General features: G+C 73.2%; 56 protein-coding genes (2 of these 56 only partly in view). 26 read left to right on the forward strand and 30 right to left on the reverse strand.

Annotation, left to right across the window (positions count from 1 at the left end; genetic code table 11):
- The 4 genes in view from arsB to ACI793_RS09215 are tightly spaced (at most 22 nt apart) and all read left to right on the forward strand, a layout consistent with a single transcriptional unit that may run on beyond the window.
- Positions 1–629, forward strand: the 3' portion of a protein-coding gene (gene arsB, locus ACI793_RS09200; RefSeq protein WP_456606075.1) for an ACR3 family arsenite efflux transporter. Its footprint begins 502 nt before the window's first position; 629 of the gene's 1,131 nt are visible here — the last part of the coding sequence; the start codon falls outside the window, past its left edge; its stop codon occupies positions 627–629.
- Complete coding sequence (locus tag ACI793_RS09205) at positions 626–1,273, forward strand: arsenate-mycothiol transferase ArsC (protein WP_456606076.1); 648 nt, start codon at positions 626–628, stop codon at positions 1,271–1,273. The genes arsB and ACI793_RS09205 overlap by 4 nt, the downstream gene beginning before the upstream one ends.
- Entirely contained in the window at positions 1,270–2,688 is a 1,419-nt protein-coding gene (locus tag ACI793_RS09210) for an FAD-dependent oxidoreductase (RefSeq protein WP_456606077.1), read from the forward strand. The genes ACI793_RS09205 and ACI793_RS09210 overlap by 4 nt, the downstream gene beginning before the upstream one ends.
- 22 nt (positions 2,689–2,710) lie before the next feature.
- Positions 2,711–3,124: an arsenate reductase ArsC gene (locus tag ACI793_RS09215; RefSeq protein WP_456606078.1), complete on the forward strand. Its 414-nt coding sequence runs from the start codon at positions 2,711–2,713 to the stop codon at positions 3,122–3,124.
- On the opposite strand, the gene ACI793_RS09220 is transcribed toward ACI793_RS09215, so the two are convergent.
- From ACI793_RS09220 to ACI793_RS09240, 5 genes are all read right to left on the reverse strand, one after another.
- Positions 3,108–3,644: a DUF4334 domain-containing protein gene (locus tag ACI793_RS09220; RefSeq protein WP_456606079.1), complete on the reverse strand. Its 537-nt coding sequence runs from the start codon at positions 3,642–3,644 to the stop codon at positions 3,108–3,110. The two genes, ACI793_RS09215 and ACI793_RS09220, sit on opposite strands and share 17 nt — an antisense overlap.
- Positions 3,645–3,654: 10 nt before the next feature.
- Entirely contained in the window at positions 3,655–3,864 is a 210-nt protein-coding gene (locus ACI793_RS09225) for a DUF4177 domain-containing protein (RefSeq protein WP_456606080.1), read from the reverse strand.
- 66 nt (positions 3,865–3,930) lie between these two features.
- The gene (locus ACI793_RS09230; protein WP_456606081.1) at positions 3,931–6,045 is read right to left on the reverse strand and encodes a glycosyltransferase; all 2,115 of its coding nucleotides are present in this window, start codon (positions 6,043–6,045) and stop codon (positions 3,931–3,933) included.
- 66 nt (positions 6,046–6,111) lie between these two features.
- A complete protein-coding gene (locus ACI793_RS09235; protein WP_456606082.1) occupies positions 6,112–6,981 on the reverse strand; it encodes a lysophospholipid acyltransferase family protein in 870 nt (289 codons plus the stop codon).
- Between the two features lie 94 nt (positions 6,982–7,075).
- Entirely contained in the window at positions 7,076–8,356 is a 1,281-nt protein-coding gene (locus ACI793_RS09240) for a lipase family alpha/beta hydrolase (RefSeq protein WP_456606083.1), read from the reverse strand.
- A 91-nt stretch (positions 8,357–8,447) separates the two neighbouring features.
- Here ACI793_RS09240 and ACI793_RS09245 point away from each other — a divergent pair, with 91 nt between their 5' ends.
- A complete protein-coding gene (locus ACI793_RS09245) occupies positions 8,448–8,627 on the forward strand; it encodes a hypothetical protein (RefSeq protein WP_456606084.1) in 180 nt (59 codons plus the stop codon).
- A gap of 4 nt (positions 8,628–8,631) precedes the next feature.
- Here ACI793_RS09245 and ACI793_RS09250 read toward each other — a convergent pair whose 3' ends face one another.
- The 6 genes from ACI793_RS09250 to glnT are packed head-to-tail and all read right to left on the reverse strand — an operon-like array spanning position 8,632 to position 14,354.
- A complete protein-coding gene (locus tag ACI793_RS09250; protein WP_456606085.1) occupies positions 8,632–8,799 on the reverse strand; it encodes a hypothetical protein in 168 nt (55 codons plus the stop codon).
- 41 nt (positions 8,800–8,840) lie between these two features.
- Entirely contained in the window at positions 8,841–10,037 is a 1,197-nt protein-coding gene (locus ACI793_RS09255) for an NAD(P)/FAD-dependent oxidoreductase (RefSeq protein WP_456606086.1), read from the reverse strand.
- Positions 10,034–11,335 carry an FMN-binding glutamate synthase family protein gene (locus tag ACI793_RS09260; RefSeq protein ID WP_456606087.1) on the reverse strand — a complete coding sequence of 434 codons (1,302 nt, stop codon included), beginning with the start codon at positions 11,333–11,335 and terminating at the stop codon, positions 10,034–10,036. The genes ACI793_RS09255 and ACI793_RS09260 overlap by 4 nt, the downstream gene beginning before the upstream one ends.
- Before the next feature lie 10 nt (positions 11,336–11,345).
- A complete protein-coding gene (locus tag ACI793_RS09265) occupies positions 11,346–12,077 on the reverse strand; it encodes a GltB/FmdC/FwdC-like GXGXG domain-containing protein (protein ID WP_456606088.1) in 732 nt (243 codons plus the stop codon).
- Entirely contained in the window at positions 12,065–12,958 is an 894-nt protein-coding gene (locus ACI793_RS09270; protein WP_456606089.1) for a hypothetical protein, read from the reverse strand. Before ACI793_RS09270 ends, ACI793_RS09265 begins: the two co-directional genes overlap by 13 nt.
- A gap of 40 nt (positions 12,959–12,998) precedes the next feature.
- A complete protein-coding gene (gene glnT / locus ACI793_RS09275) occupies positions 12,999–14,354 on the reverse strand; it encodes a type III glutamate--ammonia ligase (protein WP_456606090.1) in 1,356 nt (451 codons plus the stop codon).
- 257 nt (positions 14,355–14,611) lie between these two features.
- On the opposite strand from glnT, the gene ACI793_RS09280 reads away from it, so the two are divergent.
- Positions 14,612–16,213, forward strand: coding sequence for an HNH endonuclease signature motif containing protein (locus ACI793_RS09280; protein ID WP_456606091.1), 1,602 nt, complete (start codon positions 14,612–14,614; stop codon positions 16,211–16,213).
- Between the two features lie 260 nt (positions 16,214–16,473).
- Here ACI793_RS09280 and ACI793_RS09285 read toward each other — a convergent pair whose 3' ends face one another.
- Positions 16,474–17,004, reverse strand: a complete 531-nt coding sequence (locus ACI793_RS09285; RefSeq protein WP_456606092.1) for a GNAT family N-acetyltransferase — start codon at positions 17,002–17,004, stop codon at positions 16,474–16,476.
- 130 nt (positions 17,005–17,134) lie between these two features.
- Between ACI793_RS09285 and ACI793_RS09290 the strand changes: the two genes are divergently transcribed.
- Together ACI793_RS09290 and ACI793_RS09295 are read left to right on the forward strand one after the other, a co-directional pair.
- Positions 17,135–17,662: a DUF2199 domain-containing protein gene (locus tag ACI793_RS09290; protein WP_456606093.1), complete on the forward strand. Its 528-nt coding sequence runs from the start codon at positions 17,135–17,137 to the stop codon at positions 17,660–17,662.
- Between the two features lie 263 nt (positions 17,663–17,925).
- Positions 17,926–18,303 (forward strand): hypothetical protein, encoded by a 378-nt coding sequence (locus tag ACI793_RS09295; protein ID WP_456606094.1) that lies wholly within the window; start codon positions 17,926–17,928, stop codon positions 18,301–18,303.
- A 94-nt stretch (positions 18,304–18,397) separates the two neighbouring features.
- On the opposite strand, the gene ACI793_RS09300 is transcribed toward ACI793_RS09295, so the two are convergent.
- From ACI793_RS09300 to ACI793_RS09315, 4 genes are read right to left on the reverse strand one after another with little or no spacing between them, the layout of a single operon-like run.
- Positions 18,398–19,366 (reverse strand): heme-dependent oxidative N-demethylase family protein, encoded by a 969-nt coding sequence (locus tag ACI793_RS09300; RefSeq protein WP_456606095.1) that lies wholly within the window; start codon positions 19,364–19,366, stop codon positions 18,398–18,400.
- Positions 19,363–20,340, reverse strand: coding sequence for a PDR/VanB family oxidoreductase (locus ACI793_RS09305; RefSeq protein ID WP_456606096.1), 978 nt, complete (start codon positions 20,338–20,340; stop codon positions 19,363–19,365). Before ACI793_RS09305 ends, ACI793_RS09300 begins: the two co-directional genes overlap by 4 nt.
- A complete protein-coding gene (locus ACI793_RS09310) occupies positions 20,337–20,828 on the reverse strand; it encodes a dimethylamine monooxygenase subunit DmmA family protein (RefSeq protein ID WP_456606097.1) in 492 nt (163 codons plus the stop codon). The genes ACI793_RS09305 and ACI793_RS09310 overlap by 4 nt, the downstream gene beginning before the upstream one ends.
- Before the next feature lie 26 nt (positions 20,829–20,854).
- Entirely contained in the window at positions 20,855–21,184 is a 330-nt protein-coding gene (locus ACI793_RS09315; protein ID WP_456606098.1) for a cupin domain-containing protein, read from the reverse strand.
- A gap of 170 nt (positions 21,185–21,354) precedes the next feature.
- On the opposite strand from ACI793_RS09315, the gene ACI793_RS09320 reads away from it, so the two are divergent.
- Positions 21,355–21,966 (forward strand): helix-turn-helix domain-containing protein, encoded by a 612-nt coding sequence (locus tag ACI793_RS09320; RefSeq protein ID WP_456606159.1) that lies wholly within the window; start codon positions 21,355–21,357, stop codon positions 21,964–21,966.
- A 70-nt stretch (positions 21,967–22,036) separates the two neighbouring features.
- On the opposite strand, the gene ACI793_RS09325 is transcribed toward ACI793_RS09320, so the two are convergent.
- Positions 22,037–23,386, reverse strand: a complete 1,350-nt coding sequence (locus ACI793_RS09325; protein ID WP_456606099.1) for an ammonium transporter — start codon at positions 23,384–23,386, stop codon at positions 22,037–22,039.
- 152 nt (positions 23,387–23,538) lie between these two features.
- Here ACI793_RS09325 and ACI793_RS09330 point away from each other — a divergent pair, with 152 nt between their 5' ends.
- From ACI793_RS09330 to ACI793_RS09350, 5 genes are read left to right on the forward strand one after another with little or no spacing between them, the layout of a single operon-like run.
- On the forward strand, positions 23,539–24,981 hold the full coding sequence (locus ACI793_RS09330) for a serine hydrolase domain-containing protein (protein ID WP_456606100.1): 1,443 nt from the start codon (positions 23,539–23,541) through the stop codon (positions 24,979–24,981).
- 10 nt (positions 24,982–24,991) lie between these two features.
- Entirely contained in the window at positions 24,992–25,807 is an 816-nt protein-coding gene (locus ACI793_RS09335; RefSeq protein WP_456606101.1) for an SDR family NAD(P)-dependent oxidoreductase, read from the forward strand.
- Entirely contained in the window at positions 25,804–26,550 is a 747-nt protein-coding gene (locus ACI793_RS09340) for an SDR family oxidoreductase (protein ID WP_456606102.1), read from the forward strand. The genes ACI793_RS09335 and ACI793_RS09340 overlap by 4 nt, the downstream gene beginning before the upstream one ends.
- Positions 26,547–27,677 (forward strand): phosphotransferase family protein, encoded by a 1,131-nt coding sequence (locus tag ACI793_RS09345; protein WP_456606103.1) that lies wholly within the window; start codon positions 26,547–26,549, stop codon positions 27,675–27,677. The genes ACI793_RS09340 and ACI793_RS09345 overlap by 4 nt, the downstream gene beginning before the upstream one ends.
- Positions 27,674–28,663: an SMP-30/gluconolactonase/LRE family protein gene (locus tag ACI793_RS09350; RefSeq protein WP_456606104.1), complete on the forward strand. Its 990-nt coding sequence runs from the start codon at positions 27,674–27,676 to the stop codon at positions 28,661–28,663. Before ACI793_RS09345 ends, ACI793_RS09350 begins: the two co-directional genes overlap by 4 nt.
- A 22-nt stretch (positions 28,664–28,685) precedes the next feature.
- On the opposite strand, the gene ACI793_RS09355 is transcribed toward ACI793_RS09350, so the two are convergent.
- Positions 28,686–29,945 carry an amidohydrolase gene (locus ACI793_RS09355; RefSeq protein ID WP_456606105.1) on the reverse strand — a complete coding sequence of 420 codons (1,260 nt, stop codon included), beginning with the start codon at positions 29,943–29,945 and terminating at the stop codon, positions 28,686–28,688.
- 100 nt (positions 29,946–30,045) lie between these two features.
- Here ACI793_RS09355 and ACI793_RS09360 point away from each other — a divergent pair, with 100 nt between their 5' ends.
- Positions 30,046–31,818: an acyclic terpene utilization AtuA family protein gene (locus ACI793_RS09360; protein WP_456606106.1), complete on the forward strand. Its 1,773-nt coding sequence runs from the start codon at positions 30,046–30,048 to the stop codon at positions 31,816–31,818.
- Positions 31,819–31,882: 64 nt separating this feature from the next.
- Positions 31,883–32,845, forward strand: a complete 963-nt coding sequence (locus ACI793_RS09365) for a quinone oxidoreductase family protein (RefSeq protein ID WP_456606107.1) — start codon at positions 31,883–31,885, stop codon at positions 32,843–32,845.
- Between the two features lie 124 nt (positions 32,846–32,969).
- On the opposite strand, the gene ACI793_RS09370 is transcribed toward ACI793_RS09365, so the two are convergent.
- From ACI793_RS09370 to ACI793_RS09385, 4 genes are all read right to left on the reverse strand, one after another.
- Complete coding sequence (locus ACI793_RS09370; RefSeq protein WP_456606108.1) at positions 32,970–35,852, reverse strand: vitamin B12-dependent ribonucleotide reductase; 2,883 nt, start codon at positions 35,850–35,852, stop codon at positions 32,970–32,972.
- 144 nt (positions 35,853–35,996) lie between these two features.
- The gene (gene nrdR, locus ACI793_RS09375) at positions 35,997–36,479 is read right to left on the reverse strand and encodes a transcriptional regulator NrdR (RefSeq protein WP_456606109.1); all 483 of its coding nucleotides are present in this window, start codon (positions 36,477–36,479) and stop codon (positions 35,997–35,999) included.
- Between the two features lie 450 nt (positions 36,480–36,929).
- A complete protein-coding gene (locus tag ACI793_RS09380; protein WP_456606110.1) occupies positions 36,930–37,760 on the reverse strand; it encodes a hypothetical protein in 831 nt (276 codons plus the stop codon).
- Between the two features lie 131 nt (positions 37,761–37,891).
- Positions 37,892–38,470: a LysM peptidoglycan-binding domain-containing protein gene (locus ACI793_RS09385; protein ID WP_456606111.1), complete on the reverse strand. Its 579-nt coding sequence runs from the start codon at positions 38,468–38,470 to the stop codon at positions 37,892–37,894.
- A 209-nt stretch (positions 38,471–38,679) separates the two neighbouring features.
- On the opposite strand from ACI793_RS09385, the gene lexA reads away from it, so the two are divergent.
- Positions 38,680–39,447, forward strand: coding sequence for a transcriptional repressor LexA (gene lexA, locus ACI793_RS09390; protein ID WP_456606112.1), 768 nt, complete (start codon positions 38,680–38,682; stop codon positions 39,445–39,447).
- 74 nt (positions 39,448–39,521) lie between these two features.
- Here the strand turns inward: lexA and ACI793_RS09395 are convergent, their stop codons facing one another.
- From ACI793_RS09395 to hflX, 3 genes are all read right to left on the reverse strand, one after another.
- Entirely contained in the window at positions 39,522–40,526 is a 1,005-nt protein-coding gene (locus ACI793_RS09395) for a hypothetical protein (protein WP_456606113.1), read from the reverse strand.
- Positions 40,527–40,566: 40 nt separating this feature from the next.
- Positions 40,567–41,289 (reverse strand): phosphatase PAP2 family protein, encoded by a 723-nt coding sequence (locus ACI793_RS09400; protein ID WP_456606114.1) that lies wholly within the window; start codon positions 41,287–41,289, stop codon positions 40,567–40,569.
- A gap of 61 nt (positions 41,290–41,350) precedes the next feature.
- Positions 41,351–42,829 carry a GTPase HflX gene (gene hflX / locus ACI793_RS09405; protein WP_456606115.1) on the reverse strand — a complete coding sequence of 493 codons (1,479 nt, stop codon included), beginning with the start codon at positions 42,827–42,829 and terminating at the stop codon, positions 41,351–41,353.
- Between the two features lie 111 nt (positions 42,830–42,940).
- On the opposite strand from hflX, the gene ACI793_RS09410 reads away from it, so the two are divergent.
- Entirely contained in the window at positions 42,941–43,147 is a 207-nt protein-coding gene (locus ACI793_RS09410; RefSeq protein ID WP_456606116.1) for a hypothetical protein, read from the forward strand.
- A 4-nt stretch (positions 43,148–43,151) separates the two neighbouring features.
- Here ACI793_RS09410 and dapF read toward each other — a convergent pair whose 3' ends face one another.
- The 3 genes from dapF to ACI793_RS09425 are packed head-to-tail and all read right to left on the reverse strand — an operon-like array spanning position 43,152 to position 45,666.
- Entirely contained in the window at positions 43,152–44,024 is an 873-nt protein-coding gene (dapF, locus tag ACI793_RS09415; RefSeq protein ID WP_456606117.1) for a diaminopimelate epimerase, read from the reverse strand.
- The gene (gene miaA, locus ACI793_RS09420) at positions 44,021–44,944 is read right to left on the reverse strand and encodes a tRNA (adenosine(37)-N6)-dimethylallyltransferase MiaA (RefSeq protein ID WP_456606118.1); all 924 of its coding nucleotides are present in this window, start codon (positions 44,942–44,944) and stop codon (positions 44,021–44,023) included. Before miaA ends, dapF begins: the two co-directional genes overlap by 4 nt.
- On the reverse strand, positions 44,941–45,666 hold the full coding sequence (locus ACI793_RS09425; RefSeq protein ID WP_456606119.1) for a hypothetical protein: 726 nt from the start codon (positions 45,664–45,666) through the stop codon (positions 44,941–44,943). The genes miaA and ACI793_RS09425 overlap by 4 nt, the downstream gene beginning before the upstream one ends.
- A gap of 39 nt (positions 45,667–45,705) precedes the next feature.
- Here ACI793_RS09425 and ACI793_RS09430 point away from each other — a divergent pair, with 39 nt between their 5' ends.
- The gene (locus ACI793_RS09430) at positions 45,706–47,436 is read left to right on the forward strand and encodes a DUF349 domain-containing protein (protein WP_456606120.1); all 1,731 of its coding nucleotides are present in this window, start codon (positions 45,706–45,708) and stop codon (positions 47,434–47,436) included.
- 64 nt (positions 47,437–47,500) lie between these two features.
- On the opposite strand, the gene miaB is transcribed toward ACI793_RS09430, so the two are convergent.
- Positions 47,501–48,979: a tRNA (N6-isopentenyl adenosine(37)-C2)-methylthiotransferase MiaB gene (gene miaB, locus ACI793_RS09435; RefSeq protein WP_456606121.1), complete on the reverse strand. Its 1,479-nt coding sequence runs from the start codon at positions 48,977–48,979 to the stop codon at positions 47,501–47,503.
- Between the two features lie 143 nt (positions 48,980–49,122).
- Between miaB and ACI793_RS09440 the strand changes: the two genes are divergently transcribed.
- The 7 genes from ACI793_RS09440 to ctaD all read left to right on the forward strand — a co-directional run bounded on the left by ACI793_RS09440 (position 49,123) and on the right by ctaD (position 55,956).
- Positions 49,123–49,878 carry an amino acid ABC transporter ATP-binding protein gene (locus ACI793_RS09440; RefSeq protein WP_456606122.1) on the forward strand — a complete coding sequence of 252 codons (756 nt, stop codon included), beginning with the start codon at positions 49,123–49,125 and terminating at the stop codon, positions 49,876–49,878.
- Between the two features lie 34 nt (positions 49,879–49,912).
- Positions 49,913–50,803 (forward strand): glutamate ABC transporter substrate-binding protein, encoded by an 891-nt coding sequence (locus tag ACI793_RS09445; RefSeq protein ID WP_456606123.1) that lies wholly within the window; start codon positions 49,913–49,915, stop codon positions 50,801–50,803.
- Between the two features lie 89 nt (positions 50,804–50,892).
- The gene (locus ACI793_RS09450) at positions 50,893–51,546 is read left to right on the forward strand and encodes an amino acid ABC transporter permease (RefSeq protein ID WP_456606124.1); all 654 of its coding nucleotides are present in this window, start codon (positions 50,893–50,895) and stop codon (positions 51,544–51,546) included.
- The gene (locus ACI793_RS09455; protein ID WP_456606125.1) at positions 51,543–52,445 is read left to right on the forward strand and encodes an amino acid ABC transporter permease; all 903 of its coding nucleotides are present in this window, start codon (positions 51,543–51,545) and stop codon (positions 52,443–52,445) included. The genes ACI793_RS09450 and ACI793_RS09455 overlap by 4 nt, the downstream gene beginning before the upstream one ends.
- Positions 52,446–52,574: 129 nt before the next feature.
- Positions 52,575–53,435: a phosphatase PAP2 family protein gene (locus tag ACI793_RS09460; RefSeq protein ID WP_456606126.1), complete on the forward strand. Its 861-nt coding sequence runs from the start codon at positions 52,575–52,577 to the stop codon at positions 53,433–53,435.
- Between the two features lie 77 nt (positions 53,436–53,512).
- The gene (locus ACI793_RS09465; protein ID WP_456606127.1) at positions 53,513–54,013 is read left to right on the forward strand and encodes a hypothetical protein; all 501 of its coding nucleotides are present in this window, start codon (positions 53,513–53,515) and stop codon (positions 54,011–54,013) included.
- A gap of 182 nt (positions 54,014–54,195) precedes the next feature.
- A complete protein-coding gene (gene ctaD / locus ACI793_RS09470) occupies positions 54,196–55,956 on the forward strand; it encodes an aa3-type cytochrome oxidase subunit I (RefSeq protein WP_456606128.1) in 1,761 nt (586 codons plus the stop codon).
- A 94-nt stretch (positions 55,957–56,050) separates the two neighbouring features.
- On the opposite strand, the gene ACI793_RS09475 is transcribed toward ctaD, so the two are convergent.
- Positions 56,051–56,186: the end of a regulatory protein RecX gene (locus ACI793_RS09475; RefSeq protein ID WP_456606129.1), read on the reverse strand. The gene runs 392 nt beyond the window's last position; 136 of the gene's 528 nt are visible here — the last part of the coding sequence; its start codon lies beyond the right edge, outside the window — the gene reads right to left on this strand; its stop codon occupies positions 56,051–56,053.

The raw sequence follows: 56,186 nt of genomic DNA on the forward strand, positions 1-56,186 counted from the left end.
TCGTCGCGTTCGCCGCGCTCGGCTGGTTCTACCTGCAGGTGCTGCCCGGCTGGCTCGGCCTGTCGACGACGTCGGCGGAGTTCAGCTTCTGGGCGATCGTCGTCTCGGTCCTGGTCTTCCTCGGCATCCCGCTCGTCGCCGGCTTCCTCACCCGCACACTGGGCGAGCGGGCCAAGGGGCGGGTCTGGTACGAGGAGCGGTTCCTGCCGCGCATCGGCCCGGTCGCCCTCTACGGCCTGCTGTTCACCATCGTCATGCTCTTCGCGCTGCAGGGCGACGCCATCACCTCGAACCCCTGGGACGTCGCGCGCATCGCGCTGCCCCTGCTGGCCTACTTCGTGCTGATGTTCGGCGGCTCGTTCCTGCTCGGCATGCGGCTGGGCCTGGGCTACGCCAAGACCGCGACGCTGGCCTTCACCGCCGCGGGCAACAACTTCGAACTCGCCATCGCCGTCGCGATCGGCACGTTCGGCGTCACCAGCGGGCAGGCCCTGGCCGGGGTCGTCGGCCCGCTGATCGAGGTGCCGGTGCTCGTCGCCCTGGTCTACGTCTCGCTGTGGGCCGCCCGCCGCTGGTTCCCCGGCGACCCGACGGTTCCGGCTCGCATCTCCGAAGGAGCAGCACGATGACCCGGACCGACCCGCGCGGCATGCCCGAGCTGCTGGACCCGAACCTGCTGCTCGAGCGCCACGTGGAGGACCTCTCCGCGCGCTTCGCGGGCATGGTGAACGCGGAGACCGTCGAGCGGATGGTGTTCGAGTCCTACGCCGCGCTGGGGCGCACCGCCCGGGTGAAGACCCACCTGCCGGTGCTGGCCTGCCGCTTCGCGACCTCGCGGCTCACGGCGCTCGCCCAGGCCAAGGGGGTGCTGTCCAAGGACGCGCCCGAGGTGCTGTTCATCTGCGTGCAGAACGCCGGTCGCTCGCAGATGGCCGCGGCCATGGTCGAGCACTTCTCCGAGGGTCGGGTGCACGTCCGGTCGGCCGGATCCATGCCGGCCGACACCGTCGACCCCGTCGTCCTCGACGTGCTCAGCGCGCGCGGGATGGTGGTCACCGACGCGTTCCCCAAGCCCCTGACCGACGACGTCGTCCAGGCCGCCGACGTGGTGATCACCATGGGCTGCGGGGACGCCTGCCCCGTCTACCCGGGCAAGCGCTACCTGGACTGGGCCGTCGCCGACCCGGCCGGCGAGGACCGGGCGACAGTGGACGCCATCGCCGCGGACATCGAGACCCGCGTGCGGGGGCTGCTCGCCGAGCTCGCTGCATGAGCCGTCGCCTCGTCGTCGTCGGCGGCAGCGACGCCGGCATCTCCGCCGGTCTCCGCGCCCGCGAGCTCGACCCCTCCGCGGAGGTCACCGTCGTCGTGGCCGACGCCTATCCCAACTTCTCGATCTGCGGCATCCCGTACCACGTCTCGGGTGAGGTGCAGCGCTGGCAGTCGCTCGCGCACCGCACGTACGCCGACCTCGAGGCGGCCGGCCTGACGCTGCGAATCGACACCCGGGCCACCCGGATCGACGTCGCCGGGCAGCGTCTCGCGGTGACCGGGCCCGACGGGACCGAGCTGCTGCTGCCCTACGACGAGCTGGTCGTGGGTACCGGCGCCCGTCCTGCGCTGCCGGCCGTCGCCGGCCTCGGGGGCACGGACGGCCTGGGCCCGGCGGACGGCGTGCACCTGCTGCACACCATCGGCGACACCCATGCGCTGATGGCGAGCCTCACCGACCGTCCGGTCCGCTCGGCACTCATCGTGGGAGCCGGCTACATCGGCGTGGAGATGGCCGAGGCGCTCGCCGCGCGTGGCATCGCCACCACCGTGGCGCAGCGCCCGGCCGAGGTCCTGGCCACCGTGGACCCCGAACTCGGCGCCCTGGTCCGCGCCGAGATGGACGCCCACGGGGTCGAGGTGCTCACCGGCACCACCGTCACCGGACTGACCCGGGCCGACGACGCACGGATCGCCGTCACCGCCGTCGGTGGCCTGCCGGACCGCTCCTTCGACCTGGTGGTCGTCGTCGCCGGTGTCCGCCCCGACGTGCGGCTCCTGGTGGACGCCGGTGCGACGACCGGCGCCGCGGGCGCGGTGGTCGTGGACGACAGGATGGCCACCGGCCTGCCGCACGTCTGGGCGGCCGGGGACTGCGTGGTCACCCACCACCGCCTGCTGGGGACCACCTACCTGCCACTGGGCACCACCGCGCACAAGCAGGGCCGCGTCGCCGGGGCCAACGCCGTGGGCGGGCACGCCCGCTTCGCCGGCAGCGTCGGTACGCAGGTGGTCAAGGTGTTCGACCTGGTCGCCGCCCGCACCGGGCTGCTCGAGCACGAGGCGGCCGCCGCCGGCTTCCGGCCGGTCACCACGCAGACCAGCCCGGACGACCACAAGGCCTACTACCCCGGCGCGCAGCCGATCACGATCCGGGTCACCGCCGACGCCGACACCGGCCGGCTGCTGGGTGCACAGCTGGTCGGCCGGCTCGGCAGCGAGGTCGCCAAGCGCGCCGACGTCTTCGCGACAGCCCTGTTCCACGCCATGACGGTGGAGGGGATGGCCGATCTCGACCTGGCCTACACCCCGCCCCTGGGGTCACCCTGGGACGCCGTGCAGATGGCGGCCCAGGCGTGGAGCCGGGAGCACCGGCCCGCCGCGGTGCCCGCCCTACCCTCGGCGTTGGCCGAGTGAGCCCCCCGACGAAGGAGAATCCGTGAGCGACCGTCCCAGCGTGCTGTTCGTCTGCGTGCACAACGCCGGCCGCTCGCAGATGGCCGCCGGCTGGCTGCGGCACCTGGCCGGCGACGCCGTCGAGGTCCGGTCGGCCGGCTCCGTGCCCGGCGACCAGGTGAACCCGTCCGCGGTGCAGGCGATGGCCGAGGTCGGCATCGACATCTCCGACCAGCGGCCCAAGGTGCTCACGACCGACGCCGTCGAGGCCTCCGACGTCGTGATCACCATGGGCTGCGGTGACGCCTGCCCGATCTTCCCGGGCAAGCGCTACCTGGACTGGGCGCTGGAGGACCCGGCCGGCAAGGGCGTGGAGTCGGTGCGGCCGATCCGCGACGAGATCGAGCAGCGGATCCGCGGCCTGCTCGCCGAGCTCGGGGTCAGCGCTCCCGCCTGAGCACGAAGAAGAACGGCGCGGGCAGTCCGCGCAGGTCCACGAGACCCAGCCGCACGTCGTCGGACACCCAGCGGAAGACGTCGATGATCGGCAGCGCGTCGTAGACCATGGCAGCGGTCAGCACGCCGCGGTGCTCGACCGACCGCAGCCGGGCCCGCGGCTTCGACGTCGTCACCAGCGGGCGGACGAGGCGGAACGCGGTGCGTGCCGCCCGCGAGTGCGCCAGCGCCGGCCGGTCGCGCAGCACCCCGATCGGCACCAGGGCCGGGTCGACCGGCCGCGGGCCGGAGCGGGTGCTGAACAGCAGCGGGTGCACCCGCTCGCCGTCGAGGAACTCCTTGCCGTACCAGCCGTAGGCCTCGAGCAGCCCGTCCAGCGCCGACCCGGTGGGCAGCCCGCTCCCCCGCCAGCGCCCGAGCATGGCCGACGGCGCCACGGCGTCGAGCGCGTCGAAGCAGGCCAGCGCCTCCTGGGTGGACGCGCCGGCCCGGTGCTCGGCCAGCCACTGCTCGGGGTTCACCGGCGGGACGTCACGCCACCGGCCGCTCGAAGGTCACCAGCACGCCGTCGACACCGCCCGGGCCGATGCGGCCCTTCACCTCGACCGACGTGATCGCCTTGAGCTGCCATCCCTCGCGGGCGTGCTGGTTGAGCACCTTCTCCAGCTTCCCGCCCGACATCTTGCCGCCGATCATCCCCTCGCGGATCTCCTCGACCTTGTACTCGTACCGCGCTGCCATGACCGCTCCGTCCGTCGTCGTGGAGCACCCACCCTGCCGGTCCCGGCCGTCCGTGGCGAGGTGAGGTCAGCCGCGGATGACGGCCAGTGCGCGCTCCAGCTCCGGTGTCAGCCGCGGGATCGGCTGGGTGTCCCCCGGGCGCGGAGTGCCGTCCGGCGGTACCACCACGGGGCTGCGCATGGCCATCGCCACGGCGTCGGGATGGACGCGGGCGGCGGGGACGCGTCCCGTGGGGACCGGCCGGTCCCCACGGACGGACGGCACAACCGCGGCAGCCGCCCACCGCGCGGCACCGGCGCCGAACGCCGTGGCAGACAGCGCGGCCAGCTCGGCCCACTGGCGCCCGACGAACTGCAGCCGGTGGACGTCGTCCACCCGCGAGCGGACGGTGGCCCGGAACACCACGTGCGCGGCGCGGTCGGGCACCCGGATGGCCAGTTCCACCTCGTCCCCGATCGCGGCGCCGACCCCCCGGACGCGCACCTGCGCACCGCCCAGGGAGACGTCGACCAGCCGGGCGGGGGCCCCGTCGACGACGGCCGGCAGCGCGGCGGGGAACCGGTGTCCCTCGCGGCGCTCGGCGGAGAAGCGCGGGTCGCGGATCCGCCGGATACCGGCCAGCACGAAGCCCAGGGTGGTGCCGACCCAGAAGACGGGGATGAGCGTCGCCGCGCCGCCACCGTGCTCCGTCGGCGTCCAGCCGGCGACGCTCGCCGCCGTGTACAGCAGAGCGCTCCCGAGGACCGCGGCCAGTACGAGCAGCACCCCCGGCACCCGGGCGCGGGTGCGCTCCTCTCCGGTGCGCCCCTTGGCCGTGACGGCGAAGCGACCGGTCCCGCGGCGCACCAGCGTGAGGGTGGCGGCCAGGTTGGACGGCAGCCGCACGACCTCGAACAGCAGGGAGAACCGCGCCGGGGCGAAGCCTCGCGACACCAGCGTGAGCGCCACCTGCTGCAGCAGGAACGGCACGCCCGCCATGACCGCGAACTGCAGCGGCGGCGCGTGCACCGGGAACAGACCGGTGACCAGGACGGCGACCGGCACGAGCGCGAGGCCCAGGGTGCGCCAGGAGTCGAACCACGCCGACAGCGAGTAGACGTAGCCCAGCCGCTGTCGCAGCGTGAGCCCGGAGGCGGTGAGCGGGTTGTCGTGCCGCAGCACCTGCATCGAGCCCCGGCCCCACCGGCGCCGCTGCGCGTAGAAGGCGTCCGGGCTGCCGGCCGCCAGACCCCGGGCGAGCACCTCGTTGTGGTACGCGCTCCGCCAGCCGGCGCGGTGCAGCTTCATCGTGGTGTGGAAGTCCTCGGTGAGCGACTCCGTCGCCACCCCGCCGATGCTGCGCAGCGCCTCGGCGCGCAGGACGGCGTTCGTGCCGCACCAGAACGCGGCACCGGCGTGGTGCTTGCCCGGCTGGATGACCCGGTAGAACAGCGCCTCCTCGTGCAGGTCGTCGCCCGGGCGCAGGTGCTCGAAGGAGCTCGTGTTGTAGAAGTGCTGCGGCGTCTGGACCAGCGCCACCCGCTCGTCGGCGAAGTAGGGCAGCGTGCGGGTGAGGAACTGCGGCTCGGGCACGTGGTCGGCGTCGAACACCGCGATCAGGTCGGTCTCCACCAGGGCCAGCGCGTGGTTGAGGTTCCCGGCCTTCGCGTGGGCGTGCTCGGGGCGACTGACGTACCGGGCGCCCAGCGCGGTGACCATCTCCTCGACCTCGAGGCGGTCCCCGTCGTCGAGCACCCACGTCTCGTGGTCGCCCTCCATCGCCAGGCAGGCGGCGACCGTGGGCAGGAGCACGTCGAGGTGCTCGTTGTACGTAGCGATGAGCACCGTGACCGACGGCGCCGTCCCCGGGCGCGTGACCGGGACGGCGGCCGGCGCGACGTTCCACGTCGAGATGACGAACAGGACCAGGCCGACGCCGCCGTAGAGCTCCAGCGCGAGGAACGGCAGGCCGATCCACAGTGCGGCGCCCTCGGGCAGGGTCGCGAGCACCCGCCAGGCGAGGTAGGCGAGAGTGGCCAGCACCGCCGCGAGCGCCACGGCGCGCACCACGGCGACCCGGACGGGGCTCTCCGGCGCCGGCACGCCGTCGCGCGCGCCGGTCGGCCGCCCGAGGCCCGCCGCGCCGTACCCGCGCACGGGAGGGACGGCGCTGTCGTGCTGCGGGAGGACCGGAGAGCTCACCCGGAAGGCATCGTCACCGCGGGTCGAACGGCACATCCCCCCTCGGGGTGAACCCGCGCCGGGCGGTCATCCGAGCACGGGCAGCGTCCGCTTGGCGGCGAGCCGATCCATCCCGGCCTGGATCTGGGCCTCCACCTGGTCGTAGATCTTCTGCACGTAGGCCTGGTCGTCGGCGCGCTCCGGGTCGTCGTCGACCTCGATCGGCTCGAGCAGCTCGGTGCGGATCTTCGCCGGCAGCGGGACGTGCGCCGGCAGGATCTCGACCGCCAGCGGGAACGGGAAGCCGGCGATGATCGGCAGGTTGGCCCCGCGCAGCGTCGACTTGAGGCCGGTGAGCTTGTCGATGGCGTTGGCCAGCCACCTGCCCTCGGAGACGACGAAGACGGTGTCGTGCCCACCGACGGTGGCCACCGGCACGATCGGCACCCCGGAGCGGATCGCCTGCTTGACGAAGCCGGTCCGCCCGCCGAGCGTGGCGACGTCGCGCTTGCGCCAGCTGCGCATGGCGTCCACCTCCCCACCGGGCCAGACGACGACGTCCTCGCCCTGCTCCAGCGCGGCGCCGACGGCCTCCCGGTTCGCCGCGATCACGCCCACCGCGCGGAAGTAGTCGCCCAGGCCGGGGGCGGCCATGAGCACGTCGTGGGCGGTGCCGTGCAGCGGACGGCGACCCTCGAAGTGGGTGTGCCAGGCGTTGACCAGCGTCCAGGCGTCCATGGTGAGCGCACCGCCGGAGTGCACCCCGACCACGAGGCAGGTGCGGTCGGGCACGTTCTCCCAGCCGTCGATCTCGAGCCGGAAATACCAGGTGTTCAGCAGGTCGTAGACCGGCTGCTGGAGCCGCATGAGCGTCTCGTTGGGCGGGTTCGGCTCCATCGCGGCGCCCACCCGCCGGCTGATGAGTCGCTGGAGGAGGTTCTGCTGGTGCTCGACCATGCTGCTCCCTCGGCGCGCTGGAGGACGGCGGCTGTTCCGTGCAGGACAACGGCCGCGTTCCCCGGAGGTCACGCCGCGCGGAGAGATCGCCCGGTCAGCCGTCCGCCGGCCCCTCGGGTGCGGCCGGCCGCGGGCCCTCCGGGCGGTCCAGCAACCAGCGCCGGATGTGCGCGTACACCCGGGGGTGGTCCAGCAGGCCGAAGTGGTGCAGCCCGCCGAGGCGCTGGACGTGGTCGGCGGGGAACGCCAGCCGGTCGTCGTCCCCGGTGTCGCCGAGGGCGCTGCGCGGCGGCACCAGCAGGTCGCCGAACCAGTCGGCGGCCCGCCCCTCCGGGTTGCGGCTCAGCGTCGCCATGACGACGAAGTGCCGGGCGCCGTCGTGCAGCGGCACCTGCGTGGGGAGCTCCGACGTCGGGGCGTCGAGGTCGCGACCGGTCCAGTCGTCCTCGACCAGCGCACCGTGGCGGAGGTCCTTGATGCCCACGCTGCGCAGCGACAACACCCGGGCCAGCGGGCGGGTCTCGGGCAGCCGGGCCAGCTGCACAGAGAGCCGGTGCACCCCGCGCTCCAGCGGGGCGCCGAGGTGCGGGGCGCCGAGGGTGACGGTGTCGCGCACCAGGTGCGTCCAGGCCTGCGCCTCCGTCGTCCCGCCACCGGCCTGGTGCAGGGCGCTGCGGGCGACCAGCCCGCCCATGGAGTGGCCGATCAGGACCAGGTCCTGCACCTCCTCCGGCCACGCGCTCACCAGCTCCTCCAGCAGCGCGGCCAGCGCCCGCCCGTTGTCGGAGATGTGCAGCCCGGTGTTGTAGCGCAGGTACACCGGGGTGAGCCCGAGGTCGGCCTGCAGCAGGGTGCCGTAGGTGACGTCGGGCCGCCCGTGGTGCTTCTCGGCGCCGTAGCTCCAGGAGTCCTCGGTCTCGGTCAGGCCGTGCAGGAACACCACGATCCCGCCGCTCGCCGCCGGGAACGCCGTGCGCAGCGATTCCGCGTCCAGGGGGACGGCGCGGCCGGCCACCCGCACCGTCATGCCCAGGTCCAGCCCGGGAGCCGAGCGCTGCACGAGGTCCCCGTGCGCCCCGTTCAGCACGCCGAGCACCAGCCGGCCGCGGCGTTCCTCGTCGAGGTCCCGGCCGCTGGCCCGGCGCGCGGCCGCGCGGCCCACGGCCCGCGCACCCAGCCCCAGTGCCAGGCCCACGCCCGCGTAGCTCAGCCCGGCGACGGCGTCGTGCCAGACCTTGACCGGCCGGCCGACGGGCCCGACGGCCCCGAAGACGCGGTCGGCGATGCCCTCGTGCACCTCCCGGACCCGGGTGGCGCCACCCCGCAGCGTCAGCCGGGCCAGCTCCGCGGCGCCCTGGACCTCGTCGGTGCGCATCTGGTCTCCCTACCCGGCAACGGCTCCTTCGACCTGTGCGTTGCAGCACCTAGGCTGGACGGCGCAACGGCACCCGACCCGAGGAGTCCCCGTGCTGCGCCTGCTCGGCTGGCTGCTGGTGATCTGGCTGGCGCTCAGCCTGCTGGGCGCCTTTCTCGCCGTCCTCAAGGGGCTGGTCTGGCTCGCCGTGATCGGCGTACTGCTCGCCGGGGCGGCCGCCGCGCTGGGCTGGACGAAGCGGGACCGGACGGAACTGCCGCGCGGCTGGTGAGGCGTCAGTCGCCGTCGGCGTCCCCGGTCATCCCGTCGCCGTAGGGCAGCGGCTCCCCGCGCGCCGGCGCCGGGACGACGGGCTGCGCCTGCACCTCGACCTGTTCGTCGCGGGCCACGCGGGCCCCGTCGACGAACTCGTCCAGCGGGATCGCGTACCGGGGATCGGCCATGCCGCCAGCCTGTCGCTCCCCCGCCCGGTCGTCCAGACCCGTCAGCGCATCTCGCCCGCGCCGACGTAGGGGAACGGGCTGGTGAGCAGGTGCCCCTCGGCGAACCGGGAGAGCCGGAAGTCCGACTCCGGGACGTCGGGGTCCGAGCTCTTGCCGTCGACGACGAGATCGGCCACCAGCCGGCCGACCGCGGGCGAGATCTTGAAACCGTGCCCGCTGAACCCGGCCGCGACCACCAGCCCGTCGACCGGGGTCTCGGAGATGACCGGGTTGAAGTCCGGCGTCACGTCGTAGCAGCCGGCGTACGTGCCGCTGACCGAGGCGTCCTCCAGTCCCGGGAAGCGGTGCGCGATCTTGCCCACCGCCATCTCGAGGAAGTCGTCGGTGGCCCGGTTCAGGTAGGCGTCCGGGTCGGCGGGCTCGGGCACCGAGAGGTCGCTGTTGCCGAACAGCAGCTGCCCCCCGCCCTCGGCCCGGATGTACTGCAGCGAGACCAGGTCGGAGAAGACCGGCACGGGCCCGAGGTCCGTGCCCGGGTCGAGCAGCACGATCGCCTCGCGGTGTACGCGGACCGGCAGATCGATGCCCAGCGGCGCGAGCAGCGCGACCGACCAGGGGCCGGCCGCCACGACGACCGTCCCCGCCGCGATCGTGGAGCCGTCGGTCAGCCGCACCCCGGTCGCGCGGCCGCCGTCGCCCAGTACCTCGGCCACCGGCGTCCCCTGCCGGATCCGCACCCCGGCCCGCCGGGCCGCGGCGGCGAAGGCCTGCGCCGTTCGGTAGGCATCCCCGTAGCCACCGCGCGGTTCCCAGCCGAAGGCAGCGAAGTCGTCGAGGTCCGCTGCCGGCCACAGCCGGGCGACCTCGGTCCGGTCGATCTCCTCGGTCCGCACGCCCAGGGCGCGCTGGTTGGCCAGGCTGGCTCGCAGCGCCTCGACGTTCTCCGGCCCGACACCGACGACGTAGCCGGTCTGCGTGAAGCCGACGTCCTCCCCCAGCAGCTCCTCCGCGTGCTCGAAGACCTCGAGGCCGGCGTTGGCCATCGCGGCCAGCGAGGAGACGCCGTAGTGGCAGCGCACCACGCCGCTGGACTTCCCGGTCCCTCCGGAGCCGACGGTCTCCCGCTCGCAGACGACGACGTCGGTCACGCCGCGCTGCGCCAGCGCCCAGGCCGTGGCGGTGCCCTCGAGTCCGCCCCCGACGACGACGACGTCGGCGCTGGTCACCCCGCCCGTCACAGCGGCTGTCCCGGGATCCACGACGTCCCCGCCAGCGGCACCCGGGCCATGGCGGCCGCCTCGATGGTGAGCGCGACGAGGTCCTCGGGCTCCAGCGAGTGCAGGTGCGCCTTGCCGCAGGCCCGGGCGATCACCTGCGCCTCCATGGTCATGACGCGGATGAAGTTGGCCAGCCGGCGGCCGCCGACGACCGGGTCGAGCCGGTCGGCGAGCTCCGGATCCTGGGTGGTGATGCCCGCGGGGTCCTGGCCGGCCTGCCAGTCGTCGTAGAAGCCGGCCGCCGAGCCGAGCTTTCGGTACTCCTCGTCCAGGTGCGGCGAGTTGTCGCCCAGGGCGATGAGCGCCGCGGTGCCGATCGCCACGGCGTCGGCACCCAGGGCCATGCACTTGGCGAGGTCGGCGCCGTTGCGGATGCCGCCGGAGACGATGAGCTGCACCTTCCGGTGCAGGCCCTCCTCCTGCAGCGCCTGCACCGCCTGCGGCAGGGCGGCCATGGTGGGGATGCCGACGTGCTCGATGAAGACGTCCTGCGTCGCGGCGGTGCCGCCTTGCATGCCGTCGAGCACGATGACGTCGGCACCGGCCTTGGCCGCGAGCTTCACGTCGTAGTAGGTGCGGCTGGCGCCGATCTTGACGTAGACCGGCTTCTCCCAATCGGTGATCTCCCGCAGTTCGCGGATCTTGATCTCCAGGTCGTCCGGGCCGGTCCAGTCCGGGTGCCGGCAGGCGCTGCGCTGGTCGACGCCCATCGGCAGGGTGCGCATGCCGGCGACCCGCTCGGTGATCTTCTGGCCGAGCAGCATGCCGCCGCCGCCGGGCTTGGCGCCCTGGCCGAGGACGACCTCGATGGCGTCGGCCATGCGCAGGTGGTCGGGGTTCATCCCGTAGCGCGACGGCAGGTACTGGTAGACGAGGTGCTTGGACTGGCCCCGCTCCTCCGGCGTCATCCCGCCGTCGCCGGTGGTGGTGGACGTCCCGACCTCGCTGGCACCGCGGCCGAGGGCCTCCTTTGCCCGGCCGGAGAGGGCGCCGAAGCTCATCCCGGCGATGGTGACCGGGGTGGCGAGGTGCAGCGGGTAGGTGGCGTTGCGGTCACCGAGGACGACATCGGTGTCGCACCGCTCCCGGTACCCCTCGAGCGGGTAGCGGGACATGCTCGCGCCGAGGAACAGCAGGTCGTCGAAGTGCGGGACGCGGCGCTTGGCCCCGCCGCCGCGGATGTCGTAGATGCCGGTCTCGGCCGCGCGCTGGATGTCGGCGATGGCGGCGCGGTCGAAGGTGGCTGACTCACGGAGCATGGTCGTCTCCTCAGTACGCCGAGGCGTTGTCGACGTGGAAGTTGTAGAGCTGCCGGGCCGAGCCGTACCGGCGGAAGCCGGCGGGATCGACCGCCATGCCGGCGGCGGCGAGCAGTTCGGCGAGCTCGGCGAGGTGCTCGGGTCGCATCTCCTTCTCGACGCAGTCGGCGCCGAGGGACTTCACCGAGCCCTGCACGTAGATGCGGGCCTCGTAGAGGGAGTCACCGAGCGCGTCGCCGGCGTCCCCGCAGACGACGAGCCGGCCGGCCTGGCCCATGAAGGCGCTCATGTGCCCGACGTCGCCGCCGACGACGATGTCCACGCCCTTCATGGAGATGCCGCACCGCGCGGCGGCGGACCCCTCCACGACGAGCAGCCCGCCGTGGGCGGTGGCGCCGGCGGACTGGGAGGCGTTGCCGCGAACCCGGACCGTGCCACTCATCATGTTCTCGGCCACCCCGACCCCGGCGTTGCCGTTGACGGTCACGGTGGCGGACTTGTTCATGCCGGCGCAGTAGTAGCCGACGTGGCCGTCGATCTCCACCGACACCTCGGCGTCCAGGCCGACGGCGATGCTGTGCCGCCCGTCGGGGTGGATGACCCGCCAGGACGGCGCCTTCTCGGCCACGTCGGGCTCGTGCAGCGCGGCGTTCAGCTGCCGGACGTCGGAGACCGCGAGATCGACGACGGCCGGTTCCGGGCGGACCGGGGCCTCCATCAGGACGTCGCTCAGCGCTGCCATGCGTAGACCTCTTCCGGCTCGGGTTCGAAGATGCGGGCGTGTTCGATGCCGGGCAGACCGGCGAGGGCGCGGTACTCCGACGCCATCGCGACCCACTCGGGGGTCTCGGCCACGACGGCGGGCTTGCAGGCGATCGCGTCGCGGACGACGGCGAAGCTGTCCTTGGTGGAGACCAGCAGCGTGTAGAAGCCGTCGAACCGCTCCAGGAGCAGCTTCAGCGACTTCTCCAGGTCGTAGCCGGCGGCGAGCTGGGCGGCGACGAACCGGGCGCCGACCTCGGAGTCGTTGTCGGAGTCGAAGACGGCACCGGCGGCGACCAGCTCGCGGCGGATCGTCGCGTGGTTGGCGAACGAGCCGTTGTGCACGAGGCACTGGTCGGTGCCGACGGAGAAGGGGTGGCAGTGCGCCGGGGTGACGGCGGACTCGGTCGCCATCCGGGTGTGCGCGACCCCCTGCCAGCCCTGCGCCTGCGCCAGCCCGAACTCCGCCGCCAGCGCCTGCGGGTGGCCCACGCCCTTGAGGACGGCGACCTCCTCACCGGAGCCGATGACCAGCAGGTCGGGCAGGGCGGTGCGGACGGCGGCGACGAGGGTGTCGACCTCGACGGGCGCGTGCACGACCAGCGTCTGGCCGGCGTCGACCACCGCGGCGTGCGGGAGGGCGGTCCGCAGCGCCGTCGCCACCTGCTCGGGGGTCGTCGTCCCGGGCAGGAGGGAGACCGACGCGGAGCCGGCCGGGGACCAGCGGGGGTCGCCGTAGACGGCGACGCCGGCGGAGTCCGGGCCGCGCTCGGTGACCTGGCAGAGCATCCCGGTCAGCAGCTCGCCGAGCCGGGGGTACAGGGAGGGCTCCCGCAGGTGGAGCCCGACGATCCCGCACATGGGTGGGTGTTCCTTTCGGTAGGCGGGTCGGGGGTGCGGGTCAGAAGGCGGTGACGTATCGGTCGACCTCCCAGCTGGACACCTGGCCGTGCCACTCGAAGAACTCGTCGCGCTTGAGCCCGGCGAAGTAGCTGCTCACGCCGGGTCCGGCGGCGTCGAGCGCGCCGGCGACGACGGCGTCGGCCTCGAGCTGCTCGACGGCGTGCAGGAGGGTCGGCGGGAGGGGGTCGCTCCGGTTGGCGCCGGGGTCGCCCGGGTCGAGGTTGCGCCGGATGCCGTCCAGGCCGGCGGCGAGCGCGGCCGCGGCGGCGAGGTAGGGGTTGGCCGAGCCGTCGCCGCCGCGCAGCTCGACGCGGTTGCCGTCGGGCACACGCAGCAGGTGGGTGCGGTCGTTGCCGCCGTAGGTGGCCTGGCGCGGGGACCAGGTGGCGCCCGAGCGGGTGGAGGTGGCGCCGGTGCGCTTGTAGGAGTTGACCGTGGGGGCCAGCACCGCCTGCATCCCGCAGGCGTGGTCGAGGAGTCCGGCGACGAACGAGTAGGCCAGCGGCGAGAGGCCCAGGCCGCGGGCGTCGTCGGCGTCGGGGAAGGCCGGGGCGCCGTCCCGCCACAGGCTCAGGTGCATGTGCAGGCCGCTGCCGGTGCGGTCGGTGAACGGCTTGGGCATGAAGGTCGCGGTCATGCCGCGCTCCTCGGCCATGACCGAGAGCAGGTACCGGAGGGTGACGACGCGGTCGGCGGTGGTCAGGGCGTCGGCGTAGGCGAAGTTCTGCTCGAACTGCCCGTTGCCGTCCTCGTGGTCGTTGGCGTAGTTGCCCCAGCCCAGCGAGTTGATCGCCTTGGAGACGGCGGTGAGGTGCTCGTACATGCGGGTGAGCCCGCGGGCGTCGTAGCAGGGGCGCTCGGCGGTGTCCTTCGCGTCGGCCGGGCGGAGTGCGCCGTCGGGGCCGCGCTCGACGAGGAAGTACTCGACCTCGGCGCCGACCTTGAGCTCCAGCCCCAGCTCGGCGGCCTTCGCCAGCTGCTCCCGGAGGATCACCCGCGGGGCGTAGGGCCAGGGCACGCCCTCGACGTGCGGGTCGCAGTGCACGATCGCCAGCCCCGGCCGGAGGAAGGGCACCGGCATGTAGGACGTCGGGTCGGGGATGGCCATCAGGTCGGGGTCCTTCGGCTCCTGCCCCATGGCGCCGACGGCGTAGCCGGCGAAACCGACCCCCTCGGTCTGCAGCTCCTCGACCGCCTGGATCGGGACGAGCTTGGCGCACGGCTTGCCGGTGAGGTCGACGAACAGCGCGAGGATGAACTCGACGCCGTCGGCGCGCGCACGGGTGGCCAGGTCGGGCTGCCCGGCGGCGGCGCCGTTCGGGCCGCGGCCGGGCGCCGGGACCTGCTCGGGCACCGGCGGAGCGTCGGGACGGGCGGCGGTGAGCGACACGGGAACCTCCGGAGTAGCTGTTCACTGACGTGAACCTCTGTCGCATAGGAGTAGACGCCGCTCGCGTTTCACGGGCGTTACCTCGCGAGGGAATTCGTGTTGCGTCGAGCCCCACCGCTCCTGCCGCTACTGCTCCCCGTCCACTCTCGTGGCGCCCTTCCCCCTCCACTTCCGGGCTCTGACCTGCGGAAACTGTCGTACCCCCGCACTACTTTCGGGGTGTGTCCGAGAGCGGGGGTGCCGGTGTCGCGGTGACGGTCGTCCCCGACAACCTGTCCCGATGGTTGGCCGAGGAGGTCGACTCCGGCTTCGCGTTCCGGCCGGTCCGGCTGGGCGACCTCGTGGACGTCGACCGGCTGACTCCCGAGCAGAAGACCCGGGAGCTGCAGCGCGTCGTCCGGGCGGAGAGTGCGCTGGCCGCCTACAAGGCAGAGCTGGTCGTCGGCCTGGCCCGTGACCGCACCGACGGCGACGACCGACGCCCCGGGACTCCGGGCGCCGCAGCCCCGGAGTGGGCGCGCAACGGCGTGGACGAGCAGCTGCCCGGGGTGAGCGAGTTCTTCCCCGACGAGCTGGCACTGGTGCTCAACTGCTCCCGGACCGCCGCAACGGTGCTGACCGAGCACTCCCACACCCTCGTCGAGAAGCTGCCGACCACCTGGGCCGCGCTGGCCGACGGCGTGCTCGACTGGTCCCGGGCGCGGACCTTCGCCGCCCAGCTCGGCTGGCCTGCGCGCGACACCGACCCTGCGGTGGTCGCCGAGGTCGAGGCCGCGGCGCTCCCCCAGGCTGCGGAGTCGTCGGTGCGGACGCTGCGGGGTCTCCTCCGCCGCGAGCTGATGGGCCGCGACGCCTCTGCCGGCGAGCGCCGCCGCGCACGGGCCGAGCGCGCGGCCGACGTCACCGTGCACTCGGCCGAGGACGGCATGGCCGAGCTGCGTGTCTTCCTGCCGGCGGCCGACGCAGCGGCCGTGCATGCCGCCGTCGGCGCCCGGGCCCGCGGCGCCAAGCTCGCCGGTGACCTGCGGCCTGTAGGGATGCTGCGCGCCGCCTTCCTCGCCGACGCCGTGCTGCGTTCCGGGGACGGCGGGGAGTCCTCCGTCTCGGCCCACGTCACCGTCATCGCCCCGCTGCCCACCCTCGCGGGGCCCGACTGCGACCACCCGGCGGAGGTCCTGCCGCCCGGCGTTCGTCCCGCACCCGTGGAGCCCGGCGAGGTGGACGGCCACCCGATCACCGCCGGCCAGCTCCGCGACCTGCTCACCCAGCTCGACTCACTCTGCCCCGGCGGCCTGCAGGCGCCGACCGGCGGAAGCCTGGACATCGCACTGACCGACCCGGCGACCGGCGCTCTGCGCGCCACGGTCACCCGCCCCGAACTGGAGCGGCTCGTCCGTCGCGGGTGCCGGGCCCACCCCGACGGCGACTGCGGCTGCGGCTGCGCGGTGCTCGACCGCCCTGCGCCGGTCGACCGCTACCGCCACAGCCCGGCCCAGGAAAGCTTCGTCCGGACGCGCGACCGCACCTGCCGCCATCCCGGCTGCGCGGGCCGCGCTGCGTGGGCGGACCTCGACCACGTCGCTCCGCACGGCGACGGCGGCCCGACCGACTGCGCCAATCTCTGCTGTCTGTGCCGCCGGCACCACCGGCTCAAGACCCACGCGACCGGCTGGCGATACGCGATGACCCCCGACGGGGTCCTCTCGGTGACCACTCCCGGCGGCGTCACCCGCACCACCCGCCCACCCGGCTGGCGGGTGCACGCGGACGAACCCCCACACCGCGCCACAGCACCGGCGTTCGACGACCCGCCCCCGTTCTGACCGACGGGAGGCGGGCGGCGAGCCTGCCCACGGACCGATCGAAGTCATCGCGCGCCATGCCTGGCGGATCGCCGGGCCCGGGTGTTGGGCCGGCCGGCGATCCCAGCGGCCTTTTCCCCCGATGACTGCCTGCCCGCGGATACAGCCGGCGACGAGTACGACTCATGAGGGAGATGGCATCGAGCTGACTGCCCGTCTCGGACTCCCCCAGAAGGCGGCCTTGGGGACACTCGGCGGAGGGGCCGGTGCGCCAGTCGCGACTACCAGACGTCCCCTGGCCGGTGCTGGCAGGTCACTGTCAGCGTCCGGTCCAAGGCGACGGAGTGATCGCAGCTCAACACCATGAGCCCCTCATGCCCGTCGGGGGCGACTCCTTCCCGTGTCTGCGTGTACGTAGGCCCGAGCCACGGCTGCCAACCGAGCTTCTTGTAAAAGCCGGTCGCGCGTCCGGTCGAGAGAAGGGCGGCCACCCAACGAGACGCAATCTCCTCGTGCAGCCGCTGCATGACCAGCCTGCCGACACCCTGCCCCTGGCGCTCAGGCTCAGTACACACGGCTTCGACGTACCCGACAGTGCGCCATGGCTGGTCGCCGAACCTGATCGACCGAGGGACAGCGCTGGCATGGCCGATGAGGTGGCCGCCGTCACGTACCAGCACGTGCACACCGCCGTAGGCGTGGTCCGCGGCATGGTCGTCGAAGCGGTCGCCGAACGCCCGGTCCCACAACCTGCGCATGGCCTTTCGGGTCACTGCGTCAGCATGGTTGCTTTCGAGCACGGCGACGTCCATCGCCGCTCAGCTTGCCAGCAGGCCGGTGTCCCTGAGTGGCCGCTCAGGGCTAGCAGGGTCCCCCGGGACGGGCGCAGGCGTGGGCGCGTCCTTTGCCGCGCTGTGCCGGGCGGAACGTACGGTCCCTTGCGTGACGACCTCACAGCACCTCGGCGGTGTCTCGGGATTTCCGTGCTCCGGCTGCGGTGCCTGGCACTCCGAGATGCCCTTGTCGTTCCACTTCCCCGCGCCGGAGGCGTGGTCGCCGGACTTGGCGGGGCTTGAGGACTGCGAACTGACCAGTGACGCGTGCGTCATCCACGGCGAGTACTTCTTCGTCCGCGGCCTGATCCGGATCCCGATTGTGGGACACGAGCAGCACTTCGAGTGGGGGGTGTGGGCGTCGCTGAGCGAGGAGAACTTCTGGCGGCTGGGCGAGGAGTGGGACAAGGCCGGACGCGAGACGACGCCCGCCATGTTTGGGTGGCTGTCCACTGAACTGCCGACCTACCCCGAACCGACGCACAACGTGCGGACGATGGTCCATACCCAGCCGGTCGGCTTCCGCCCGCACATCGAGGTCGAGCCGACCGAACACCCTCTCGCCATCGAGCAGCAAGAGGGCATCACATGGAACGCCCTGGCTGCACGAGTCGAACTGCTGATGCGACAGGCCTGACCTGGGCGAGCGTGGGGGGCGTGTCCCTTAGTGGACCGCTTAGGGACGATCGCCACTCCAGTGGTTCTCGCGGAACCGTCGGGGGCTCGGCTAGTCGAACCGACTCCGGAGCACTTTCAGCCTCGCTCTGGCGCCATGGGGTCGCCGAGCCGCGTGAGCGCCGGTTGGCCTCTCGAGGCGAACAGCGCACAGCTCTGCCGATAACCGGAACGACTCGGTTCACTGTCGGAGATTGACCGCCGACCCCCGCAATAGGAGCGCTCGTGCTACTTGTCCGTCGTATCGGCGCAGCGGTCTTGGCGGTAGCTGCCGTCGTCATCTGGTTCGTGATGGCCCCGGACGACTCGAGTGGTTCCTCGAGCGACGTCAGCCGGGCCCTCGCGGAGTACGAGCTCAACGAGGCGCGCACGGAGGGCGCGCCGCAACAGCAGGTGGTGAATGGATGGGTCGCGAAGGATTTGCTCGCCATCATCGCCGAGCAGCAGGACCAGGCTGTCAGCGACGAGCGTCTGCCCGCCCTTGCTGTCGTCCTCGTGTTCGGGTTGGCATTGCACATGGCCACGGCTCCTCGAACCGCAGAGCCTGGCGGTCCTCTCCCCATGTCCGTTCCTCAGCACCCCGACCCCTCGCCCCTCAACTGAGTTGCGGGAATCGTCGCCCCTGCCGCGCGTCGACCGGCTACCTTATCCGGCCCTGGTCCTGACCCATCTCGCCGGAAGCTGACTTGTGCCGTCGTCAGCCGGCGACGAGCCAGGCGACGGCCGGGCCGCGGAAGCGGGTCAGGCCCTTGTAGTCGGCCATGTCGTCGGGCAGCTCGGCGAGCACGGCCGCGAACCGCTGCCGCCACTCCGGCACGGTGGCCAGCTCGCGCAGCGAGAGAAGGTGGGTGCGCACCAGGAAGCAGATGGCGTTCGAGACGCCGAGCCTGATCAGGTGCTGCACCTCCACCCGCAGGTGCAGCCGGTCGGGCAGTGCCGGGTCGTCGACGACCAGCCGCCGGTCGCGGCCCCACTCGGCGTAGGTCTCGGTGGAGGTGTCCAGCCTGCGGTCGACGGTCATCGTCCAGTTGGTCCGCCGGTACTCCTGCCCCGACTGCAGCCGCATGAGGAACTGCTCCGCCCGCTGCACCACCCCGGCCTCGTGCACCCGCGGCACCGGCCCGTGCACCTCCAGGAAGCGCATCCCGACGTCGAACCCCATCGACCAGTCGGCCGCGAAGGTCACCAGCCCGGCGTCGGCCCACAGCGCACCCTCGCGCTGGTCGAGCAGCACGACGTCCTCCTGGATCTGGCTGCCCAGCAACGCCAGCGGCCCCTCCGGCAGCGAGGCGTCGTCCCCGACGGTGAAGCTGCGCTCGGTGCCGAGGACGGCGTTGCGCCACGTCCACCGCTCGCCGTCCCGGTGCAGGGCAGTGCCGGGGCACGTGGCCGCCAGCTCGGGCAGCAGCGTGGTCAGTGCGTCCCACGAGGCCACCCGCATGTGCGGCAACTCCTGGCAGCGGGTCGGATCGGCGGCGAGCACCGCGCGGCGCACCGCGAGCTCGACGGCGTAGTCGTCGTCCACGTCGAGCACGCCGGCGCCCCACTCACCGGCCACCGTCGCCGCCGATCGGCGCGCGGGCTCGACGTTGGTCGAGTACCGGTAGCTGTCGGTGGCGAAGGGGAACGGGAAGCGGGCGACCCGCGGGGACAGGGCGATGGTCACAGGTCCAGCTCCAGCTCGTCGTCGACGCTGCGGGAGACGCAGCACATGACCGCGTCGCCGGCAGCGCGCTCGGTCTCGGACAGGTACAGGTCGCGGTGCAGCGGCGTGCCGGCGCGCACCGGCACGCGGCACTCGCCGCAGACGCCCTGGCGGCACAGGTTCGGCACCGCGACCCCGGCCTCCTCGAGCGCGGAGAGCAGGCTGGTTCCCGACGGCACCGGCACCCGCACCCCCGACCGCGCCAGCCACGCGGTGAACGGCGAGCCCGGGTCGAGGTCGGCGGCCGAGAACCGCTCGACGTGCACCCGCTCCCCCGGCCAGCCCAGCTCGGCCGCGGTCTCCTCCACGAAGGCGATCAGCGGCGCCGGGCCGCACACGTAGACGTGCGTGCCCAGGGGCCGGTCGGCCAGCGCCGCACGCACCGCGGCCAGCATGTCCGCCGTCGACGCGTGCGCGGCCAGCCGGTCGCCGCACAGCTCGCGCAGCTCGGCCAGGTGCGCGCCGGCACCCGGCCGGTGCCCGTAGAGCAGCTCGAACGAGCGCTTCCAGCGCACCGCCGCACGGGCGTGCGACAGCATCGGCGTGATCCCGATGCCGCCGGCGACCAGCAGGTGGTGCCGCGCCGTCGACACCGGCGCGAACGCGCTCCGCGGCCGCGAGGCGGTCACGACGTCCCCCACCCGGAGACGGTGCACGAACGCCGAGCCGCCGTCCCCCTCGGGGCACAGCAGCACCGACACCCGGTACTCCTCCGACGCCGAGCCGTCGCCGGTCAGCGAGTAGGCGTTGCGCCGGTCCCCGCAGTCGAGGACGACGTGGCTGCCCGGCGGGTACGCAGGCAGCGGCCCTCCCCCGGGACGGCGCAGCACGAGGGTGCGGACACCGGGCGCCGCGTCGGCGAGCGCGGCCACCTCGAGCAGCAGCCGGTCGTCGTCCGCGCGCACGGCAGCCGGAGAGGGCAGGGTCGCGGTCACGCCACCTCCTCGGCGTCGGCCATGAAGCCCAGGTACGCACCGGCGCGGCGAGAGACGTGGGCGTAGACGTGCAGCCGGCGTCCGCAGCCGTCGCACGGGGTCTCCCCCGCCAGGGGCGCCGTCGTCTCCGTCGTCGTGCGGCAGTGCGGGCAGAACACCCGCTTGCGCTCGGTGCTGGTGACCGCGCACCGGATCTCCGCGTCCAGCACCCCCGCCTGCATCGCGACCGCACGGGCAGCCAGGACGTCGATCTCCGGGCCGGCCAGCATCAGCCGCCACCCCACCCGGGCCCCGCCGATCCGGGCCCGCAGGAAGGCCAGCACCTGCTCGTCCGCGTCGTCGGCGGCCAGCACCTCGACCGGGCGGCCGGCCGGGACGTCCGCGGCCCAGGCGGTGGTGATCGCGCAACCCCGCCCACCGAAGCCGACCAGCAGCAGCGCGCGGGCCGCCGGGTCCGGCGCCGGCCACTCGGCGTCCCAGCGCGGCACGCTGGTGTGCTCCGCTCCCACGGCCGTCAGGGCGCGAAGGAGCGGTGGCCGGTGTAGAAACCCAGCGCCCGATCCGGCGTCTCGAAGCGGATCCGCGAGCCCTTCGGGAAGAACAGCACGTCCTTCGGGCCGGCCACGACCTGCTGGCCGCTGTCGAGGTCGGTGAGGTGGAACTCGCCCTCGACGACGACCTTCATCTCGTCGTAGGTGTACTCGTAGTCCAGCGGTGCGCCCGCGAACAGCTCGAAGAAGCCGCTGCAGATCTCGGCCCCGCCCGGGTTGGCGAAGGCGTCGCCGATGTAGGCGCGGGTGCCCGGGTCCGCCATCCGCGGCAGGTCGCGGAAGGCTCCGCTCACGTGTCCGATACGGGTCGCGCTGGTGGCCATGTCCGCTCCGGAGGTCGTCCACTGGTGGTGGACAGACGGTAGGGACGGTGGACACCCCGACGGGTTACCCGGCAGTTACGTTCTCGCGGCATCGCCGTTCGGCACCCCTCACCGCACCTATGCTCGGCCGCGTGGAGGCCATGCCGGTGCCCGAGAGCACCCCCCGCGAGGAGACCCCCAGCGGTCATCTCGAGGACGTCATCGCGATGCGGGTCCGCGAGCTGCGGCTGGCCAAGGGCATCTCACTGGCCGAGCTGGCGCGGCTGACCGGCATGAGCAAGGCGATGCTGTCCAAGATCGAGAACGCCCAGACCTCGTGCAGCCTGTCCAGCCTCGCCCGGCTGGCCGAGGCGCTCGCCGTCCCGGTCACCGCCCTGTTCCGCGGCCTGGACGCCCAGCGGGAGGCGGTGCACACCCCGGCCGGGCACGGCGCACAGATCGCGCGTCGCGGCAGCAACGTCGGCCACCTCTACCAGCTGCTGGGCGCGCTCCGCGGCGAGCACAAGCGGCTCGAGCCGCTGCTGGTGACGCTCACCGAGGCCAGCGAGGTCTTCCCGCTGTTCCAGCACCCGGGCACCGAGTTCCTCTACATGCTCGACGGCGTGATGGTCTACGGCCACGGGCGGGCGCGGTACGAGATGCGCCCGGGTGACTCCCTGGTCCTCGACGGGGAGGGCCCGCACGGCCCGGCCGAGCTCGTCGAGCTGCCGATCCGGTTCCTCGCCGTCACCGCCTACGGCCACCTGGCCTGACCTCGGCGCGAGGCACCCACGACGAAGGGGCCGGCACCCCGCGGTGCCGGCCCCTCGTCGTCGCAGTGGATCAGCTCGTCGGCCGGCCCTCGGCGGCGGAGGTGGCCACCAGCCGCTCGGCCGAGGCGATGACCGCCTGCGGGGTCGGCGAGGTGCCCGGCGTCTGCACGGTGCCCTCCAGGTCGTAGGCGACCTCTGCGTGCTGGTCGAGGTCGATGCCCTTCGCCTCCGACTCCGGCGACAGGCGCAGCCCCATCGTCTTGTGCACCGCGAGCGCGATCAGCAGCGAGACGACGAAGCCGTAGCCGATGACCGCCGCCGCGGCCACGGCCTGCACGCCCAGCAGTTCGAGGCCGCCGCCGTAGAAGAGGCCGTCGCGGCCGCTCGGCGCCTCGGCCGAGCCGAAGAGGCCGACCAGCAGGGTGCCGACGATGCCGCCGACGAGGTGGACGCCGACGACGTCGAGCGCGTCGTCGTAGCCGAAGCGGTACTTCAGCGCGATGGCCAGCGGGCAGATCACACCGGCGACGGCGCCCACCGCGAGCGCGCCCAGCGGGGTGACCGCGCCACAGGCGGGCGTGATCGCGACCAGGCCGGCGATGGCACCGGACATCCCGCCCAGTGTCGTGGCGTGCCCGTCGCGCAGCCTCTCCACGACCAGCCAGGCCAGGATCGCCGTGCAGGTGGCGTTGAAGGTGTTGAGCATGACGACCGAGGCGCTGTTGCCCGCCGCGAGCGCCGAGCCGCCGTTGAAGCCGAACCACCCGAACCACAGGATGCCGGCACCGAGGGCGACCAGCGGCAGGCTGTTGGGGCGGGCCTGCCGCGGCCAGCCGGTCCGCTTGCCGACGACGAGGACCAGGGCGAGCGCGGCGATGCCGGCGTTGATGTGCACCGCGGTGCCACCGGCGAAGTCGACGGCGGCCAGCTTGTTGGCGATCCAGCCACCGGTGACGCTGCCGTCGGCGGAGTCGAACGCGAACACCCAGTGCGCGACCGGGAAGTAGACCAGCGCCGCCCACAGCCCCGCGAACACCAGCCACGGGCCGAACCGCACCCGGTCGGAGACCGCGCCGGCGATGAGCGCGGTGGTGATCACCGCGAACAGCGCCTGGAAGACCGCCACCAGCGCCGGCGGCAGAGCTGCCTCCTCGTCGCCGGCGACCAGCGAGCCGAGGCCGGCGTACTCGGTGAGGTTGCCCAGCAGCCCCACCCCGCCGTAGGAGTCGCCGAATACGGCGGAGAAGCCGAACAGGGTCCACAGCACGCCCACGACCGCGACGGCGCCGAACACCATCATGATCATGTTGAGGATGCCGCGGGAGGAGACCATGCCGCCGTAGAACAGCGCCAGGCCGGGGATCATGAGCGCGACGGCCATCGTGGCCGCGAGGATGAATGCAGTGCTGCCGACGTCCACGGGAGCCCTTTCGTCTACTGAGAGTGGTCGCTGTCCTGCGGGAGTAGACGGGCCGACTGTTGCCCCGGTTGTCCATGCGTGTTCCGTTCACGTGACATCCGGCCGCGTCCGGCGCGTCCGCGGCCCACGCCCCCCGTGACACGCTCGGTCGCGTGACGACGGACTCCCACCGGCCCACCGCGACCATCCGTGCCGCCGCGGCCTACCTGCGGACGTGGCTGGAGACGCAGGCGGCGCACCGGCGGGTGCCGGGCGTGCAGGTCGCCGTCCGCTCGGGCGGAGAGCTGGTGCTCTCCGCCGCGGCCGGGGTGGCCGGCGCGGGTACCGGCACGCCGCTGACGACCGCACACCTCTTCCACGTCGCGTCGCACTCCAAGACGTTCACCGCGACCGCCGTCCTGCAGCTGGTCGACGCGGGCCGGCTGCGGCTCGACGACCCGATCGGCCGGTACGTGCCCGAGCTGGAGGCGGGCGGCTCGCCGCTCGCCCGGGCCACCGTGCGGGAGCTGCTCGGCCACCAGTCCGGCGTCACCCGCGACGGCGCGCACGCCGACTTCTGGCAGCTGGAGACGCCCTTCCCGGACCGCGGGACGCTGCTCGCCGAGGTGCTGGACGGCGGCCCCGTGCACGGGCGCAACGAGCACTTCAAGTACTCCAACGCCGGCTACGCCCTGGTGGGCCTGGCCGTCGAGGCGGTCACCGGCGTGCCCTTTGCCGAGCGCCTCCGCCGCGCCGTCCTCGAGCCGCTGGGCCTGACCCGGACCGGCGCCGACCACGAGCCGGCGCGGGCGGGCGAGTACGCCGCCGGCCACACCGCGCTGCTGCTCGGCGAGCAGACCCGGCTGGTCCTCGGCCACGCCCGCACCGGTGCCTACGCACCGGCCACGGGGTTCTGGTCCACCGCCGAGGAGCTCAGCGCCTTCGCCGAGGCCGCGCTCGTGCACGGGGACGAGCGACTGCTCTCTCCCGACGCCCAGCGGATCATGCAGCGACTCGAGTCGGTCGTGACCGCCTACGGCAGCGAGGTCGGCCGGTACGGGCTCGGCGTGGACCTGACCACCGTGGGCGAGCGGCAGCTGGTCGGCCACAGCGGCGGCTGGCCGGGGCACATCACCCTGACCGTCGCCGATCCGACCGCGGGGCTGGTCGTCAGCGTGCTGACCAACGCCGTCGACGGCCCGGCGCAGGAGCTCGCGCACGGCCTGGTGAAGCTGGTCGACGCCGCCCTGCAGCCCCGAGCGACCGTGCCCGCGCCACCGGCCGGCTCCCCGCCGCCGGCCGCCTTCACCGGCCGGTTCGCCGGACTGTGGGGCGTGCTCGACGTCGTCGAGCTCGGCGGGCGGCTGGTGCTGGTCCGCCCGACCGCGCCCGATCCGCTCCCCGGCATGGAGGAGCTGCAGATCGTCGACGGCGGCACGCTGCGCGTGGCACCCGAGCCGGGCTTCGGTGCGGCCGGGGAACTCGTGCACGTGGAGCGGGACGCCACCGGCACCGTGGTCTCCCTCCGGCTCGCCGGGGTCACCCACCGGCCGATGGCCGAGTTCCTGCGGCGCCGGGACTCCCCCGGTTACGGGACGCCCGCCGCGCGCTCCTAGGGTCCCCGGAATGCCCTCCTCCCCCACGACCGGCCCGCGCCGGGTCCTCATCACCGGCGGCGCCTCCGGCCTCGGCGCCGCGCTGGCCGCACGCCTCACCGCCCGCGGGGACCGCGTGCTGGTGACCGACCTGGCCGCCGACGCCGAGGTGCCGGCCGGTGCCGTGTACCAGCGGCTCGACGTCACCTCCGAGGACGACTGGCGCGCCGCGCTCGACCGCGTCCGCGACGGGTTCGGCGGGCTGGACGTGCTGGTGAACAACGCCGGCATCGCGGCCGGCGGACGGATCGACCGGCTGAGCGCGGACCACTGGCGGCGGGTGCTGGACATCAACGTCCTCGGCGCGGTCACCGGCTGCCGGACCTTCGTGCCGCTGTTCAAGGAGCAGGGCTCCGGCCACCTGGTGAACGTCGCGTCGGCGGCCGGGCTCGTGCACCCGCCGGCCATGACCTCCTACGACGCCGGCAAGGCCGCGGTGGTCGCGCTCTCGGAGAGCCTGCGGTGGGAGCTCGCGCCGTGGGGCATCGACGTCTCGGTCGTCTGCCCGTCGTTCTTCCGCACCAACCTCGCGGCCTCCCTCGGCGGCGACGACCCGATGATGGACACCGTCGCCACCCGGCTGATCGAGGGCTCCAAGCTGGGCGCCGACCAGATCGCCGAGCGGGTCGTGCGCGCCGTGGACGCCGGGCGCTTCCTGATCCTGCCCGACCGCAACGCGCGGATCGCCTTCTGGACCAAGCGGCTGGCCCGGCGGCTGTACGACCGGCAGATGCTCGGCATGGGAGCCCGCATCCACGCCGCCGAGCAGCCGGAGGTGGCCTCGTGAGCAGGGGCGTCGTCCTGATCACCGGGGCCAGCGCCGGGCTGGGCGAGGAGATGGCCCGGCAGTTCGCCGACCTGGGCTACGACCTCGCGCTCTGCGCCCGGCGCACCGAGCGCCTGGACGCCCTGGCCGCCGAGATCACCGCGCGCACCGGCCGCCGGGTGGAGACCGCCGCGCTCGACGTCACCGACACCGACGCCGTCCCCGCCGTATTCGCCCGCTTCGCCGAGTCGTTCGGCACCATCGACCGGGTCGTCGTCAACGCGGGCATCGGCAAGGGCGCCGCACTGGGCACCGGCCGGGCCGACGCCAACCGCGCCACGGCCATGACCAACTTCGTCGGCGCGCTGACCCAGACCGAGGCCGCGCTGGAGATCTTCCGCCGCCAGCAGCGCGGGCACCTGGTACTGATCTCGTCCATGTCGGCGCTGCGCGGCATGCGCAAGGCCATGACCACCTACGCCGCCACCAAGGCCGGCGTCGCCGCGCTGGCCGAGGGCCTGCGCTCCGAGCGCATCCCCGGGCTCGACGTCTCGGTCATCTACCCCGGCTACATCCGGTCGGAGATGAACGAGCACGTCGCGCAGAAGACCCGGTTCATGGTCGACACCCCGACCGGCGTCCGCAGCATGGTCGAGGCCATCGAGAAGCGGCGTCCGAAGGCCTACGTCCCGGCCTGGCCGTGGGTGCCGATCGGCTTCCTGATGAAGGTGCTGCCGCTGTCGGTCGTCCGGAGGCTCACGTGAGCGCACCGGAGTCCGGCGGCGCGCGCGACGTCCGGGCGGAGGACGCCTTCGACGTCCCCGCGATGGCTGCCTGGCTGGCCGCGCACGCGCGGGACGCCGGCGTGGACCTCTCCGCCGTCCCCGAGGTGCGGCAGTTCTCCGGCGGCGTCTCCAACCTGACCTACCTGCTGCGCTACCCCGACGGCGACCTGATCCTGCGCCGGCCACCGAAGGGCACGCACGCCGGCGGTGCGCACGACATGGCCCGCGAGCACCGCATCCAGACCGAGCTGGGGCGGGTCCTCCCCTACGTCCCGCGCACCGTCGCGCTGTGCGAGGACACGGGCGTCATCGGCACGCCGTTCTACGTGATGCAGCGGCTGGCCGGCCCCATCCCGCGCAAGGAGCTGCCCCGCGGCGTGCAACTGGACCGCGACGAGGTGGCCGCCCTGTGCCGCAACGTCCTGGACCTGCTCGTCGGGCTGCACTCGGTCGACGTCGCCGGCACCGGCCTGGCCGACCTCGGCAAGGGGCCGGGCTACGTGCGCCGCCAGGTCGAGGGCTGGTCGCAGCGCTACCGCCGGGCCCGCACCTGGAACGTCGGCACCTTCGGCTCGGTGATGGCGTGGCTGGCCGAGCACCAGCCGGCCGACCGGCCGCACACGCTGGTGCACAACGACTTCCGCTTCGACAACGTCGTCCTCGACCCGGCCGACCCCACCCGGCCGGTCGGGCTCCTCGACTGGGAGCTGGCCACCGTGGGCGACCCGCTGATGGACCTGGCGGGGGCGCTCGGCTACTGGGTGCAGGCCGACGACGGCCGGCTCATGCAGGCCTTCCGCCGTCAGCCCACCCACCTGCCCGGGATGCTCACCCGCGAGCAGGTGGTCGCCTACTACTGCGCCCGCACCGGCACGTCGGTGACCAACCGCGAGTGGGCCTGGTACGAGGTCTTCGGCCTGTTCCGCGTCGCCGTCATCGCCCAGCAGGTCTACGCCCGCTACCTGGCGAAGCAGACGACGAATCCGCAGTTCCGGCTGTTCGGCGTCGCCGTCGTGATCCTCGAGCTGCGCTGCCGCCGGATCATCGCCCGCACGCGGCGGATGAGCCCGGAGCACGCCGCCGCACCCGTGGGGAGCTCCGCATGACCCGCCGGCTGATCCGCCCCCGTCGCTGGGCACCACCTTCCGCGCCCCGCACCGGACCGACCGGCGCGTTCGCCGTCTCCCGGCGGCCGTCCACCGGCGGCTCGGGGCCGGAGGACGTCGTCTTCGACTCCTCGGGCCGGGTGCTCACCGGGCTCGCCGACGGGTCGATCGTCCGGATCGACCCCGTGACCGGTGCGCGCGAGGTCGTCGGCACCACCGGCGGGCGGCCGCTGGGCCTGGAACCGCTCCCCGACGGCGGCGTGCTCGTCTGCGACCACGACCGCGGCCTGCTCCGCATGAGCGCCGACGGCGCGGTCGAGGTGCTGGTGGACACCGTCGACGGCGAGCCGGTGACCTTCGCCAGCAACGTGACCCACGCCGACGACGGCACGATCTGGTTCACCACGTCGTCGAGCCGCTGGAACCTCGACGAGCACCTCGGCGACATGTTCGAGCACTCCTGCACCGGCCGGCTGGTGCGCCGCGACCCCGACGGCACGGTGACCACGGTGCTGCGCGACCTGAAGTTCGCCAACGGCCTGGTGCTGGCGCCCGACGGAGGCTCGCTGCTGTTCGCCGAGACCAGCGGCTACCGGATCTGCCGGCACTGGCTGACCGGCCCGCTGGCGGGGACGACCGAGCCGCTGGTGGACAACCTCGCCGGCTTCCCGGACAACCTGAGCCTGGGCAGCGACGGGCTGCTCTGGCTGGGCATCGCCGCGCCGCGCAACGCGCTGCTGGACCGGCTGCTGCCGCTGCCCGGCGTCCTCCGGCTGCTGCTGTGGAACGTGCCGGAGCGGGTGCGACCGAAGGCGACGCCGATCGCGTGGGTGATGGCCGTCGACCTGGACGGGACCGTCGTCCACGACCTGCGGGCCTCCGACGGGAGCTACGGGTTCGTCACCGCGGCCGCCGAGCGGAACGGCACGCTGGTCGCCTCCGGCCTGCACGAGGACGACGTCGTCGTGCTCGAGAAGCCGGCCTGACCCCGCCCCGGTCGGGTGCGGCTCAGGCGGGCGTCCCGCCCTCGACCGGGAGCCAGGTGCGGGCCGCGGAGACCAGGGCCGCGACGCCGGTGGTGAGCGTGGGCTCGATGACGGGGGCGAACTGCGGCGAGTGGTTGGACGGCAGTCCCCGGAGGACGCGGCCGAGCCCGCCACGGCCCTCGACGCCGGCGAACAGCGCCGGGTCCGCGCCGCCCAGCAGCCAGTACACGAGCGGCGCGCCGGCCGCGGTGGCCAGCACCCCGACGTCCTCGCTGCCGGTGACCTGCCCCGGATCCATGGTGAGCCCACGACCCAGGTCGCGGTCCCAGCCGGCCATGGTGCGGGCACCGGCGTCGTGGTCGTTCACCAGCACCGGGAAGGACTCGGTGAGGATCACCTCCGGGTCCTGCGGTGCCCCGGAGGCGGCGGCTTCGGCCCGCACGATCCGCTCGACGGCGGCCACCAGCCGGGCGCGGACGTCGGGACTGTAGGAGCGCATGCTCACCCGCAGCTCCGCCCGGTCGGGGATGACGTTGCCCGCACTGCCGGCGTGCAGGGCGCCCACGGTGAGCACGGCAGACTCGCTGCCGGCGATCTCGCGGGAGACGACGGCCTGCAGCCGCAGAACGGTGGCCGCGGCCATGACGATCGGGTCGACGGTGGTCTCGGGACGGGAGCCGTGACCGCCGCGGCCGTGCAGCACGATCCGCAGCATGTCGGCGGCGGCGAACGCCGGGCCGCGCCGCAGGCCCAGGGTGCCGGCGGGCAGCGGGCCGACGTGCTGGCCGAGCACGACGTCGGGACGGCCGAACCGCTCGAGCAGCCCGTCGTCGATCATCGCCTGGGCCCCGCCGCCGATTTCCTCGGCCGGCTGGAAGACCAGCTGGACCGTGCCGCTCCAGGTGCGCCGCTCGGCGGCCAGGGTCGCGGCCGCGCCCAGCAGGCAGGTGACGTGCACGTCGTGCCCGCAGGCGTGCATGACCGGGGTCTCCGAGCCGTCGGCCGCCGTCCCGCGCGCCCTGCTCGCGTAGCTCAGGCCGGTCTCCTCGAGCACCGGCAGGCCGTCCATGTCGGCCCGCAGGAGGGCCGTGGGACCGGGCCCGTTGCTCAGGACGCCCACGACACCGGTGCCCCCCACCCCGGTGGTCACCGCGTAGCCCAGCGCCTCGAGCCGCTCGGCGACGATGCCGGCCGTGCGGTGCTCCGCGAAGGCCAGCTCCGGGTGTTCGTGCAGGTCCCGGTAGATGTTCGCCAGGTCTGCGAGGACGTCGGCAGGGCTCACGGCAGGGGGCTCCTCGGGAATCGGCGAACGAGAGGCGACCGTATCCCCCTGCGTGGCGAGCGTCACCGCCCGCGACCCGTCGTTCGCTACGGTCCGCGGCATGAGCGAGCGACCCCCGATCCGCATCGGGAACTTCTCCGGCTACCTCGGCGACAGGTTCACCGCGATCGAGGAAGCGCTGGCCGGGGACCCGGTCGACGTGCTGATGGGCGACTACCTGGCCGAGGTGACGCTCGCCGGGCTGGCCACCACCTACCGGCAGAACCCCGAGCGCGGCGGCTACGTGCCGACCTTCCTGCGCCAGCTCGCGCCGCACCTGCCGGTGCTCGCCGAGCGCGGGATCAAGGTGGTGGCCAACGCCGGCGGCTTCGACCCGGCGGGGATGGCTGCCGCGGTGCGGGCGCTGGTCGCCCAGGCCGGGGTCCCGCTGCGGGTGGCGCACGTCGAGGGCGACAACCTGCTCGGCCGGCTCGACGAGTTCCACGCCGACGGGTTCGCGCTGGAGAACCTGGACACGTCCGCGCCGCTCAAGGACTGGGGCGTGGAGCCGATCGCGGCGAACGCCTACCTCGGCGGCTTCGGGATCGCGGAGGCGTTGCGGGCCGGCGCCGACATCGTCGTCACCGGCCGGGTCACCGACGCCTCGCTCACCGTGGGCCCCGCCGCCTGGTGGCACGGGTGGACGCCGGACGACTGGGACGCCCTGGCCGGTGCGGTGACCGCGGGGCACATCATCGAGTGCGGGGCCCACGCCACGGGCGGCAACTTCTCCGGTTTCCGCACCGTCCCGGGGATGGCCCGGCCCGGCTTCCCGATCGCCGAGATCGCCGCCGACGGCAGCTGCGTGATCACCAAGCACGCGCGCGACGGCGGGATGGTCACCGTCGACACGGTGACCGCCCAGTTGATGTACGAGATCCAGGGGCCGCGGTACCTCAACCCGGACGCCACGGTCCACCTGGAGACCGTCGAGCTGACCGACGTCGGCCCGGACCGGGTGGCCATCGGCCCGGTGACCGGGTCTCCCCCGCCGGCCACCGCGAAGGTCGCCGTCTTCGCGCCCATCGGCTTCGAGATCTCCACGATGCTGTTCTGCACGTCGCCGGACGTCGCGGGAAAGGTGGCGCTGCTGCGCGAGCAGCTGGGGCTGCTGCTGGACGGCGTGGTCGACGAGCTGGACGTGACCGCCCTGGGCACCGCGGCGCCCGACCCGGCCACGCAGTGGGAGGCCACGGTGCCGATCCGGGTGATCGCCACCGGGCGCGAGCGCGAGCAGCTGCGCGGGTTCCACGCGGCGGTGAGCAGCCTGTACCTGCAGGGCTTCCCGGGCTTCCACCACGACGGGCACGCGCAGGCGGCGCGGGAGCCGTGGCCGCGGATCGACTACTGGCCTGCCCTGCTGCCGGCCGAGGTGCTCGTGCACCGCGCGGTGATGGACGACGGCACGGTGCTCGACGCGCCGACGCCGTCCCGGACGGCCACCGACGACGAGGTCGCGCAGCCGCGGCACCCCGAGCCAGTGGCTGCTCCGGCTACGGGTGGCCGCCGGGTGCCGCTCGGCGAGCTGGCCCATGCGCGGGCCGGCGACAAGGGCGGCAACTGCAACGTCGGGCTGTGGGTCAGCGACCCGGCGCACTTCGAGTGGCTGCGGACGACGCTGTCCAGCGACGGCCTGCGCGCGCTCATGCCAGAGGCCGCGGGGCTGGGGGTGGTGCGGCACGAGTTCCCGCACCTGCGCGCTGTGCACTTCGTGCTGCAGGGGCTGCTCGGCACCGGGGGCTCGTCGAACCTACGCGTGGACCAGATCGGCAAGTCGGTCGGCGAGTACCTGCGCTCGAAGACCGTGCCGGCGCCAGACGACCTGCCCGGCTGAACCGGGCCGCAAGCGGCCCGACCGTCCGGTCGGGCCGACCACCTCGACGATCAGGAGCGCACGCATGAAGGCTGCCGTCTACCACCGCAACGGTCCCCCGGACGTCCTCCAGTACGAGGACGTCCCCGATCCGGTCGTCGGCCCGGGGATGGTGCTGATCCGGGTCGAGGCCGTCTCCATCGAGGGCGGGGACACCCTCAACCGGCTCGGCGGCCCGCTGCTCTCCGAGCCGCACATCGTCGGGTACCAGGCCGCCGGGACGATCGTCGCCGTCGCTGACGACGTGACCGACCGCGCCGTCGGTGACAGGGTGGTCGCCACGAACAGCCACGGTTCGCACGCCGAGCTGTGGGCCGTGTCCGCCCGGACCACCTGGAAGGTCCCCGAGGGCGCCGACGCCACCGCGGTCGCCTGCGTGCCGATCCCGTTCGGCACCGCGCACGACTGCCTCTTCGAGTTCGGCCGCCTGAAGGAGGGCGAGACCGTCCTCGTCCAGGCCGGCGCCGGGGGCGTCGGCGTGGCCGCGATCCAGCTCGCCAAGCGGGCCGGGGCGACGGTCATCGCGACCGCGTCGTCGCTCGCCCGGCTCGAGCCCCTGGCCGAGCTCGGCCTGGACCACGCCGTCGACTACTCGACGAGCGGCTGGGTCGAGGAGGTGCGGACCCTCGGCGGCGGACGCGGCGTCGACCTCGTCGTGGACTCCGTCGGTGGCTCGACCCTCCAGAAGTCCGTCGCCTGCCTGGGCCGCCGCGGCCGGGCCATCACCGTCGGGAACGCCGGGCGGGACTTCTCGCCGTTCGACGCCGGCGTGCTGGGCCGGCTGAACCAGTCGCTGACCGGTGTCTACCTGGGCGGCGAGATCACCACGCCGCGAGTGCAGGCGATGGTGCAGGACCTGGTGGACGACGTCGCCGCCGGCCGGCTGACCGTCCTCGTCGACCGCACCTTCCCGCTCGCCGAGGCGGCTGCGGCGCACGAGTACATCGAGAGCCGCAAGGCGGTCGGGCGGGTCGTCCTCACCCCGTAGGCGCCGTCCGGCTCGTCGCAGGAAGCGCACCCGACCGCGGACACGCCGCCGGCCCGGCCCCTCGAGGAGGGACCGGGCCGGTGGACGTTCACGGGAGCGCGGTGCTGGCGCTCCCCGGGCTACCTCAGCTGCAGCCGCTGGTGGAGCCGCAGCCCTCGCAGACGTAGCAGCTGCCTGCGGGGCGCATCTTCGTGCCGCAGGTCATGCACAGCGGCGCGTCGGTGGCGGTCCCGGTGACCAGCTCGAGCAGCTCGGCCGAGGAGTGGGCCTCCTTGACCGACTTCGGGCCCTCCGGGGTGACCTTCTCCTCGACCTTCGCGGTCTCGATCGGCGCGGAGCCACGCAGCTGCTCCAGGTCGACCTCCTCCTCCTCGGTCACGGCCGGGGTGCTGGCCGAGGTGCCGTAGGAGCCGGCGACCTGCGCGGCCCGCTCCTCGGCGGTGAAGATGCCGAGGCCGGCCCGCTTCTCGACGGGCAGGTGGTCCAGGGCCAGGCGACGGAAGATGTAGTCCATGACCGACTGGGCGATCCGGATGTCCGGGTCGTCGGTCATGCCGGCCGGCTCGAACCGCATGTTGGTGAACTTGGCGATGTAGGTCTCCAGCGGCACCCCGTGCTGCAGCGCCAGCGAGATGCCGATCGAGAAGGCGTCCATGACACCGGCCAGGGTCGAGCCCTGCTTGCCGAGCTTCAGGAACACCTCACCGAGGCTGCCGTCCTCGTACATGCCCGCGGTCATGTAGCCCTCGGCGCCGGCGACGCTGAACGAGGTGGTGACGCTCGTCCGCTTCTTGGGCAGCCGCTTGCGCACCGGGTGCGAGAGCGCCGTCGGGGCGGCCGCCTCGACCGCGACCTCCTCCTTGGTGCCGTCGTTCTTGCCCTTGCCACCGGACAGCGGCTGGCCGACCTTGCAGTTGTCGCGGTAGATGGCCAGCGCCTTGAGGCCGACCTTCCAACCCTCGAAGTAGATCTTCTCGACGTCCTCGATGGTCGCCGTCTCGGGCATGTTGACCGTCTTGCTGATCGCGCCGGAGATGAAGGGCTGCACCGCGGCCATCATGCGGACGTGGCCCATCGGGGAGATGGCCCGCTCGCCCATCGCGCAGTCGAAGACCTCGTAGTGCTCGGGGCGCAGGGTCGGCGCGTCCACCACGTGGCCGTGCTCGGCGATGTACTCGACGATCGCCTCGATCTGCTCCTCCTGGTAGCCCAGGCTGCGCAGCGCCCGCGGCACCGTCTGGTTGACGATCTGCATCGAGCCGCCACCGACGAGCTTCTTGAACTTGACCAGCGAGAAGTCCGGCTCGATGCCGGTCGTGTCGCAGTCCATCATGAAGCCGATGGTGCCGGTCGGGGCCAGCACCGAGGCCTGGGCGTTGCGCCAGCCGTTCTCGCCGCCGATCTCGAGGCAGTCCTGCCACTGCTGGGTGGCCGCACGCAGCACGTCGGCGTCGTCCGCGCCGACCGGGCGGATCGCGTCGTTGGCCGCGGCGTGCTTGCGCATGACCCGGGCGTGGGCGTCGGCGTTGCGGGCGAAGCCCTCGTAGGCGCCGACGATGCCGGCGAGCTCCGCCGACCGGCGGTAGGCCGTGCCGGTCATCAGCGAGGTGATCGCCGCAGCCAGGCTCTGGCCACCCCGGGAGTCGTAGGCGTGGCCGGTCGCCATGAGCAGCGCGCCGAGGTTGGCGTAGCCGATGCCCAGCTGGCGGTAGGCGCGGGTGGTCTCACCGATCGGGTCGGTCGGGAAGTCGGCGAAGCAGATCGAGATGTCCATCGCGGTGATGACCAGCTCGACGGCCTTGACGAAGTTCTTCGAGTCGAAGGTGCCGTCGTCCTTGAGGAACTTCATGAGGTTCAGCGACGCCAGGTTGCACGAGCTGTTGTCCAGGCTCATGTACTCCGAGCACGGGTTGGACGCGTTGATCCGGCCCGTCTCGGGGTTGGTGTGCCAGTCGTTAATCGTGTCGTCGTACTGGATGCCCGGGTCGGCGCACTCCCAGGCGGCCTGGGTGACCTTGCGGAACAGGGTCTTGGCGTCGACGGTCTCGATGACCGAGCCGTCCATGCGGGCACGGAGGCCGAACTCGGTGCCCTCCTCCACGGCCCGCATGAACTCGTCGGAGACGCGCACGGAGTTGTTGGCGTTCTGGTACTGGACGCTGGTGATGTCCTTGCCGCCGAGGTCCATGTCGTACCCGGCGTCCCGCAGCGCGCGGATCTTGTCCTCCTCGCGCGCCTTGGTCTCGATGAACTCCTCGATGTCCGGGTGGTCGATGTCGAGGACGACCATCTTCGCGGCACGCCGGGTGGCGCCACCGGACTTGATGGTCCCGGCGGAGGCGTCGGCGCCGCGCATGAAGCTGACCGGGCCGGATGCGGTGCCGCCGGAGGACAGCAGCTCCTTGGAGGAGCGGATGCGGGAGAGGTTGAGGCCCGCACCGGAGCCGCCCTTGAAGATCAGGCCCTCCTCGCGGTACCAGTTGAGGATCGAGTCCATCTCGTCGTCGACGGCGAGGATGAAGCAGGCGCTGACCTGCTGGGGAGAGCTCGTGCCGACGTTGAACCACACGGGCGAGTTGAAGCTGAAGTACTGGTGCATGAGCATCCAGGTCAGCTCGTGCTCGAAGATCTCGGCGTCGCCCTCGGTGGCGAAGTAGCCGTGCTCGCGGCCGGCCGCACCGTAGGTGAGCACCACCCGGTCGATGAGCTGGCGCAGGCTGGTCTCGCGCTGCGGGGTGCCGACGGCGCCGCGGAAGTACTTGGTCGTGACGATGTTTGTGGCGTTGATGCTCCACTCGGAGGGGAACTCGACACCGCGCTGCTCGAAGTTGATCGAGCCGTCGCGCCAGTTGGTCATGACGACGTCGCGGCGCTCCCACGTCACGTCGTCGTAGGGGTGCACACCGGCGGTGGTGAAGACGCGCTTGATCTTGAGGCCCTTGCGGCTGGGCGCCTTGGGCGTGCGCCGCGCGCGGGTGCCGGCCAAGCGGTCGTCGGTCTCGGTCATGGTGTGGAGCTCTCCCTGGTCGTGTGGTGCTTGGTGTGGTGCTCGATGCGCGCCGTGGAGCCGCGCGGTGGTGGATCGGAGGGCTGGGGAAGAGCCGCGATCGACGTGCCCGACGTGCTGTCTAGCGGTCGGTACTGACAGTTCTCAGGAGCCGCCGGGCGGCCCGGTCTCGGCAGCGCCCGCGGGGCGGGCCTTGAGCTCGGCGATCTCCTTCTCGAAGTCGGCCACCGAGGTGAAGGCGCGGTAGACGCTGGCGAAGCGCAGGTAGGCGACCTCGTCGAGCTCGCGCAGCGGGCCCAGGATGGCCAGCCCCACCTCGTGAGCGGGAACCTCCGCCGCGCCCGTGGCGCGGATGGTGTCCTCGACCTGCTGGGCCAGCAGCGCCAGCTGGTCCTCGTCGACCGGCCGCCCCTGGCAGGCCCGGCGCACGCCGGCGACGACCTTCGAGCGGTTGAACGGCTCGCTGACGCCGCTGCGCTTCACGACGGCGAGGACGGCCTCCTCGACGGTGGTGAACCGCCGGCCGCACTGGGGGCACGAACGGCGACGACGGGTGGTGGCCCCCTCGTCGGCCTCCCGCGAGTCGATCACCCGGCTGTCGGGGTTGTGGCAGAACGGGCAGCGCATCGCGGTCCACCTCCCTTCGCGGCTCCTCGCCCGGGTCGTCCTGTGGACCCTCCTGGGGACATCCGGTGGACGTCGCGGGGAGAACCTGAGGACTGGCCTGTGGACAAGGCTTACAGCTCTGTAACTACTAGATCTAGTGGAACCCTAAGCCGGGCCCCACTAGATGTGCAAGCGATGTCTCTGTCGGCGTGTTCCGCCCTGACCCGGCTGTCACCCGCAGGAACAGGGCACTCCACCTGTCACACGACACGCCCGGAGACGCGCCGGAGGGCGGGGTGCGGAACCGTTCCGCACCCGGCTCGGCGACGTCCGCCGCGGAGCGCGCGGAGAACGGACACGGGCCGCCGAGTGGCGCGCGCACGGGCTGACGGCTCCGGATCGGCGGCCGCGATGGAGTACCGGACGGACGTCGGCGGGTCACGCCGGGCGTGCGGTGATCCGGTGGAGACGTCAGACGCCGGTGAGGGACCCGCCCACTCGCGGACGTCGTGCGTTCGAGGACGGACCGAGGTCGCCGAGTCGCATCGGACGCGTCAGCAGGTCCGGCTCGGCGTCGATGCGGCCGGTGCAGACGTCCGGGCGACCGAAGGACTCCTCGGGGCGCGCCGTGCGCGCGGACGGGACCGCCCACCCGGCGCCGACGTGCGGACGGGCTACGCGGCGCGACTCCGTCTCCGGGCGCGACTCCGCCGACACGGCCGCCACCGGCTCCGCTTCGTCGGCGACCGCCGGGAACACCTCGGTGTCGGCGGCGCGGTGCCGCCCCTCGTCGCCGGGTGCCCGGTGACGGCCGGCCGGGACCGGCACCTGCGCTGCGACGACGACCTGGACGCCCGCGTCCTCCGGAGCGCGTCGGCGTCCACCCGTGCGCGTACCGGATGCGGCGGGCACCGCGGCGGCGACGCTCCCCGCAGGGGCCGGGGCCTCGTCACGGATCATGGGCAGCGCGGCGGTGGTCTCCGCGGTCCCGCTGACCGGACGGCCCCGCAGAGCGGAGATCGCCTGGGCGGGCGGGAGCTCCTGCTTCACGCGGGAGTCGATGCGGCTGGGCTCCGTGGCCGGGGACAGGTTCCGCTCGGGCAGGCGGAGCGCGCCGAGGTCGATCCACGCCGTCTCCTCGACGCCGCCCGCGACCACCCGGACCCACATCTGACAGGTTCCCGAGGCGTCGTGCCGCCAGCCCAGCAGCTCGCCCCGCCACCACGTACCCGCCTGGTAGACCTCGACGGACTGGGGCGAACGGGTGAACACAGCGGCGCGGCTCTCCATGGGACCTGACACGCGATGACCGTAAGCGCTCGGGTCACGACGGTGAGTGAAGGCGCCCGGGCTGATGATTGACGAAGTCGTCGCCCCAGGTTGGAGAGGTGTTGCCCTGTCGCGCAGCCGTCCGGTGCGCGTCGGCGCCCCGGTCACGGCAGGACGAGCAGCTGACCGGGGACCAGAGTGGCGTCGGGGAGCTCGTTGAGGGCCCGGATCTCGGCGATGACGGCGCGGATGTCGTCCCCCTCGTCCGCGACCGCGCCGGCGATGGACCAGAGCGTGTCGCCCGGCTGCACGACGACGCTGCTCTCCCCGGCCAGGCGCAGACCGCCGTCCTCACCCCCGCCGACGACCGAGCCCACCCAGGAGCCGAGGGCGACACCGATCGCCAGGCCGAGCACCACACCCAGCCGCCGCGCACGCCGGGTGAGCCGGAGCGTCGGAGCCACCCACGGATCGCCCGCGACGCGGGGCGGCGCCGGTCGTCGCGGCGTCGTCGAGCCCGCCGGGACCGGCCTGCGCACCTGTGCGGCAGCCGAATGCGTCCGGTGGGCCGCAGATCCGGCCACCGAGCGCCCGGTACCCGGGGCCGGGGGCGCCGGGTCGTGCCGCAGGTCCGGCACCGCGCGCAACCGCCCCTGCCGTCCGGCTCCACCCGCCAGCGGCGGGCGCCACGGCGCCTGCACCGCCTCGTCGAACTCCACCACGGCCTGCGCCACGCTTCCCACGACCTCTCCTCCCGACCCCGCACGTCCACCACGGCCTTCGAACGGCTGTTCGAATCGGACGTCTGTGCGATGTCTACCGGACGCCGCCGACAGAAGCGACCCGACACGGCCACCTTCTTCGAACACGTGTTTGAAAGCGGGCGCGATCGGCGCTACGGTTCGGAGGACGCGACCAGCACGGCTGCACCGGCAGCCCGCGAGGAGGAGACGTGGCGGAGACCAGCGGGACGTCGGGTGGCCGACGGACGCGCAGTACGGCGTCGGAACCGGACACGGAGAACGGCACCGCGTCGGTGCGCTCCTTCCCGGACCGCGGCGCCGACGGCGACGGGCTGACCCAGCGCCAGCGCCGGGTGCTGGAGGTCATCCGGGACTCCATCGACCGGCGCGGTTACCCCCCGTCGGTGCGCGAGATCGGTGAGGCGGTCGGCCTCTCCTCGGCCTCCTCGGTGGCCCACCAGCTCTCGGTCCTGCAGAAGAAGGGCTGGCTGCGTCGGGATCCCAACCGCCCGCGTGCCCTCGACGTCCGGCTGCCGGGCGACACGTCCCGTCCCGTCGCGCCGCTCGCCGAGCCGGTGGCCGGCACCGACGAGCCGCTCGCCGCTCCGACGTACGTGCCCCTGGTCGGCCGGATCGCCGCCGGTGGGCCCGTCCTCGCCGAGCAGGCGGTGGAGGACGTCTTCCCGCTGCCCCGCGAGCTGGTCGGCGAGGGCACCCTCTTCATGCTCAAGGTCGTCGGCGACTCGATGGTGGAAGCCGCCATCTGCGACGGCGACTGGGTCGTCGTGCGCCAGCAGCCCACCGCGGAGAACGGCGAGATCGTCGCCGCGATGATCGACGGCGAGGCGACGGTCAAGACCTACAAGCGGCGCGACGGGCACGTCTGGCTGCTGCCGCACAACCCGGCCTACGAGCCGATCCCCGGCGACGACGCGACGGTCCTGGGTCGCGTCGTCTCGGTGCTGCGCAGGGTCTGATCCCGGGCCCCGTCCGGGTCACCGGCCGCACGCGCGGGCGGTCGCCCGGACGGGGTGCCGGCAGCCGCGGTGGCTCAGGACCGCGGCCGGCGGCGCAGCTTGGGAACCAGCCACACCACGAGGGTCGCCACGGCGACCGCGATCAGCGCAGAGGTCACCGGCGACCTGCCCGAGCTGGTGAGCTCGGTGAGGCTGGGCACCGGGCCGTCGGACGGCGCCGCGGCGGACGCCGGTGTGACCGCGGGGATCGGCACCACGACCACGTCGCTGGGCACACCCTCGCTGGCGACGACGAGCTGCTGGTCGTCCCCGGTGAAGCTGATCGCCTCGCCCTGGGGTGACTCGGGCAGGGCCACCCGCACCGGGGTCCCGGCCAGGGCGCCCACGACATCCGGGCCCGACAGCGGCCACACGTAGGCATCGGTGTAGGTGCGCAACGCCAGCGCGTGCCCGTCGCCCGCTACCGCTCCCCCGGTGATGAGCAGCTGCCCGGCGCGTCCGACCGGGCCCCCGGGGGTGCCGGTGAGCGTCATGTTGACCGTCGCCACCCGCTCCATCGGAACGGTCGCCTCGGCCGACAGCGGACCGGTGGGCCGGTACACGCCGCTGGACCCCAGCACGTCCTTCGTGACCAGGTACGGCGTGCCGTCGGGCGCGAGCAGCAGCGCCTCGGAGTCGTGGGCGCCGTCGGGGTAGCTGAGCCGGTGCACGGCGGCGGACCCGTTCGGCCGCAGCGCCAGCAGGGCGACGGTCGAGCGCACGGAGTTGTTGTCGCCGGCGTCGGCCAGCCAGATGGTCCCGTCGGCACCCAGAGCGAGGTCCTCGGGGTCGTAGGGGTCGACCGCGGCGGTCCGCGTCTCGAGGACCTGGCACCCGGCGTCGAGCACCGAGACGCTGAGCGAGTCCCCGCCGTCGTTCATGACGAGCATGCGCTCGCCGAGGTCGACGAGCCCGGAGATCTCCGCCAGCGCAGGATCCGTGATCTGGCACCGGACGCTCGGTGCAGGAGCGTCCGGCTCCTGGGCGGCGGCGGTCGCCCCCACCGCGGGCAGGGAGGAGCCGAGGAGGACCGCCACCACGAGGCGTACCGCGCGGCTGGCACGCCGTCCTCCGAAGCCGCTACGCGGTCTGCCGGCCTGGTCGGGCACGAACCCAGCGTGACAGAACCATTGCGTCGAGTGCATGAACCACGCCCAGCAGCACGACCCCCACCGCGGCCCCGACGACCGCGTCGGTCACCCAGTGGAAGTCCAGCGAGACCATCGAGACACCGGTGGCGACCGGCCCGACGATGCTCAGCCACCAGAAGGCGCGCTGCACCCTGGCGGGCAGCGCGTACTCGACGGCCAGCCAGCGGGCGACTCCCCACATGATGACCGCATTGGCCACGTGCCCCGAGGGGAACGAGGCGCCGTCGGCATGGAAGAAGAGCTCGTCGGGGTGCCCGGGCGCAGTCCGACCGGTACCGAACTTGACCGCGTAGACGCCGACGGTCAGCGTGCCCAGCGCGAGCAGCACGCGCAGCAGCGGAACCGCCGTGCGATGCCGCCAGGCCAGGTAGCCGACGAGCACGGCCAGCACGATGAGGATCGTGCCTCGGCCGCCGAGCTGGGTGATCGCCCAGACGACCGGATAGGCGGCCGAGTCGCGCAGCCCCCAGCCGCGGACGACGTCGGAGACCCACAGGTCCAGCCGCTCCAGGGCACCGCCGGCGAGCAGGTCGGCGGTGATCAGGCCGCCCACGAGCACGGCGAGGAGCACGAGCCACCACGGCGGGCGGCCGATCGACACCACACGGGTGCGCTCCGGCGCGCCGGCGTCGCGCACCACGCCGCTCGTCATCCGTTCACCGTACCGGGCCGTGACCTGATCGTGATCCGAGCGCCGGGCGCGGCGGCGACGCTCAGCCGACCGGCGCGGCGAACTCCTCGAGCGCCGCGGCCAGCGCGCCGTCCACCTTCGCGGTCAGGCGGGTCCCCCCGGCCTCGTGCGCCTCGGCCAGCACCTCGCCGTCCCGGTGCACCCGGGCCACGAGGTCGCCGCGGTCGTAGGGCACCAGGACGTCGACGTCGGTGTCGGGGTGTGGCAGGCGGGCGGCGATCAGCTCGCGCAACGTGTCCATCCCGGCTCCGGTCCGGGCCGACACCCACACCGCTCCGGGCAGTGCCTGGCGGAGCGTGAGGATGGCCTCCTCGTCCATGGCGTCGACCTTGTTCACGACGATCACCTCGGGCACCGAGGAGGCGTCGATGTCCTGGAGGACGACGTGGACGGCGTTGATCTGGCCGAGCGGGTCGGGGTCGGAGCCGTCGACCACGTGCAGCAGCAGATCGGCCGCGGCCACCTCCTCCAGCGTCGACCGGAAGGCGTCGACCAGCTGGTGCGGCAGGTGCCGGACGAACCCCACGGTGTCGGTCAGCGTGTACTCGCGGCCGTCGGGGCCCTCGGCCCGGCGCACGGTGGGGTCCAGGGTCGCGAACAGCGCGTTCTCCACCAGGACGCCGGCACCGGTGAGCTGGTTGAGCAGGCTGGACTTGCCGGCGTTCGTGTAGCCGGCGATCGCCACGCTCGGCGTCGCGTTGCGGTCCCGGCTGCTGCGCTGGGTGGCCCGGGCGGTCGCCATACCGGCGATCTCGCGGCGGAGCTTGCTGACGCGCGTCCGGATGCGCCGGCGGTCGGTCTCGATTTTGGTCTCACCGGGGCCGCGGGTACCGATACCGCCACCGCCGGCCACACGACCACCGGCCTGCCGGGACAGCGACTCACCCCAGCCGCGCAGCCGCGGCAGCATGTACTGCATCTGCGCCAGCTCGACCTGGGCCTTGCCCTCCCTGCTGGTCGCGTGCTGGGCGAAGATGTCCAGGATCAGCGCCGTCCGGTCGACGACCTTGACCTTGAGCACCTTCTCCAGCTGGTTGAGCTGGCCGGGGGTCAGCTCACCGTCGCAGATCACCGTGTCCGCGCCCGTGGCGGCGACGATGTCGCGGATCTCGCCGGCCTTGCCCGACCCCACGTAGGTCGCGGCGTCCGGCTTGTCACGGCGCTGGCTGACCGCCTCCAGCACCTCCGAGCCGGCCGTCTCGGCGAGCGCGGCCAGCTCGGCCAGCGAGCGGTCCGCGTCGGCCTGCGTCCCCTCGGTCCAGACGCCGACGAGGACCACGCGCTCGAGGCGCAGCTGCCGGTACTCGACCTCGGTGACGTCGGCCAGCTCGGTGCCGAGCCCGGCCACGCGGCGCAGTGCGCCACGGGCCTCGAGGGCGTAGGACCCGGTGGTGTCGTCATTCGTGTCGGGTCGCGCGGCGGGCGCGGGGCGGGGCTCGTCGTCGAGCGGCATGCGCTCCGGGGCGGTCGTCATCGGGTCCAGCGTGGCACGGTCCGGCATGCGGGTCACCTCAGTTGTCATCACCGAGTGCAACGCAGAACCGGTCCGGGTGCATCCCGCGATCGCGGGTAGGGGTTCCGGGACCGCATTCCGCACGACGAGGAGGAACCGATGACCGCGAGCGGATCGAGCAGCCTCGGGGCGAACAGCGACGTGGAGGACCCCGGCCGGGACCCGGTGGGCATCGGCGGCCCGCCGCGCAACCCGATGGGCGGAGGCGCCGATCAGGACAGCGGCCGCGGGGCGCCACCCACCCCTCCGGCCACCGACGACGACGACGCGATGGTCCCCGTGCCGCCCGACGACGACCGCCGCTGAGGCGTCAGTCGCCGAGCCACTCCCGGCACAGCGATCCGGCCGAGACCAGCACCGCCGGGCCGGTGAGCACCGTCGTCCGGGGGCCGACCTGCACCGACAGGCGGCCCCCGGGGACGTCGACGACCACGGTCCCCTCGGCGCGGCCGGCGTCGGCGAGGGCCGCGTAGGCGGCCGCGCACGCCCCGGTGCCGCAGGAGCGGGTCTCCCCCACTCCCCGCTCGAACACCCGCAGCCGGATGTGCGCGCCCGGCTCCAGCACGTTGATCAGCTCGACGTTCACGCCGTCGGGGAAGAGGGCGGCGTCGAAGGCCGGTTCCCGGCTCAGGTCCAGGGTGTCGACGTCGACGTCGGTGAGCGCCGCCAGGTGAGGGTTGCCCATGGACACCGCCGGTCCGGTGAACGTCGAGCCACCCAGCTCGGCCGATCCGCGCCCGAACTCGCGTGCGGGACCCATGTCCACCCAGTAGCCGCCGTCGGCCGACGCCCCGACCCGGCGCGGACCGCCGCGGGTGCCGACCAGGACGCCGTCGAGGCACGCCGCCCGGTCCAGCAGCCCCTCTGCGACGAGCGCGTGGAGGAACAGCCGGATGCCGTTGCCGCACATCTCGGCGTAGGAGCCGTCGGCGTTGCGGTGGTCCATGAACCACTCGCAGGCCGCCAGCTCTTCGCCCAGGACGTCGGCGGCATCGGGCACGTGGGCACTGCGGACCAGCCGCAGGACGCCGTCCCCACCGAGCCCCGCGCGGCGGTCGCACAGCCGGCGGACCATCGCGTCGTCCAGCCGCTTCCCGGGCCACACGGAGCCGTCGGGGTCGGGCAGCACGACGAAGTCGTTCTCGGTGCCGTGCCCGATCAGCACGCGCGGGGTGGCGGTCACCGGCCGATCGTACGGTCGGCGATTCCGGCAAGAGCGGCGTCGAGCAGGTCGGGACGGGCGGCGTCCAGCCAGGTGGTCGTCGCATCGCGGCGGAACCAGGAGCGCTGCCGGCGCACGAACCGGCGGGTGGTGACCACCGTCCGCTCGCGGGCCTCGTCGGGGGTCAGCGTGCCGTCGAGCTGCGCGAGCACTTGCGCGTAGCCGAGCGCGCGCGACGCCGTCGGCCCCTCGCGCAGGCCGTCGGCGGCGAGGGCCTCCACCTCCGCGACGAACCCCGCGGCCCACATCCGGTCCACCCGCAGCGCGATCCGCGCGTCCAGCTCGGCCGGTTCCCGGTCCAGGCCCAGCACCACCGCCGGGTAGTACGGCACCGGCTCGGGCATCGTGGCCCGGAAGGGCCCGCCGGTGATCTCGACGACCTCCAGCGCGCGGACGATGCGCCGTCCGTTGCCGGGCAGGACCGCCGCCGCCGCTGCCGGGTCGACCGACGCCAGCCGGGCGTGCAGCGCCGCCGGTCCGACGACGGCCAGTTCCTCTTCGAGCCGGGCGCGCACGGCGGCGTCGGTGCCCGGGAAGTCGAGCTCGTCCAGGACCGCCCGGACGTAGAGCCCCGAGCCGCCGACCAGCAGCGGGACGACACCCGCGGCCCGCAGCCGGTCGATCTCCGCACGCGCCCGCTGCCGGTACTCGGCCACCGACGCCGGTTCGCGCACGTGCCACAGGTCCAGCAGGTGGTGCGGCACGCCGTCGCGCTCGGCCGCGTCGGGCTTGGCGGTGCCGATGTCCATGCCGCGATACAGCTGCATGGAGTCGGCGTTGACGACCTCGCCACCCAGCCGCTGGGCCAGCGCGACGGCCAGCGCGGTTTTCCCGGTGGCGGTGGGACCGACGACCGCCACCACCGCCGGCGCGTCGCTCATCGCGCCCACCAGTCGGCCACCAGGTATCCGACGCCGAACGGTGCGACGTCGGCATGCAGCCGCCCGGCGATCGAGCGGCCGGCCACGGCGCTGCCGACCGCGCGCCAGACCGGTACGCCGTCGGCCATCAGCCGCCGCCCCTCCGCAGGGTCGAGGGTCGCCAGAACCCCGGCGTCACCGTCGGCGAGCGCCCCGGCGACGACGGCGTCGAAGGGGGCGGCGGTCTCGTCGAGGTAGCCGGGTGCCTTCACGCCCCGTCGCGCCGATCCGTCACCCATCGCCAGCACCCCGACGGTCGCCGGGAGGGACCGCACCAGGTCGGGCAGGTCGTCCGGGCCGGTGCCCACCCGCGTCCCGGCGTACCCCGCCTCGTCCAGCAGCCATGCGCCGATCAGGTGGGGCACCGGCAGGCGACGGCCGCCGGGACGCACCCGACCGGAGAACGGGAGCTCGAGGTCGACGCCGAAGCCACGGAGGTCACCGGCGTCCCCGTCGCCGAAGCGCACCCCGGCCGGCGCCCCTGCGCCCACCACGACCACGATCTCCGGCGCCACGGCGAGCATGGCGGCCACCGCGTCGGCGCACGCGTGCCGCAGGGCGGTGGTGTCCGCGCCGGGCATGCCCTCCACCGCGGGGAGCAGCAGCGGTGCGGCGGGACAGAAGGCGACGGCGACACCGTCACCGCCGGAGGGAACGGGCGGTCCCCCGAATTCGGCGCTCACGCACTCAGTCTCGCCGATGGGACGTGGGACACTGCCGGAGTGTCGAGCACGGACAACCCCGGCAGCGGGGCGCAGCAGGCCACTCCACCGATTGTGGAGACTCCCGACGTCGCGACCCCGGAGGTGGAGCAGGTACCCGCGGCGGTGACGCCGGACGCCGGAACACCCGACGCGCCGGCACCTGCCGACGCCGCCCTCCCCGATCCCACCGAGGAGCCGACCGCCGGGGCGGGAGGCACGCAGGAGCCCGCTCCCGAGGTGGCCGTCCCGGCGGCCGAGACCCTCGAGACGGTCGCACCCGAGGCCGCGGCCCCTCCGGCCGAGCCCGAGGTCGCCACCGAGCTGCCGCCCGCCTCCGCGGAGGCGCCGGAGCAGCCGACGCCGGAGCAGCCGACGCCGGAGCAGCCGACGCCGGAGCAGTCGACGCCGGACCCGGTCACCCCGACCGCGGCGCCCGACGCCGAGGCACCGGCCGCCCCCGGGGTGGCTGCGCCCGCGGCGCCGACGCCCCCGCCCGCCGTGCCCTCCCCCGCGTCGATCGCGCCCGCGGCCGGACCCGCCAGCGACCCGTCCCAGTGGGGCCGGGTCGACGCCGACGGCACCGTCTACGTCCGCACCGCCGAGGGCGAGCGCGCCGTCGGCTCCTGGCAGGCCGGTGAGCCCGTGGCCGGCCTCGCCCACTACGCGCGCCGGTTCGACGACCTCGCCACCGAGGTGACTCTGCTCGAGGCCCGCTTGAAGGCGCACACCGGCAACCCGGCCGAGATCAAGAGCAAGGCGCAGGCGCTCGCCGAGTCGATCCCGGGCGCCGCCGCCGTCGGCGACCTCGACGGGCTCGCCGCCCGGGCCCGCGCGATGGTCGGGACCGCCGACGCCGCCGCCGCCGAGTTCCGGGCCGAGAAGGCCGCGGCCCGCGCCGCGCAGGTGGCTCGCAAGGAGGCGCTGGCCGCCGAGGCCGAGACGATCGCCGAGGAGTCCACGGCCTGGAAGGCCGCCGGGGACCGGCTCAAGGCGATCGTCGAGGAGTGGAAGACGATCCGGGGCATCGACCGGAAGACCGACGAGGCGCTGTGGACGCGCTTCGCCGCCGCGCGGGACGCCTTCGGCCGCCGCCGGGGTGCGCACTTCGCCCAGCTCGACGCCCAGCGCGGCGAGGCCCGCGCCGCCAAGCAGGAGCTGATCAAGGAGGCGCAGCGGCTCTCCACCTCCACCGACTGGGGCCCGACGAGCGCGGCGATGCGGTCGCTCATGGACCGCTGGAAGGCCGTGCCGCGCACCGGCCGGGACGGCGACGACGACCTGTGGAAGCAGTTCCGCGCCGCGCAGGACGTCTTCTTCGCCGCCCGCACCGAGTCGGACAAGGCCCGCACCAGCGAGGAGACCGCCAACCAGGCGCTCAAGGAGGAGCTGCTGGCCGAGGCCGAGCGGCTCGACCCGACCAAGGACCTCCGCGGGGCGCAGAACGCGCTGCGCAAGATCCAGGAGCGGTACGACGCCATCGGCCACGTGCCGCGCGGGGTCATGCGGCAGCTCGAGGACCGCATGCAGGCCGTGGAGCAGAAGGTCCGCGGCGCAGCCGACGCCGGCCGGCCCCGCGCCGCCGCGGAGAACCCGATGGTCACCTCCATGCGTGCCGCGGTGACCAAGGCCGAGGAGCAGCTGGCCAAGGCCGAGGCCGCCGGTGACCAGCGGCGGATCAGCGAGGCACAGGCCAACCTCGCCACCCGCCGCGAGTGGCTGGCCGAGGCGGAGAAGTCCGCCCGCCGGTAACCGCACCCCGCACGCAGAACGCCCCCGCACCGGGTTCCCGGGCGGGGGCGTTCCACGTGATGGCTCAGCAGCCGCTGGTCAGCACCGGCAGCGGGTCCGGGACGCCGATCCTCGGCATGCCCAGCGAGATCCCCGGGGTCGTGGGGCGGGTGCCGATCTCGCTCGCGTCGCCCGCGCGCGTCCGGCGGTGGGACAGCAGCGCGCCGTCGGCCACCAGGAAGTGCGGCTTGGCGTCGGTCACGACCGTCTCGACGACGTCGCCGGGCCGGACGCCGTCGGCCGACGTGAAGTGCACCAGCCGGCCGTCGCGGGCCCGGCCGGAGAGGCGCCCGGTGGCGGCGTCCTTGCTGCCCTCGCCAGCGGCGACCAGCAGCTCCACCCGCCGGCCGAGCTGCGCCCGGTTCTCCGCCCAGCTGATCTCCTCCTGCAGCGCGGTCAGCCGCAGGTACCGCTCCTGGACGACCTCCTTGGGCAGCTGCCCGTCCATCTCGGCGGCCGGCGTCCCCGGGCGCTTGGAGTACTGGAACGTGAAGGCGCTGGCGAACCGTGCCTGGCGCACGACCTCGAGGGTCTGCTCGAAGTCGGCCTCGGTCTCGCCGGGGAAGCCCACGATGATGTCGGTGGTGATCGCCGCATCGGGCATGGCCGCACGGACGCGATCGATGATGCCGAGGTAGCGGTCCTGCCGGTAGCCGCGGCGCATGCGGCGCAGCACGTCGTCGGACCCGCTCTGCAGCGGCATGTGCAGCTGGTGGCAGACCGCCGGGGTCTCGGCCATGGCCTCGATGACGTCGTCGGTGAACTCGCGCGGGTGCGGGCTGGTGAAGCGCACCCGCTCCAGGCCCTCGATCGCCCCCGTGGCCCGCAGCAGGTCCGCGAAGGCGCCCCGATCGCGGAACTCCACCCCGTAGGCGTTCACGTTCTGGCCCAGGAGCGTCACCTCGAGCACGCCCTGGTCGACCAGCGCCTGCACCTCGGCCAGGATCTCGCCGGGGCGCCGGTCCTTCTCCTTGCCGCGCAGCGCCGGGACGATGCAGAACGTGCAGGTGTTGTTGCAGCCCACGCTGATGGAGACCCAGCCCGAGTAGGCCGAGTCCCGCTTCGCCGGCAGCGTGGACGGGAAGACCTCGAGGGACTCGACGATCTCCACCTGCGCCGCGGCGTTGTGCCGGGCCCGGTCCAGCAGTGCGGGCAGCGACCCGACGTTGTGGGTGCCGAAGACGACGTCGACCCAGGGGGCGCGACGCACGATCTCGCCGCGGTCCTTCTGCGCCAGGCACCCCCCGACCGCGATCTGCATGCCCGGGTGCGCGTCCTTCACGGGACGCAGGTGGCCGAGGTTCCCGTAGAGCCTGTTGTCGGCGTTCTCCCGGACCGCGCAGGTGTTGAGGACGACGACGTCGGCGTCGTCACCCTCGGGCGCGGGGCGGTACCCGGCCTGCTCCAGCAGCCCGGACAGCCGCTCGGAGTCGTGGACGTTCATCTGGCACCCGTAGGTGCGCACGCGATAGGTGCGCTCGGGGCTCTGCACTGCGCTCTCCATGACAGCAGCGAGGGTACGGTGCCCGCGCCGGTGGGCTCCCGGACGACCGCAGGTGCCCCGGCAGGGGGAAAGATCCGCCTTCGTTACGGCTTCGTGATCCCACGGTTCGGGATCGGGCACCTTCCGCCCTTAGTGTCCCGGAGGTGACCAGCCGCCCGAACGGAGAGCCTCTCGTCCGCCTGTCCGGCGTCGACAAGTGGTTCGGCGAACTGCACGTCCTGCAGGACATCGACCTGGAGATCGGCCGGGGCGAGGTCGTCGTCGTGATCGGGCCCTCGGGCTCGGGCAAGTCGACGCTGTGCCGCGCCATCAACCGGCTGGAGCCCATCGACAACGGCGAGATCACCATCGACGGCGCGCTGCTGCCCGAGGAGGGCAAGGAGCTCGCCCGGCTGCGGGCCGACGTCGGCATGGTGTTCCAGAGCTTCAACCTCTTCGCGCACAAGACGGTCCTGGAGAACGTCGCGCTGGGGCCGGTCAAGGTCCGCAAGAAGCCGAAGGCCGAGGCCGACGCGCGGGCCCGGGAACTGCTCGAGCGGGTGGGCGTGGCCAACCAGGCCGACAAGTACCCCGCGCAGCTCTCCGGCGGTCAGCAGCAGCGCGTGGCCATCGCCCGCGCCCTGGCCATGGAGCCCAAGGTGATGCTCTTCGACGAGCCCACCTCGGCGCTGGACCCGGAGATGATCAACGAGGTCCTCGACGTCATGGTCGGCCTGGCCAAGGACGGCATGACGATGGTCGTGGTTACCCACGAGATGGGCTTCGCCCGCCGCGCGGCCAACCGCGTCGTGTTCATGGACGGCGGCAAGGTCGTCGAGACCGCCGAGCCGGAGACGTTCTTCACCAACCCGCAGTCGGACCGGGCCAAGGACTTCCTGTCCAAGATCCTCACCCACTGAACACCCCGCACCACCCAGCGAGAGGACCGAACCCATGCAGTTCCGCCGCACCGCCCTGGTCGCCGCCCTGTCCGTCGTCGCCCTGACCGCCGCCGCCTGCGGTGGCGACGACGACGACGCCGGCACCGACGTGCCGGTCGCCGAGTCCCCGGAGTTCGAGGAGGGCACGACCATGGCCGAGCTCGCCGAGGCGGGCTCGATCACCATCGGCACGAAGTACGACCAGCCCGGCTTCGGCCTGGAGAACCTCGAGGGCGAGCTCGAGGGCTTCGACGTCGAGGTCGCCAAGATCATCGCCGCCGAGCTCGGTATCGCCCCCGAGGACATCCAGTGGGAGCAGACCCCCTCCGCGGTGCGCGAGGAGGTCATCGAGGGTGGCGAGGTCGACATGGTCGTCGCCACCTACACGATCAACGACGAGCGTGCCGAGCGGATCACCTTCGCGGGCCCGTACTACGAGGCCGGCCAGCAGATCATGGTGCTGGACGAGAACGACGAGATCACCGGGCCCGAGTCCTTCCAGGAGAACCCCGACCTCAAGGTCTGCTCGGTCACCGGCTCCACCCCGGCGGAGCAGATCCGCGAGTACCTGGCCGACCCGGCCAGCCAGCTGACCCTCTTCGACGAGTACTCGCAGTGCGCCGACTCGCTGAGCAACGGCCAGGTCGACGCCGTCACCACCGACAACGTCATCCTGCTCGGTTTCGTCTCCGAGTCCGACGGCGAGTTCAAGCTCGTCGGCGAGCAGTTCACCGAGGAGCCCTACGGCATCGGCATCGAGAAGGGTGACGTCGCGTTCTGCGAGTTCATCAACGAGACGCTGCAGGAGAACGAGGACGCCTACATCGAGGCATGGGAGTCCACGGCCGGACAGATCGAGGGCACCCAGACCCCCGAGCTGCCCGAGCCCGCCGAGTGCGTCTGACCGACTGAGCACCGCTCCGCGGCCGGCCGGCGCACGCCGGCCGGCCGCGGACGCGCGCAGAGAAACACACCCGGGAGGAGGAAGGACCCATGGACGCCGTCTTCGACAACCTCGACCTGTTCATCGACGGGTTCCTGACGTCGCTGCGCATCATCGTGGTGGCGATGATCGGGTCCCTGCTCCTGGGCGTCGTGATCGCCGCCTGCCGGGTCTCCCCCGTCCCACCCCTGCGCGCCTTCGGCTCGTTCTGGGTGACGACCTTCCGCAACACCCCGCTGTCGGTGGTGCTCTTCGCCTGCGCCTTCGGCCTGCCGGAGATCGGCATCAACCGGTCGTTCTTCTTCTTCGGCGTCCTCGGGCTGGTGCTCTACACCTCGGCCTTCGTCTGCGAGGCGATCCGCTCGGGGATCAACTCGGTGCCCGCGGGCCAGGCCGAGGCGGCACGGTCCATCGGCCTGAAGTTCTCCGAGACGCTGCGCTTCGTCATCCTCCCCCAGGCGCTGCGCACCGTGGTGCCGCCCCTGGGCAGCGTCATCATCGCCATGTTCAAGAACTCCGCCGTCGTCGGCGCCTTCGGCGTGGGCGGCGACCTCTGGAGCGTCGGTCAGCGACTGACCAGCGCACTCGGGTACGAGACCCTGCCGGTGTTCGTCGGCGGGGTCGCCGTCGGGTTCCTGATCATCACCCTGCCGGCCGGTGCGGTCCTGCAGGTCGTCGAACGACGGGTGGCGATCGTCCGATGAGCCAGGAGACGAGCGTCCTCTACGACGCGCAGGGACCGAAGGCACGTCGCCGGACCGCGATCGGCACCGTCGTGGCCGTGCTGGTCCTCCTGGGCCTCGCGTTCGTGGTCGTGCGGCGCCTGGCCGACCGGGGCCAGTTCTCCATGGAGTCGTGGGGGCCGTGGATCGATCCGTCGGACGAGTCCTTCGACCTCGTCTGGGGTCTCGTCGCCGAGGGCATCGTCAACACCATCAAGGCCGCCGTCGTGGCGATGGTGCTGTCGGTCGTGCTCGGCACGCTGATCGCCGTCGCCCGGCTCTCGTGGGGGCGGGCGGGCCGGCTCCCGCTGATCGCCGTCGTGGAGATCTTCCGCGGACTGCCCGTCGTCGTGCTCATCTACATCGGCGTGCGCGTGCTGGACGACGTCGGCCTCGACCTCAGCGGTCTCCCCGGCGGGCAGGTGTTCTGGGGCCTGGTCATCGGCCTGACCGCCTACAACATGGTGATCTTCGCCGAGATCGTGCGGGCCGGCGTCGCCTCCCTGCCCAAGGGTCAGCGCGAGGCCGCGCTGGCCACCGGTCTCACGCGCGGTCAGACCATGCGCATCGTGCTGCTGCCGCAGGCCTTCCGGGCCATGCTCCCGGCGATCATCAGCCAGCTCGTCGTCGTCCTCAAGGACACCTCGCTGGTCGCTTTCGTGGCGAACTACGACGAGCTGCTCAGCAATGGCAGGAGCATCCAGCGCAACCTCGACAACCCGATCCAGACCTTCTTCGTCATCGCGCTGCTGTTCATCGCCATCAACTACTCGCTGGGACGGCTGGCGCAGTACATCGAGCGGCGCCAGGGCCGTGCGGCGAGTTCCCCGGGTGCCGAGCGCACGGGCGCCGGCGTGGTGCCGGTCGGCGGCGGCGCCTGATCCTCCTGGTCTCGTCCGGGCGGCGGGGATGCCGGAGCACCCCGACATTCGGCCGCCGACAGGTCAAGAACTGCTGTGGATCCTCCGATGGAGTAGGCAGCAAGACGCCGCTGACGAGATGAGTGGGACGTGACCGCAACTCTGGCGCCGACCGGCGTGGGCGCCCGGACGTCGTCCGGCCCCGCGGCGGTCGGCGGCCGCCCGACCGCCGGATCGGCCCTCCTCCGCTCGTTCTCCCGCCCGGTGTGGTGGGTGGAGGTGCTCCTCCTCGCCGTCCTGTACGGCGTCTACTCACTGGTGCGCAACAGCGTCGGGGACGTCGTCGGCCGCGCCTACGCGAACGGCAGGGAGATCCTCGCCCTGGAGGACGCCTGGGCCCTGGCGCTCGAGCGCGGACTCAACGACTGGGTGCACCGCACCGACGTCGTCGCGGGCGCGGTCGCCCTGCACTACGCGACGCTGCACTTCCTCGTCACCCCGGCGGTGCTCACCTGGCTCTTCCTGCGGCGCCCCACCCGGTACCGCGCGGCCAGCGGCGTCCTCATGATCACCACCGCGCTGGCGCTGATCGGCTTCTACTGGCTGCCGACCGCTCCCCCGCGGCTCCTGGGCGACGAGGGCTTCGTCGACGTCATGAGCCAGACCTCCAGCTGGGGCTGGTGGCCGGCGTCCGGCACGCCGGGCTCGGACGCGATCTCCAACCAGTTCGCCGCGATGCCCTCGCTGCACTGCGCCTGGGCGGCCTGGTGCGGAGTGGTGCTGGTCCTGCTCGTCCGCCGCACCTGGGTCCGCGTCGTGGCGGTGGCCTACCCGGTGAGCACGTTCTTCGTCGTGATGGGCTCGGGCAACCACTACCTGCTCGACGTCGCCGCGGGAGTGGTCGTGCTGTGCCTGGGCGCCGTCGTCGTGCAGCTGGCCTGTACCGCGGCGGGACGTGCGCCGGAGCCGGCGCCGGTGCCTGCCGACCCCGCTCATCCGGCGCACGTCTGAGGGTCGAGCCCACCCGAGCGACCCGTTCGTCCCAGTCGCCCCACCGTCGGCGCGCCCCCCGGCGCACCCCCTCCGGCGTGGCGACACTGTCCGTCACCATGGAGACCATCCACGCCGGTCGGCGCCGCAGCCTGCCCCCCGTTCCGCGCGCCGCCATCGACAGCGCGCTGCCGCTGGAGACCGTCGCCAGCGCCGGCGCTCTCGCGCTCGCCGTCGCCGACCCGGACGTCCCCATGGACGACGCCCAGCGCTTCGTGAGCCGGCTGCGGAGCGCCGCCACCGGCTTCGCCGCCGCCGCGGGGGCCGAGTCCGCCGTCGTCCGCGAGGCCGTACCGCCGGCCCGCCACCGTCGTGCCCGCTGCCGCGTGGTGCTGCGCCACGCGGACGGGCAGGTGACCGACGTGACCTTCGTCGGCGCGGTCGGCACCCCCTCGGCCGGCGCGCAGTCGGCCTTCGGCCGGGACATCGCCCGCTGGCTGGCCGACGGCCAGGTGCGCGAGGGCGCCTGGCTGGTACCCGACCCCGATGCCCACGACGGCGTGGCGGTGGACCTGACCGCCTGGCTCTCCGCGGGCTGAGGAGCCCGCCACGCGGGGACCCCCCAGGTGTCCGAACCCGCGCGCGTAGGCGACCATAGGGAGCCGCTCGCAGGAGCGGAGCCTCGACCGCGCCACGTCACTGAACCCCGGGGGCCGACCATGTCCGGCAGCTGCATCTCCGACCGCCGGGCGTGCGCCCGCGTCTCCGTGGGAGCCGCCGCATGACCGCCATCGCACCGCGGCCCATCGTGAGCCGGCCGAGCCCGGCGGAGACCCCCACCCGCGGGTCGCGGTTGTCGAACCTGCTGCGGACCACGGACCACAAGACCATCGGCCTGATGTACCTGACGACGTCGTTCGTCTTCTTCGTCCTGGGTGGCCTGATGGCCATGCTGATCCGGGCGGAGCTGGGCCGGCCGGGGCTGCAGTTCCTGTCCCCGGAGCAGTACAACCAGCTGTTCACGATGCACGGCACGCTGATGCTGCTGATGTTCGCGACGCCGTTGTTCTTCGCGTTCGCGAACCTGATCATGCCGTTGCAGATCGGTGCGCCGGATGTGGCGTTCCCGCGGCTGAACGCCTTCTCGTACTGGCTGTTCCTGTTCGGCAGCCTGATCGTCATCTCCAGCTTCGCGACCCCCGGTGGGGCGCCGGACTTCGGCTGGACGGCCTACACGCCGCTGTCCAACGTGGTGCACACCCCCGGGGTGGGCGGGAACCTGTGGATCGGTGGGCTGGCCGTCTCCGGTCTGGGCACGATCCTGGGCGGGGTCAACTTCATCGCCACGATCGTGTGCCTGCGGGCGCCGGGGATGACGATGTTCCGGATGCCGATCTTCACCTGGAACACCCTGGTGACCTCGATCCTGATCCTGCTGGCCTTCCCGATCCTGACCGCGGCACTGTTCGCGCTGCTGTCCGACCGGAACCTGGGCTCGCAGATCTACTCGGCCGAGAACGGCGGGCCGATGCTGTGGATGCACCTGTTCTGGTTCTTCGGCCACCCCGAGGTGTACATCATCGCGCTGCCGTTCTTCGGCATCGTCACCGAGATCATCCCGGTGTTCGCCCGCAAGCCGCTGTTCGGCTACAAGGGCATGGTCGGGGCCACGCTGGCCATCGGCTTCCTGTCCCTGGCGGTGTGGGCGCACCACATGTACGCCACCGGCGCGGTACTGCTGCCCTTCTTCGCGTTCCTCACCTACCTGATCGCCGTTCCCACCGGGCTGAAGTTCTTCAACTGGATCGGCACCATGTGGCGGGGTCAGCTGACCTTCGAGACGCCGATGCTGTTCTCCATCGGCTTCATGGTCACCTTCCTGCTCGGTGGGCTGACCGGTGTGCTGCTGGCCTCCCCGCCACTGGACTGGCACGTCCACGACTCCTACTTCGTGGTCGCCCACTTCCACTACGTGGTGTTCGGCACCGTGGTGTTCGCCGCCTACGCCGGCATCTACTTCTGGTTCCCCAAGATGTGCGGCCGGATGCTGGACGAGCGGCTGGGCAAGCTGCAGTTCTGGCTGACCTTCATCGGCTTCCACGGCACGTTCCTGGTGCAGCACTGGCTGGGCAACGAGGGCATGCCGCGCCGCTACGTGGACTACCTGCCCACCGACGCCTTCACCACGCTGAACATGATCTCCACCATCTTCAGCTTCGTGCTGGGCGCCTCGGTGATCCCGTTCATCTACAACGTGGTGCGCTCCTGGAAGTACGGCAAGCTCGCCCTGCGCGACGACCCGTGGGGCCACGGCAACTCCCTGGAATGGGCCACCTCCTCCCCACCGCCGCGGCACAACTTCGTGGAGATCCCCCGCATCCGCTCCGAGCGCCCCGCCTTCGAGGCGCACTACCCGCACCTCACCGAGCGGCTCCAGGCCGAGGCCCACGCCGGCAAGCGCCACGAGCCCTACGCCGGGGTCAGCGAGATCGGCGCCACCGCCGGTCCCCGCCAGGGTCCGAAGGACCCGGACCCCACCTGATCGCGCACGCCGCCTGAACCAGTGAGGCCCAGAACCGTCGCGGTTCTGGGCCTCGCTGGTTCGTGTGTGGGGCCTCGCTGGTGCGACGGGACGGTCAGGGAAGCAGGGCGTCCTCGTCGAGGTCGTCGAACTCCGCCACCGCGACGTCAGCCGCACCCGCGCCGTCCAGCGCCTCGCGCACGACCCCGGCGGCCAGGCCACCGCTGTAGCCCTTGCGCGCGAGCATGCCC

Source organism: Blastococcus sp. SYSU DS0617 (assembly GCF_054051075.1).

Coding starts and splice junctions, on each gene's coding strand:
- ACI793_RS09205 (WP_456606076.1), top strand. CDS start 626: ATGACCCGGACCGACCCGCGCGGCATGCCCGAGCTGCTGGACCCGAAC.
- ACI793_RS09210 (WP_456606077.1), top strand. CDS start 1,270: ATGAGCCGTCGCCTCGTCGTCGTCGGCGGCAGCGACGCCGGCATCTCC.
- ACI793_RS09225 (WP_456606080.1), bottom strand. CDS start 3,864: ATGGCAGCGCGGTACGAGTACAAGGTCGAGGAGATCCGCGAGGGGATG.
- ACI793_RS09235 (WP_456606082.1), bottom strand. CDS start 6,981: ATGGTCGAGCACCAGCAGAACCTCCTCCAGCGACTCATCAGCCGGCGG.
- ACI793_RS09240 (WP_456606083.1), bottom strand. CDS start 8,356: ATGCGCACCGACGAGGTCCAGGGCGCCGCGGAGCTGGCCCGGCTGACG.
- ACI793_RS09250 (WP_456606085.1), bottom strand. CDS start 8,799: ATGGCCGATCCCCGGTACGCGATCCCGCTGGACGAGTTCGTCGACGGG.
- ACI793_RS09260 (WP_456606087.1), bottom strand. CDS start 11,335: ATGCTCCGTGAGTCAGCCACCTTCGACCGCGCCGCCATCGCCGACATC.
- ACI793_RS09265 (WP_456606088.1), bottom strand. CDS start 12,077: ATGGCAGCGCTGAGCGACGTCCTGATGGAGGCCCCGGTCCGCCCGGAA.
- ACI793_RS09270 (WP_456606089.1), bottom strand. CDS start 12,958: ATGTGCGGGATCGTCGGGCTCCACCTGCGGGAGCCCTCCCTGTACCCC.
- ACI793_RS09285 (WP_456606092.1), bottom strand. CDS start 17,004: ATGGACGTCGCCGTGCTCGAAAGCAACCATGCTGACGCAGTGACCCGA.
- ACI793_RS09320 (WP_456606159.1), top strand. CDS start 21,355: ATGCCGGTGCCCGAGAGCACCCCCCGCGAGGAGACCCCCAGCGGTCAT.
- ACI793_RS09335 (WP_456606101.1), top strand. CDS start 24,992: ATGCCCTCCTCCCCCACGACCGGCCCGCGCCGGGTCCTCATCACCGGC.
- ACI793_RS09350 (WP_456606104.1), top strand. CDS start 27,674: ATGACCCGCCGGCTGATCCGCCCCCGTCGCTGGGCACCACCTTCCGCG.
- ACI793_RS09360 (WP_456606106.1), top strand. CDS start 30,046: ATGAGCGAGCGACCCCCGATCCGCATCGGGAACTTCTCCGGCTACCTC.
- ACI793_RS09365 (WP_456606107.1), top strand. CDS start 31,883: ATGAAGGCTGCCGTCTACCACCGCAACGGTCCCCCGGACGTCCTCCAG.
- ACI793_RS09370 (WP_456606108.1), bottom strand. CDS start 35,852: ATGACCGAGACCGACGACCGCTTGGCCGGCACCCGCGCGCGGCGCACG.
- nrdR (WP_456606109.1), bottom strand. CDS start 36,479: ATGCGCTGCCCGTTCTGCCACAACCCCGACAGCCGGGTGATCGACTCG.
- ACI793_RS09400 (WP_456606114.1), bottom strand. CDS start 41,289: ATGACGAGCGGCGTGGTGCGCGACGCCGGCGCGCCGGAGCGCACCCGT.
- hflX (WP_456606115.1), bottom strand. CDS start 42,829: ATGCCGGACCGTGCCACGCTGGACCCGATGACGACCGCCCCGGAGCGC.
- ACI793_RS09410 (WP_456606116.1), top strand. CDS start 42,941: ATGACCGCGAGCGGATCGAGCAGCCTCGGGGCGAACAGCGACGTGGAG.
- miaA (WP_456606118.1), bottom strand. CDS start 44,944: ATGAGCGACGCGCCGGCGGTGGTGGCGGTCGTCGGTCCCACCGCCACC.
- miaB (WP_456606121.1), bottom strand. CDS start 48,979: ATGGAGAGCGCAGTGCAGAGCCCCGAGCGCACCTATCGCGTGCGCACC.
- ACI793_RS09445 (WP_456606123.1), top strand. CDS start 49,913: ATGCAGTTCCGCCGCACCGCCCTGGTCGCCGCCCTGTCCGTCGTCGCC.
- ACI793_RS09450 (WP_456606124.1), top strand. CDS start 50,893: ATGGACGCCGTCTTCGACAACCTCGACCTGTTCATCGACGGGTTCCTG.
- ACI793_RS09455 (WP_456606125.1), top strand. CDS start 51,543: ATGAGCCAGGAGACGAGCGTCCTCTACGACGCGCAGGGACCGAAGGCA.
- ctaD (WP_456606128.1), top strand. CDS start 54,196: ATGACCGCCATCGCACCGCGGCCCATCGTGAGCCGGCCGAGCCCGGCG.